This is a genomic window from Arthrobacter sp. NPDC093128, from assembly GCF_040683875.1.
Lineage (GTDB): Bacteria > Actinomycetota > Actinomycetes > Actinomycetales > Micrococcaceae > Arthrobacter.
This window is the reverse complement of sequence record NZ_JBFBEY010000009.1, coordinates 113,312-168,064: the sequence shown is the minus strand read 5'-3', so window position 1 is coordinate 168,064 and position 54,753 is coordinate 113,312. Positions and strand designations below refer to the sequence as shown.

Here is a 54,753-nt window from a genome sequence, read left to right as displayed (position 1 = left end):
CAGCCGGCGAGTCCCAAGGTGTGGAAGTCACTAGCTATGTCACCCGTAATGACGCCGGCGGCGGTACGTTCGTCCAGAGCTGCTGCTTGACTCACGGCTTTCCCTGCTTCCTTGCATCCCTTGCTGAGCATCCGCACACTTGGTCTGGCTGGATCGGTGCGACTGGAACAAGTCTCAGTTCCAAGCATCAAGAGTTCCGGCAGTTATCCGCAGTTCTCGTGCAAATTTCCGGCAGAATTAAGGCCAACGGTGCACCGGTCCGGGCCCGCGGCGGTCGGGGCGGCAGAGTGTCGAACCCCGCCACTGTCGGGGCCCTGCCGTAAACTCACCCGGTGGAAGATTCAAGCACCGACGGCAGTGCCAACACGGTGGTGATCCCGGTTTTGGAAGGTCAGACCTGCATTGGCGAGCTGCTTCCGGACTTCAATGACGTGTTGGGAATGACCCCGCCCGGGTGGGGCCCACCTGACGCCGACGGCTCCGCCGGCGGCCAGCTGCGCCTTTTCTGAGCATTCGGATCACGGCTGCACGAATCACGGTTCCGCCGTCAAGGCTGCAGCGGCAGGAACAGCACGGTGTAGATTCCCAACGCCGCGAGGATGACTACGCTGGCCGCGACGGCCGCCGTCGCCCTGATGTTCGGCGGCATGGCTTCCCGGGTGATTCCCCGGACGGCCCGGTGGAACCGGCGCTTCTGGGTGAGGTTGATGGCCAGGGCGGCAATTATGGCGCCCCCGACGAGTGTCCCGACGAACCAGCCGTGATGCGGCAGCCACCGCAGGAAGACTGCCGCAGCCACGACAAGTGCCATGGTGGTGCGGCTCCAGGCCAGATCCGTGCGTTCCGGCTGAAGGCCGGAATCGCCGTGCCGGTCCGCGTCGTGCCGGGCGGTCACGCTCACGCCGGCCGGGCGATGACGAACACCACCATGATGGCGGCCACGAGGGCACCGCCGATGGCCAGGACCGGGGCGATGAGGGGCAGCGGCAGCGGGGTTTTCGACCGCATGGCACGTTCCACGTTGAGCCACCGGAAGAAGGAGCCGCCGCCGATCACGAGCGCCAGGACCAGCAGCAGCACGGCAATCGTCTTGCGCAGTTCGGGTCCGAGGAGGTCGGCCATAAACGCCTCGACGGCGACGCCGCCGGCAAGCAAGGCCAGCGACGTGCGGATCCACGCAAGGAAGGTGCGTTCGTTCGCCAGGGTGAACCTCGGATCGGGTTCCGTGCCGCCGCGGAGGATCCGGGACGTGAAACGGTTCCTCGCCTCCGGCTCGCCGCCATTCGAATCTTCTGTCAACGTGGTCCTTCCGTGCACGGCTGGTTTGCCGGTGCTGCCCCCTATTGCCTACCACGTTTCCGCGTTCCGGTCAGGTGGGCCCGGACCGGCGTTTCCCCAGGAAGCCACGGCTGGAGGGGTCCCGGGTTTCTTCCGACGGTTAGGTAGCGTTGTACGGCGTGGGCACCGGACGGAAAGTTTTGGGCATTGTGGCGTTGTGGTCCGCCGTCGTCGTCAGCGTGTTGACGGTCGCGACGGCGGCAGCGGCGGAGCCCTGCCCCGCGGGCCAGGTTCCGCTCGGCGGAGGCGGGGTTTGCGTCCCGCTGAGCCCGCTGGTCCCCCGCCCGACGACGCCGGCACCGTCGCCCACAGTGACGCCGACGGCGGCGCCATCGCCCACGGAAACCTCGGCCCCCGCCCCGGGCCGGCCCGGCCCGGGCGCCACGGTGGTGGAGGTCATGCCCACGGCGGCCGGCAGCCAAACGCCGGAAAACAGCGAGAGCGATCCGGGCGCCGCGGGCACCGGGGGAGCCACGCCGTCGTCGTCCGCATCTCCTGCGGTGACGGCGTCGCAGGTCCCGGGCTCATCGGCTGGCGCCTCCCCGGGCAGTCCGGCAGTGGGCATGGCCGCACGGCAACAAGCGCCTCCCGGGACAACGATGACGGTGGCCGGATACCTGCTCGCGTTCGGCGGGATCATGCTCCTGACGTCATCGGGCGTCGGAATGCTGCGGCAGCGCCCCGGAGCTTGTTAGGCTGCGGGTTTCCTAGGCTGCGCCGGACCAGTGCGGCGCAGCCGCGGCCCGGCGTGCCGTCGCATGGATGCGGACGGCATCCACCGTTGCCCGCCGCGGTTCGCAGACCGGAGGAACCGGGACTGCCAGCAGGGCAGCCGGCACCGGGACGCCGGCCGGGCAAAGGTCGCTGATCAGTCCCATGCCCGCACATTCGCGGACCGCCTCGATGCCTGCCACTGCCGCCGCTTTGTCGCTGAACGCAGCCGACACAGCCAGTTCTTTTCCGTCCGGGGCGGTGAGCCGGAACCGGTACTGGGCCGCTGCGTCAACGAAAACTTCAAACTTGCCGGCCATAACTAATCCTTCCGGTCGGCGGAGCCCGTCCCCCGGCGGCTTCGCCGCGCACAGGCCGAACGCATCTCTGCGAACATCTTCCGCTGGTCTGGTCGAACGATCAGAATTGATCGGTTCATCAAGTGCTTCAAGTCTGTCGTGGTCCCTTGTACCCTCACAAGACCGATCAAGTTAAGCCCACGTAAAATGCATGCGACGGATGCCAAACCGGGATCCGTCCGCTTCGCAGAGGAGTTGTCATGACCAAACTGTCAGATCGACCCAACACCGCCTTGATGGTGATTGACGTGCAGAACGGCGTTGTGGCCGGGGTGCACCAGCGCGATGAGGTGGTGGCCAACATCGCTAGGCTCGTGGAAAAGCCCGCGCAGAAGGAGTGCCGATCGTCTGGGTCCAGCACTCGTCCGAGCAGCTGGCGAAGGGGAGCGAAGCCTGGGATTTCGTCCCGGAGCTGAAACGCCAGGAACCGGAACCGCTGGTGCACAAGCGGTTCGCGGACTCCTTCGAGGACACCGACCTGGAAGAGGTGCTGGCCGGGGCCGGGATCGGACGCCTGGTTGTGGCCGGTGCGCAGACGGACGAATGCATCCGGTCCACGATCCATGGGGCCTTTGTCCGCGGCTACGACGTGACGCTCGTTGGTGACGCGCACACCACCGAGGACCAGAGTGAGTGGGGCGCTCCGCCGCCGGACAGGGTCATCGCGCATACGAACCTCTACTGGAAGTACCACACGGCTCCGGGGCGGACTGCTGCGGTTGAGGACACAAAGGACGTGACTTTCGCGGGCTGAGGCGGACAACCGGGCCGCACGGACGCGGACCACCGGCCGGATTGGCAGAATAGGAACCGGCAACAGGCCTCAAGAGGAGGCGTCGGGACTGAGTTGGGTGGAGCTGTGGTGGAAGTTGACGTCGTTGTGGTCGGCGGAGGGGCGATGGGATCTGCTGCAGCGTGGCAGCTTTCCCGCCGCGGCCGGTCTGTTGTCCTTCTGGAGCAGTTCGAGCAGGGGCACCACATCGGTGCTTCCCATGGTGCGACCCGCAATTTCAACATGGCATACGCGGAGGCCGACTACCTCGACCTGGTTGCCGAGGCCAAGGATCTCTGGGACGGGCTCGCCGTCGAATCGGGCAGGCAGCTCCTGGACCTCGTGGGCCTGGTGAATCACGGCAACGTCAGCCGGCTGCAGGCCGTCCGCTCGGCGCACGCCGAGCGGGGCATCGAAAGCCACTTCATTCCGGCGTCGGAGGCGGCCAACCGCTGGCAGGGCATGAACTTCCGGGGCGACGTCCTGGTGGTTCCCGGCTCGGGGCGTGTCCGCGCCGCCGAGGCCCTGACGGCGCTGCGCCAGGCCGCGGAGGCACACGGCGCGCGCTTCGAGTATTCGACGCCGGTCCGTGACATCCGCGTCGCCGGCGACGACCGTGCCGTCGTCGTGACGGACTCAGCCGAGATCACCGCGCGCCGCGTTGTGGTCACCGCCGGTGCCTGGACCGGCAAGCTTGTGGGAAGCCTCGTCAGTCTTCCACAGCTCGTGGTGACCCAGGAGCAACCCGCGCATTTCACGCCGCTGGATGACTCGCTGGTCTGGCCCAGCTTCAACCACAACCCCGACCCGGACGATCCCCGGGACGCCTACTGGTACAGCCCGGTTTACGGAATGCTCACTCCGGGCGAGGGCATCAAGGCCGGCTGGCACGGCGTCGGGCCGGTGACCGACCCCGACGCCCGCAGCTTCACCCCCGAACCAGTCCAGCTGGAGGCGCTGGCGCGGTACGTCCGCGATTGGCTCCCGGGCGTTGATCCCGCATCGGCTGTGCCGATCAGCTGCACGTACACCAGCACCGCCAACGAGGACTTTGTGCTGGACCGCTTTGGCCCGGTTGTCGTCGGCGCCGGCTTCTCCGGGCACGGTTTCAAGTTCACTCCGGCAGTGGGCCGGGTGCTTGCAGACCTGGCCGACGGCGGTGCTGCACCGGCCCGCTTCACAGCCCGCCGTTAAGGCCTGGCCGGCGGTCAGCAGACCGGAATTCGCTGCAGAGGGTACCGTTGGATGACATGTGCAACGGTCGACTGGTTCTCTGCGTCCTCGCGGTGCTGTCCGTCGTCGCCGCCGGTATTCTGGCCTTGGCGGTGCCCGCAAGCGCCGCGCCGTGTCCTGACAAACAGGTTCCGGCCGCCGCTGGAGGGTTCTGCGTGAAAGGCGGCCCGCCTTCCCCGGCGCCCACATCTTCGGCGCCTTCCCCGGCTGAACCGGACAGCCCCGGACCCGGGCAGGGCGGAGCACGTCCCGCCGAAACCCGGCCCGGTGTCACCGGTTCCGACGTGGAAAGCGTGCCGTCCCAGGGAGCCGTGACCGGCCAGGGATCGTCGCCGACGCCCGCAACGTCCGCCGGAGCGCAGCCAGCCGCGGCCCTGGCTTCCCCGCCGGCAGTGACGCCTTCGCCGCTGTTCCGATCCGCCCGGACGTTGGCAGCGGCACCGCCGGGTTACAGCAGGGCTGAGCAGGGGACCGTCCCCGTGGCCGGATACCTGATTGCCATCGGCGGCGGGATGCTGCTGCTCTCCTCAGTTTTCGGTTTCATGAGGATCCGCCCCGGTGCCCAGGCCCGGTCATGATGTCAGCAAATGGGTCTCCTCGGGGCCCAGTACCGGCTGATTGAGGAGTATTCCAAATACCTCAACTACGCCGTCTATGCCGCGATTGCGGCCACCATTGCGTGGTTGTCGGTCAGGGCGTACCGGCGCCAGCGGGAGCGGGCCGGCCAGAACGGGCGCTAGGCTGTGGAGCCGCGGACGACCAGCGAACTCTCCAGCGTCACCTGCGGCTGCTCCAAGGGGCGGCCCTCCATGAGGAAGCGCAATTGTTCGCCCGCCTTCAGCCCCAGGGGAGTGGCAGGGAGGTGCACGCTGGTCAGGCTGGGATTGCTGGTCGCTGAATACGGCAGGTCGTCGAAGCCCGCCACCGCCAGTTCTTCGGGGATCCGGACTCCCGCGACGCGGGCTTCCTGAAGCACGCCATAGGCGTGCGTGTCGGTGCCGCACACGACGGCGGTGACACCGTGCCGCTGCCACTGCGGCCAAGCGACGGCGAATGCCCCGGCGGCCGCCCCGACGTCGATCGTGGTGCTGATGATGCATCCGGGCGGCACTGATATCCCGCGCTCCGTGGCTTCCTCGAGGAACGCGCTGCGCCTCACTTCGAAGGTGGCCGTGCCGGTCACGCTGTCCACGTAGGCAACACGCTTGTGTCCCGAAGCGGCCAGGTGCGCCGCCAGCTCCCGTGCGCCGTGTGCCACATCGAGGTTCACTGACGGGGCGTAGCCCTCCAGCCCCGGGGCGTCGAGCAGCACCAGGGGCCCGGCAGCGGACAGCTCTTCCAGGAACTCGGCGTTGGGGGCGTCCACCAGCAAGCCGGCGGGCCGGAGAGCCATCAGCCTCCGGACGTCATCGGCCTGGGGGAACTCGCCGGCGTCCGTGACGGACAGCAGCAGCTGGTAGTCGGAACCAAGGGATTCCCGCACGCCGGCGATCACTTTGGCAAAGAACGGGTTGGAAATATCCGGCGCCACCAGGATGACTATCGAGCTCACGCCCTTGGCCAGTGAGCTGCCAATGCCGTCCACCACATAGCCCAGCTCGGCGATGGCTTCGCGCACGCGCGAGATGTTGTCCGCGGACACGCGGCCGCGGGTCTTGCCGTTGGCCACCAGGGATACGGTGGCTGTCGACACCCCGGCGCGAGCGGCAACCATTGCCGCGGTAACCCTCGGCACCGCAGCCCTCGGTCCGCCCGGTGGCTGCTGAACGTGTTGCGCGGATTCCATACCTCGATCGTAGTCGGCGCAAGTCGCCGTCGTGTGTGTCCATGCCCCGCTTGGCATCAAGCGCTTAACGTAAATCACGTTAAGCGCTTGACGTGAGCGCCAGTGAAGTGCCATGATCACCCTGATTGCTTTAGCGCCCTGCTGAACGCCCGGCCCTTCGGGCAAGCCCCAATGACGTGGAGATAGACGTGGACCCCAACCCCGTGAACCCTGACCGCAAAAAGATCATCCTGGACTGCGATCCGGGCCATGACGACGCCGTGGCGCTGCTGCTTGCGCACGGCAACCCTGATATCGAGCTGCTTGCAGTTACCACTGTGGTGGGCAACCAGACCCTCGAAAAGGTCACCCGTAACGCCCTCTCGGTAGGCACGATCGCCGGCATCACTGGCGTCCCCTTTGCCGCCGGCTGCGACCGTCCGCTGGTGCGCACCATCGAAACCGCGCCGGACATCCACGGCGAAACCGGCATGGACGGCCCCGCCCAACCGGAGTCCGCCATCGAACTGGACCCGCGCCACGCCGTCGACCTCATTATCGACACGATCATGGCGCACGAACCCGGCACCGTGACCCTGGTCCCGACGGCCGGACTCACCAACATCGCCATGGCCGCCCGCAAGGAGCCGCGCATTGTTGAACGCGTCAAGGAGGTCGTCCTCATGGGCGGCGGCTACCACGTGGGCAACTGGAGCGCCGTGGCCGAGTTCAACATCATCATCGACCCCGAAGCCGCGCACATCGTGTTCAACGAGAAGTGGCCTGTGGTGATGGTGGGCCTGGACCTCACGCACCAGGCCCTGGCCACCCCGGAGGTTGTTGAGAAGATCGCCGCCGTGGGTACCAAACCGGCCAGGTTCGTGATGGAACTGATGGAGTTCTTCACCAAGACCTACAAGGACGCCCAGGGCTTCGACTACCCGCCCGTCCACGACCCCTGCGCCGTCGCCTACGTGATCGATCCGAGCATCGTCACCACGCGGAAGGTCCCCGTGGACATCGAACTGCAGGGCAAGCTGACCCTCGGGATGACCGTGGCGGACTTCCGGGCCCCCGCACCTGCTGACTGCAACACCTCCGTCGCCGTTGACCTGGACCACGGAAGGTTCTGGGACCTCGTCACCGACGCCCTCATCCGGATCGGCGAACCGGGAGAACCCCGGCAGTCCGAACGTGCCGGCGCAGCAGCCGGAGGGGTCAAGTAAATGGCCACCGTCACTGAAACCAAGACCACCCGCGGCAACGTGACCGCCCTGATGGTCGCCCTGCTCGCCGCCTGCGTGGCCTTCCAGCTCAACGCCTCCATGCTCAGCCCGGCCCTGGTGACCATGGGCAATGAACTGAACACCGACCAGGCCGTCATTGGCCTGTCCCAGACCTGGTTCTTCACCGCGGCCGCGCTGTTCTCCCTCTTCCTGCCGCGCCTGAGCGACATCATCGGCCGGAAGAAGATCCTGATCGGCATGATGATGCTGATGGCCGTCGGTTCGGTCATCGCCGCGTTGGCCCCGGACGTCACCTGGCTCTTTGTTGGCCGCATCATCCAGGGCGTCAGCGGGCCCACCGTGCCGCTGTGCCTGATCATGCTGCGCTCCGCCGTCAGCAACCCGCGCAAATACGGAACACTCATGGGCCTCATCACGGCCGTCAACGGCGGCGTGGCCGGCGTGGACTCCTTCGTGGGCGGCTACTTCGCCGAGCACTTCGGCTTCCGCAGCATCTTCTGGCTCATGGTGGTCCTGGCGCTCGTGGCCACGGCCCTGGTGGCGCTCCTGGCCGGCGAAAGCAAGCCTGCGGCCGGCACCACCATGGACTGGCTCGGCGTCTTCTTTATCGTGGTCGCCGTCGGCGCACTGCTCACCGCCCTGAACGAGGGCTCCAAACTTGTCGGCGGCTTCTCCGCGGGCACCCTGATGCTGGCCCTCGCGCTGGTGGCGGTGGCCGCCGTGGCCTTCTTCGCTTTCTGGACCGTTGAGAAGCGCTCCAAGCAGCCCATGGTGGAAACAGTCCACCTGCGCCAGCGCTCCACCTGGGCTCCCTTGCTGACCACCACGCTGACCATGACGGGAATCTTCGCCGTCATCAACGGCATTGTTCCCGCCTACGTGCAGGCGGCCGCTCCCGGGTTCGGCGTGGGACCCACCGAGATGTCGCTGATCATCCTGACCCCCTACGCTCTGCTCGGCTGGGTGGTGGGCCCCATCAGCGGCAGGCTCGCGCCGGTGCTGGGCTACACCAAGGTGCTGCGCATCGGACTGCTGGGCAGCATCGCCGCTCTTGCCCTGATCGCCTTCTTCGGCCTGGGCAGCCTGCCGATGATGATTGCCGGAACGGTCTTGCTGGGCATCATGTACGCCGGTACGGTCAACATCATGCTGAACGGACTCGGAGTTGTGCTCTCTCCCGCCGGAAACCCGGGATTCCTGCCCGGAATGAACGCGGGCGCTTTCAACCTGGGCGCCGGCCTGAGCTTCCTGGTGCTGCCCGCCGTGCTGGTGGCAACGTCGGCCCTCGGCGACGCCAAGGCCTCCTACCTGACCGTCGTGGTTGTCGGCCTGGTCATCACCGTTGCAGCCTTCGGCGCCTCGCTCCTGATCCCCAAGCCGGTTGAAGCCGAGGTGGCCGAGTGAGCGCCGGAACGCACGGCCGGATCGTCGTCGTCGGGTCCCTCAACGCCGACCTGACCATCTACTGCGAACGCCTCCCGCTGCCGGGGGAGACGGTCCACGGCACCGGGTTCGCCGTCAACCCCGGCGGCAAGAGCGCCAACCAGGCCGTCGCGGCCAGCCTGCTGGGCGGGGCTGTCAGCCTTATCGGCGCAGTGGGGGACGACGCCAACGGCGAGATGCTCCAGGCCTCCACCGCAGGAGCCGGAGTGGACATCTCGCACGTGCGCACCTCCCAATCAGCTGCCACGGGAGTGGCTGTCATCGCCGTGGACGCGCGCGGCGAGAACAACATCATCATTTCCGCCGGGGCCAACGGAACCCTCGCTCCGGCCGACGTCGCGGCGTCCGCGGACGCGTTCGACGGCGCCTCCGTGGTGTGCCTCTGCCTCGAGGTCAGCCTCGAAACAGTGGAAGCCGCCGCCCGGAGGGGGCACGACGCCGGCGCAACGGTCCTGCTGAACCTCTCGCCGTACGGCGAGATCCCGCAGAGCCTTGCGGACCTGACCGACGTCCTGCTGGTCAACGCCCACGAGGCGTCGCTGTTCCTCGGTTCAGGGGGCGCGGGTTCAGGGGACATGCCGGGCGCTGAAGCGGACGACGTCGCGTGGGACCACGTGCGGCAGCGGTTCGCCGAGCGCGGGCTGCAGCGGGTGTTGGTCACCTTGGGTGCCAGCGGTTCGGTTGTCCTGGATTCGCTGGCCGCCGGGGCGGGCCGCGTGGTCCGGATCGCGCCCGTCAGGGTCAATGCCGTGGACACCACGGGAGCGGGCGACGCGTTCACCGGGGCCGTGGCCGCACGGCTCGCCGCCGGTGAGCCGCTGGCCGAAGCTGCCGCTTTTGCCTCTGTAGCTGCGGCGCTGGCCGCCACCCGCAAGGGCACGCAGGCGGCGTACGCCGGAGTGTCCGATGTGGAGCGGATACGCGCGTAGTTTGGTTCTAGCCCGGGTGGGCCAAGGTTCCGCCCGGGCTTTCCGCACTTAAGGCGCCTGCCCCGGTGCGGCCTCCCGGCAATCCCCGCCCTACTCCCCGTGGACTTCGGCCTGCTTCTCTTCTGAGCGGTCCAGATAGGCCAGCAGCAGCTCGGCGGCGCGGTCCAGCTCGCCGGCTTCCAGGGCAACGCAGATCTCCTCGTTGTCCTTCAGATAGCCACTGTAGAAGTGCGCGTCCATCGTGGCCTTGTGGAAGAACAGCCGCATCTCGGCCAGGACCTGGGACATGATGGTGTTCAGCCGGCGGCTTCCCGCCAGGGCAACGATGGCCTTGTGGAAGTGCTGGTTTGCCGTGCCCAGCCCTTCGTCGTCGTTCGCGGCGGCCGCAACCTTGCCTTCCTCCACCGCCGCCCGGACGGCGGCAACAGCTTCGGTGCTGCCCCCGCCGCGGATGGCGCTGACTTCGATCACCCGGCGGACGGTGTAGACATCGTGGATATCGCCCGCTTCCAGGCTCGCCACAAAAACCCCGCGGTTCGGGTGCCGGACCACCAGCCGTTCACTGGCGAGCTCGGCAAAGGCCTCGCGGACCGTGTTGCGCGAGACGCCAAGGTCCTCCGCAATCGTGGATTCGGTCAGCCTTGTTCCTGGCAGCAGGACACCTTCAGCCAACTGCAGCCGGAGCTCATCAGCCACCCGGTCGGCCACTGACGGCACGGCTACGCGCAGCCTTGCTGCTGCCGGGGAGGTGCCTCGGATTGCTGATTCTGAAGTGGCCATACTCCAGAATTTACACGATCGTCACATCGTTGAATCGAAGGATTGTTGAACAATCGCTAAATTTGGTGCATCCTAGTAGGAGTAAATCAATGAGACGAGGATCACAATGGTTAGCATGGACCTGAATAGCGACGTAGGAGAATCCTTCGGCCGCTGGAGTCTGGGCGACGACACGGCGATGTTCAAGTCCGTGTCCAGCGCCAACGTTGCCTGCGGTTTCCACGCTGGCGACCCCACCGTCATCCGCCGCACCTGCCGCGAAGCTGTAGAAGCCGGTGTGACGATCGGCGCCCACGTGGGTTACCGCGACCTCGCCGGCTTCGGCCGCCGCTTCATGGACGTGGACCCGAACGAACTGGCGGACGAGGTGGTCTACCAGATCGGCGCGCTGCAGGCGCTGGCGGCCACGGAAGGCGGCCGCGTCCGGTACGTGAAGCCGCACGGCGGCCTGTACAACGCGATCGTCTCCCACACCGCCCAGGCGCGCGCCGTCGTCGACGCCGTCAAATCGGTCGATCCCGAACTGCCCATCCTTGGCCTGCCCGGCTCTGAGGTGCTGCGCCTCGCCGAGGCCGCGGGACTACGCGGCGTGTCAGAAGCCTTCGCGGACCGCGCCTACAACCCCGACGGCACGCTCGTCTCCCGCTCGCTCCCCGGAGCCGTCCTCCATGACCCGGCCGAAGTGGCCGAACACGTCTTGCGCATGGCCACCGACTCCGCCATCCGCGCCGTCGACGGCTCCATCCTGAAAATCAATGCAGACAGCATCTGCGTCCATGGCGATTCCCCCGGGGCCGTTGCCATGGCTGTGGCAGTCAAGGCTGCGCTTTCCGACGCCGGCATCACCATCAAGTCGTTCGTCTAAACCGCGTTCGTCCAACCCCGTTAGCGCTCCGCGGAGTAGACAGCTCCGCCGGATAGCCGCTCCAGCAACGGCACCCCCACCCAGCACGCAGGCAGCACCACCGCACACCTGAAGGAAGACCATGACTACACACCACACGGCCGCCCGCACCGGCCGGAAAATCCCGCCCGGAGCCCTGAAGGCGTACGTCGCCAGCCTCACCGGCACCTCGCTGGAGTACTACGACTTCGCCATCTACTCCGTGGCTTCGGCCCTGGTCTTCCCCAAGATCTTCTTCCCGGGCAACGACGAATTCGTCGGCCTCCTGCTCTCCTTCTCCGCCTTCGCGGTGGGTTACCTGGCACGTCCCATCGGCGGCGTGATTTTCGGCCGTCTCGGCGACAGGATCGGCCGCAAGCACGTCCTGGTGGTCACGCTCCTGCTGATCGGCATCGCCACTGTGCTCATCGGCCTGCTGCCCGACTACTCCGTGATCGGCGTCGCGGCCCCCACCATCCTGGTGCTCCTGCGCCTGGCCCAGGGCATCGGCGTCGGCGGCGAATGGGGCGGTGCCGTCCTGCTTTCCAGCGAATTCGGTGACGCCAACAAGCGCGGCTTCTGGTCCTCCGCCGCCCAGATCGGCCCGCCCGCCGGCAACCTGATGGCCAACGGCGTCCTGGCCCTGCTTGCCGCAACGCTCAGCACTGAGGCCTTCCTCTCCTGGGGCTGGCGCGTGGCCTTCCTCGCCTCCGCGCTGCTGGTTGTCTTCGGCCTGATCATCCGCCTCAAGCTTGAGGAAACCCCGGTGTTCAAGGCGATCCAAGCCCACGGCGAACAGCCCAAGGCCCCCATCACCGAGGTGTTCCGCAAGGAACCCCGCGCCCTTGTGGCCGCCGCCCTCTCCCGCGTCTGCCCCGACATCCTCTACGCGCTGTTCACCGTCTTCGTGGCCGTCTACGCCACCAAGGAACTCGGTATGACCACGGGCAACGTCCTCACGGCCATCCTCATCGGCTCGTCGTTCCAGCTGTTCCTGATCCCGCTGGCCGGCGCCCTCACGGACCGCTTCAACCGCCGCCTCGTCTACGGCATCGCGGCTGTGGGCACCGCCCTCTACATCCCGCTGTTCTTCCTCATGATCGAGGGCAAGTCGGTGCTGATGCTGACCATCGGCGTTGTGATCGGCCTGGCCTTCCACGCCTTCATGTACGGCCCCCAGGCCGCCTACATCACCGAGCAGTTCCCGGCCCGGCTGCGCTACGCCGGCAGCTCGCTGGCCTACACCCTGGCCGGCGTGATCGGCGGCGCCGTGGCTCCGCTCATCTTCACCGCGCTCTACGCAGCCTCCGGTGACTGGTACCTGATCGCGGCGTACCTCCTGGTGGCCTCCGCCGTGACGGTTGTGGGCCTGGCCCTCGGCCGGAACCCGCAGACCGCCGAAGAAGAGCGCCTCCTGGCGGACTCCCACGCCTAAGCGGCGCGGAAGCTGTTCGGCGCAAACCCAGTTCAAGCACTGTCAACAATGGAAGCGGTAGCAATGGAAACCCTGACCGTGCACAAGGTCCTCTCGGTGCGGCCCGTGGGAACGCGGGCGGTGCTCGCGGAGCTTTCCGGAACCCAGGACGTCCTCGCCCTGCAGACCCTGCTCCTCGAATCGCCGCTGCCGGGCCAGCAGGACGTGCTCGCGGCTGCGCAGACCGTTATGGTCCGTGCGGAGTCGCCGGCGGCGGCCCGCCGCATGGGCGCACTCCTGATGGAGCTGGACCTCACGGCTCCGGTCCGGCAGGACGGCGGCCTGGTGTACATCGATACCGTGTACGACGGCGAGGATCTCGCCGAAGTGGGACGGCTCACCGGCTTGGGAACTGAGGGTGTCATTGAAGCCCATACCGGCCAGGTCTGGACGGTGGCTTTCGCCGGGTTCGCGCCGGGGTTCGGCTACATGGTGGGGGAGAACCAGGTGCTGGAAGTGCCGCGCCGGAGCTCACCGCGGACCGCTGTGCCCGCCGGATCGGTGGCGCTGGCGGGCAACTATTCGGCGGTGTACCCGCGCAAGTCCCCGGGCGGCTGGCAGTTGATCGGCCGGACCGGGGCCCGCATGTGGGACCTCGACCGGGCCGAGCCGGCGCTGGCAAGTCCGGGCCACCGGGTCCAGTTCCGTGCCGTCCGCGATGTTGTGACCATGGCGCCGGAGTCCGCGGCGTCCGGGGCGGCGCCTGCCTCCACGGGGCCGGCCCAGGAACCTGCCTCCGGGCTGCGGATCGTTTCACCCGGGCTGCAGAGCCTCATCGAGGACCTCGGCCGGCACGGCCACTCCGCGCTGGGTGTCTCCGCGGCCGGTGCGTTGGACCGGGCCTCGCTGCGGCGGGCCAATCGGCTGGTGGGCAACGCCGCCTCGGCCGCAGCCATCGAAAGCGTCGCCGGTGGACTTAGGGTCCAAGCCGTCGGGGACCAGGTCGTGGCCGTTGCAGGGGCGCCGTCGGCGCTGACCGTCGACTCGCCGTCGGACGCTGGATCAGACTCAGACCCGGACGAGCCCGCACGCCAGCGCACCGTTCCCATGGCAACCCCGTTCGCCCTGCTTGACGGCGAAATCCTGACCCTTGGCGCGCCGGAGGCCGGCTTCCGCAGCTACCTTGCGGTCCGCGGCGGTGTGGACGCCGCCCCGGTACTGGGCAGCCGTTCCACGGACACCATGTCCGGCATCGGGCCGGCGCCGCTTGCCGCCGGCCAGATCCTGGCATCCGGCGACGTCACCGAATCCGGCGTTGTGGGTAACCCCGAACTCCAGCCGGACCTTCCCGGGGACGGCGTCACGGTGCTGGACATCGTGCTGGGTCCGCGCGCCGACTGGTTCGACGAGGCCGCCCTTGAGTCCCTCTGCGGGCAGGACTGGGTAGTGAAGCCCCAGTCCAACCGTGTTGGCATGCGGCTGGACGGCACGCCGCTGGAACGCAGCCGGCAAGGCGAACTGCCCAGCGAAGGCACCGTGGCCGGAGCCATCCAGGTCCCGCCCGAAGGCCTGCCTGTGCTCTTCCTGGCCGACCATCCGATCACGGGCGGCTACCCGGTGATCGGCGTAGTGGTGGACCACCAGCTCGATCTGGCCGCCCAGGTGCCGATCGGCGGCAGCATCCGCTTCCGCCGCGCTCCTGAACAGACTTCCCCTGAACAGACTGCCCCCGAACAGACTTCCCAAGAAAAGTGAGTAACTGATGCGCAAGGTCCTGATCGCCAACCGTGGTGAAATCGCCGTCCGGATTGCCCGAGCCTGCGAGGACGCCCAGCTGGAATCCGTCGCCGTCTATGCGGACATCGACGCCGATGCCATGCACGTCGGTGCCGCCAGCGAAGCCTTCAGCCTGGACGGGAACTCCCCGGCTGACACCTACCTGAACATCCCCAAACTGCTGGAGGTCGCGGCAAGGGCCGGAGCGGATGCCGTCCACCCCGGCTACGGCTTCCTGTCCGAGAACGCCGATTTCGCCCAGGCTGTACTCGACGCCGGACTCGCCTGGATCGGCCCCACTCCGGAAGCCATCCGGCAGCTCGGGAACAAGATCACTGCCCGCGAGATCGCGGTCCGTGCCGGAGCCCCGCTCGTGGCCGGCAGCGACGGGCCCGTAGACACCGCCGCGGAGGCCCGCGCCTTCGCCGAACAGCACGGCCTCCCGATTGCCATCAAGGCGGCCTTCGGCGGCGGCGGCCGCGGGCTGAAGGTGGTCCGGAACATGGACGAGATCGAGGAAGCCTTCGACTCCGCCGTCCGCGAGGCAGTGGCGGCCTTCGGACGCGGCGAATGCTTCGTGGAGCGCTACCTGGACCGTCCGCGCCACGTCGAGGCCCAGGTCCTGGCGGACACCCACGGCAACGTCGTCGTCGTCGGAACCCGCGACTGCTCCCTCCAGCGCCGGCACCAGAAGCTCGTCGAGGAAGCGCCCGCACCGTTCCTCAGCGACGACCAGCGGCAGCAGATCTACGACGCCGCCAAGGCAGTCTGCCGGGAAGCCGGCTATTCCGGCGCCGGCACCGTGGAATTCCTGGTCGCCGCCGACGGTACCGTGGCGTTCCTCGAGGTGAACACCCGGCTGCAGGTGGAGCACCCCATCACCGAGGAAACCACCGGGATCGACCTGGTCCAGGAGCAGTTCCGGATCGCCGCCGGGGAAAGCCTGCGCATCACCGCGGACCCCGAGCCCCGCGGCCACTCCTTCGAGTTCCGGCTCAACGCCGAGGATGTGGGGCGCGGCTTCCTGCCCTCACCCGGCACCATCGCAGAATTCCGCGGCCCCACCGGCCCGGGCATCCGCCTGGACACCGGCGTCCGCTCCGGCTCCTTCGTGGCGCCGCAGTTCGACTCCCTCCTCGCCAAGCTGATCGTCACCGGCGCGGACCGCCAGCAGGCCCTGCGGCGGGCACGCCGCGCCTTGGCGGAAATCGAGATCACCGGGGTGGCCACTGTGCTGCCGTTCCACCGCGCCGTGCTCGAATCCACGGACTTCACCTCCGAGACCGGGCTGGGCATCCACACCCGCTGGATTGAAACCGACTTCGCGGACCGGATCCCGGCGGATGCCGGCTACAGCACCGACGTGCCCGACGGCGAACGCCGCACCATCACCGTTGACGTGGACGGCCGCCGCCTGGCCGTCGGTCTTCCAGCGGACCTGCTGGACGGCTGGGCCCTGTCTACTCGGACTCTGTCCGGAGGGGCCCTTCCCGCCGGCGTCTCGGTGGATTCCGACGGCGACGCGGCCGCCGCTGATCCGGGGGAGCTGCGCGCCGACATGGCCGGAACCGTGGTGAAGTGGCTCGTGGAGCCGGGCGCCGAAGTGTCGGCGGGGGACGCCGTCGTCGTGCTTGAAGCGATGAAGATGGAAACCCAGGTCGCGGCGCACCGCGACGGCACGGTGAGCGGCATCCGCACCAAAGCCGGCGGTGTGGTGGCTGCCGGTGCGGTGCTGGCGCTGATCGGATAGGCGCACCAGGGGACCAAATACCGTGGCGCCGGCCGAAGTTCGGGAGGAAAATGCGAAACGTTAGCCAAACGTCGAGCGCTCCAGGAATCAGGTCCGAACCGTGGATGAACCAAGTGCAAACGAGAAGGTAGTCAACCGGCTGATCGCCTGCATCAATGACCGGCACGTTGAAATCATGGACGAGCTCTTTCACGACGATGCGGTGATGCACTGGCCGCAATCCGGAGAGCTTGTGCGCGGCGCCGAAAACCGGCGGGGAATCTACAACGCCTTCCCGCAGCTGCCCACCATCACGCCGCGCCGGCTGACCAGCGGCGGGAATCTGGTGGTTGCCGAGGCCCTGCTGGATTACGGCGGACCGCAGTATGAAACGGTGTTCATCTTCGAATTCCGGGACGGCAGGATCGCCAGGGAAACGGCCTACTGGAGTGAGCCGTTCGAGGCCCCGGAATGGCGCGCCCAGTGGGTTGAGCAGGCTTAGGCGATCGCCTTCACGGGCGGTGAACGTCGACGCCGGCAGCCGCCAGCGCAGCGAGGAACCGTTCCTGACGTTCTGCGGTGCCCAGGCTCAGGAGATATCCGCGCCCCGAATCGAGCTGGACGGCAGGCCCGATGTCCTGGATGATTCCCAGCCCGAAGCCGCCGAACCGCAGCCCGAATCCGTAGCGGAGGCCAATGTTCGCCGAAGCGGCCGAGTGGACTGCAGTAATAGGGATCCTGCAGCGATAGAAGGGGAACCACGCCAATCGCACTTCGTTTTCGAAAACATGGATCCTGGAGAACCCGAATGCCAGGAAAATGATCACAACGATGGCGACGCCGAGCGAGACTCCTGCAACCGGTTCCGACTGCAGCGCGCCGGTGAGGATCATGACGAGGAAGATTCCGATCAGCAGAATGCCTGCGCCCATCACGATGGCGCGCGGCAGCCGACCGTAAAACATCCTGCCGGAATCGAACAGGATGCGGGCGCGGTCTGATTCTGTCGCCATCAAATCATCCTCATCAGGCCGATTCGCGGATCACCAGTTCGGTGGGGATGGTGATGGCTGCCGGCCGCTCACCGTCGATGACGGCAAGGAGCAGCCGCACCATCTCCGCGCTGATCCGCTCGAACGGCTGCCGGACCGTGGTCAGCGTCGGCACCGTGGAAGCGGAAACCTTGATGTCGTCGAACCCGGCAACGGCCACGTCTTCCGGGATACGGCGGCCGGCTTCCTTGAGGACCTCCATGGCCCCGAGCGCCATGAGGTCGTTCGCCGCGAAGACGGCGTCGACGTCGGGGATCCGGTTGAGGATGTCCCGCATGCCTTTCGCGCCGCTTTCCCTGCTGTAGTCGCCGAAGGCAATGAGGTTCCCGTCGGCATCGGCGCCCTGGTGGTTCCGGTACGCCTCCAGGCGGCGGATGCCGCCGGAAGTGTCCTGCGGGCCGGCGATGGTGGCGATCCGCTTGCGGCCTCCGTCGCCCAGATGGCGGAGAACGTCCAGGGCACCTTCGTAATCGTCGGCGGCAACGTAACCCATCTTCTTTTCGAAGCCGAGCGGCACACCACACGCAATCGCAGGGATGTTGGCCGCGACGATTTCGGAGATGATGCCCTTCCGGGTGGCGTGGGCGGACACCAGCAGGACGCCGTCCACGTGCCCGGCGGTGAGGAACTCGGTGGCCCGGCGCTGTTCGTCGTCGGTCCCTGCCATGATCAGCACCAGCGGGATGTCGTGAACGGCCAGGGCATCGGCAGCTCCGCGCATCAGGACCGCGAAGTTGGGGTCCTCGAACAGCCGGTCGTGCGACTCGGTGAGCAGGAACGCCACCGAGTTTGCCCGGTTGGTGGCGAGGCTCCGGGCATGCGGGTTGACCCGGTACCCGGTTTTTTTGATGGCGGCAGTCACGGCTGCCAAAGCCGGTGGACTGACCCAGTGCCCGCCGTTGAGAACCCGGGAAACCGTGCCACGTGAGACGCCCGCTTCCCTGGCGACGTCGTCGATCTTGGGGCGGTTCTTGGAGGGAGGCTGAGACATGGCTAAAGCCTATCCGGGGCTAAGCCTTCACCGCACCGGCGGCCAGGTCGACCCGCCAGTAGCGCTGAAGGAGAAGGAACATAATGACGAGGGGGACGATGGACAGCAGGGCGCCCGCGAGGACCAGCGTGTACAGGGCGGGGGCGGAGGCGCCTTGGTTGAGCAGGCCGTTCAGGCCCACCATGATGGGGAACAGGTGGTCGTCGCCGAGCATGATGTACGGCAGCATGAAGTTGTTCCAGATTGCCACGAACTGGAACAGGAAGATGGTCACCAGGCCCGGCAGCATCACGGGCATCGCGATGCGGTTGAAGATGTACATTTCCCTGGCGCCCTCGGTGCGGGCCGCCTCGATGACATCGCCCGGCACCGAGGCGGCCGCGTAGATCCGGGCCAGGTAGATGCCGTACGGGCTGATGATCTGCGGGAGCAGCACGGACCAGTAGGTGTTGGTCAGTCCGGCCTGGGCGAGCATCAGGTACTGCGGGATGGCCAGGATGACGCCCGGCACCAGCACGCCCATGAGCAGGACCTTGAAGATTCCGGCCTTGCCGGGGAAGTCGAACTTGGCCAGCACGTAGCCGGACAGTGCCGAGATCCAGGTCGAGACGACGGCGCCGACACCGGCGTAGAGGGCAGTGTTGAGCATCCAGCGCCAGAACAGGCCGTCGCGGTACGCGGTGAGTTCCACGATGTTGTCCCACAGGTGCGTGCTGGGCGCGAGGGTGAATGTGGAGAACAGTTCCGTGCCGCTCTTGCTGGCCGCGGCCAGGACCCACAGGACAGGGAACAGGCAGTACAGGGCGCCGAGGATAAGGATGCCGGTGGAGAGGTAACTGGGCTTTTCGCGGAGCCCGTTGGCGCTGACGGCCGTGGTCCGGGTGGGTTTGGTGCGAATGGCGGTGGTGGTCACGGTCAGTTCTCCTGTCCGAAGGCCCGCTTCTGCACCACGCGCAGGAACAGGAAGGAAATGATGAAGGTGGCGGCGGCGATCACGATGCTGGTGGCGGCTGCCGAGAAGACGTCATTGCGGGTGAACGCGTCACGGTACACCAGCATGAGCGGTGACCAGCTCGTGGAGAGGCTGTTCGCCAGCGGGCGCAGCGTGGTGGGTTCGGCGAAGACCTGGAGGGTGGCGATCATCGAGAACAGGGCGGTCATCACGAGGGCCGGGGCGATGATCGGGATCTTGATCCGCAGGGCAGTCTGCACCTCGGAGCAGCCGTCCAGCTTGGCCGCCTCATAGATCTCAGTGGGAACCGCCTTGAGCGACGTGTACATCACGATCATGTTGAAGCCGACACCGCCCCAGAGTGCGATGTTGCAGATGGCGAGCGTCACCAGGTTGGGGTCCAGCAGGGACGGGAGCTCCGCGCCCAGCTGGCGTGCCACGAAGTGGAACGGGCTGACGCCGGGCAGGTAAAGGAAGCCCCAGAGCAGTGAGCTGATCACAGCGGGCACTGCGTAGGGCAGGAAGATGGCGGTCCGGGAGAAGTTTCCGGCCCGAGTGCGCCGGGAGTCCAGCAGCAAAGCGAACAGCAGGGCGAAACCGAGCATGAGGGGGATGAGGATGACGCCGTACAGCAGCACGCGCAGGACGCTGTCGGTGAATTCGGGGTCGGTGAGCGCGCTGATGTAGTTGTCCAGGCCGGCGAACACCTGGCTCTGCGAGTTCTTGCCCAGGCCCAGCCCGCTGACCTTCTTCTTCTGGAAGCTCAGGAACAGCGTGTAGACGATCGGTGCCGCCATAAAGACGAGGAAAAGGATGATGCCCGGGGCAAGCATCGCGTAGGGGACGAGCACCCGGGACTTGAAGTTTTTCGCCCGCCGGGGGGATCCGGGCGCTGCGGTCTTCGCCGCCGGTCCGGTCCTGGTCACGGTCATTGCCACGGGTGCACTTCCTTGCATTGATGTCGGTGGGGTTGGGTGTGCCTGGCCTGCCGGGAGGACGCGGACGACGACGGCGCATCGTGCGTGCCGCGCCCTCCCGGACGGCGGGTGCTACTTGACGGTAAAACCGGTCTTCTTCAGGTCATCGACCGTCACCTGCTGCATGCTCTTCACGGCATCCAGGAAGGCGCTCTTCTGCTTCGACTGCGCTGCCTTGGCGAATTGGTCGTTGTAGGCGTTGAACGTGACGTTTACGTTGGGGCCGTAGGTGAAGGAGCCGACGTTCTGTGCTGCCTCGCCGACCACCTTGTAGAAGTCAGGCTGGTTGCTGAAGAACTCCGGGGCCGTGGTCAGGGCGGATTCCGCGCCAGCGGAGTCTGCCGGGTAGATCCCGGTCTCGGTCACGAGGGCCTTGACTGCCTGCGGGTCCGTGTTCAGCCAGGTGGCGAACTTCGCTGCGGCGTCCACGTTCTTGGACTGCGACGTCACGGCGGTGGAGGAACCGCCCCAGTTGCCGGTGGCGGGGTTGGCGGCATCCCACTGCGGCATGGGTGCGGCCTTCCACTGGCCCGCCGTCGCGCCGGCGTTGCCGGCCAGGACGCCCGGACCCCAGGCGGCGCTGAGCCAGCCCACCTGCTTGCCGGTGTTCAGTGCCGTGTTCCACTCGGGCGTGTACATCGGCTTGTTGTCGATGACGCCGTCCTGGACCAGGCCGCCCCAGTACCCGGCGACCTTCTGGGTGGGATCTTCGTCCACCTTGACGCTCCAAGCGTCACCGTCGATGCCCCACCAGGAAGCTCCGGCCTGCTGGGCCATGCCGGTGAACCAGCCGGCGTCGTTGGAGGAGAACGTCCCCAGGTACGCTCCGGGGTCGGCGGCGTGGACAGCCTTGGCTGCTTCTGCGTATTCGTCCCAGGTCTTTGGAACGGAGAGGCCGAGCTTTTCGAACACGTCAGCGCGGTAGTAGAACACCATGGGGCCGGTGTCCTGCGGTACGGAGTACAGCGCCTCGCCGCCCAGGGTTACGGAGTTCCACACGCCCTCGGGGAAGTGGCTCTTTGTGCCGTTCGCAGAGGTCTTGGACAGGTCCGCCAGGGCATCCGCCGCCACCAGGGTGGGGATCTTCTGGTATTCGGCCTGGATCAGGTCAGGGGCGCCGCTGCCGGCCTTCACTGCGGTGAGCAGCTTGGTGACCGCGGGGTCGCCGCCGTCCTGCTTGTTGACGGTGACATGGATGTTCGGGTTCTTCTGGTTCCAAAGGTCCACCACCTTGTCCAGGTTCGGCGCCCAGGCCCAGTAAATGAGTTCCACTTTCTGGTTGGAATCGCTTGCTGGCTCTGCCGCGGAACCTGTTCCCGCTCCGCCCGAACATCCTGCGGTGAGCATGGTGGCCGCGGCGAGCATGGCTACGGCGCCTGCACGAAATGACTTGCGCATTCCGTCCTCCTTGTCGAAAAGCTTGATGGGTCTGTCTGAATTATCACCGCTCATCCGAACCGAGGCCGTATGACTGTGAGCGGTTCCAGTAATCCACACAACTGTGACGTGTGTCAATGCGGAATCCGCTCTAGCTTCGAAACTTTCCGCTGTGATACAACTGGGACCGCACACAGTTCTAAGGAGACCAGGAAATGACAGACGTCCTTCAGCGCACCGCTCCCCGGAGCGCACAGGCCCCGTGGCTGCAGCGCCCGGCCGGGCTCTGCTACGGCGGGGACTACAACCCCGAACAGTGGCCGCGGGAGGTCTGGGCCGAAGACATCGCGCTGATGAAGGAGGCCGGGATCAACCTGGTCAGCGTCGGCATCTTCTCGTGGGTCCTGCTGGAGCCCCGCGAGGGTGAGTATGACTTCGAATGGCTCGATCACCTGATGGACCTGCTCGCCGACGCCGGAATCAGCGTGGATCTGGGCACGCCTACAGCGGCACCGCCGGCCTGGTTCTGGAAGAAATACCCGCAGGCACGCCCCGTCACCCGCGAGGGTGTCCCGCTGGGCAGCGGATCCCGCGGCATGGCTAGCCCCAGCGCGCCCGAATACCTGCGCGCGGCCACCAACATCACCGGGCAGCTCGCCCGGCGGTACGGATCCCACCCGGCACTGGTGCTGTGGCACGTGCACAACGAATACGGCGCCCCGGTCAGCGACTCCTATGACGACTACTCCGTGGCGGCCTTTCGTGAATGGCTGCAGGCACGCTACGGCAGCCTGGACGCCCTCAACCAGGCCTGGGGAACCCTGTTCTGGGGCCAGAAATACGGCGAATGGGACGAAATCGACGCTCCCCGGCTCGCCGCCAGTGTCAGCAACCAGGCCCAGCGGCTGGATTTCCGTCGGTTCACCTCGGACGCGCTGCTGAAGTGCTTCGTCGCCGAGCGGGACGTGATCCGCAAATACACGCCGGAGCTGCCGGTGACCACCAACTTCATGGCCACCAACTGCCTCGCCGCGGACTACTGGAAGTGGAGCCGCGAGGTGGACATCGTCTCCAACGACCACTACCTCGTGGCGGAACGCACCGACAACCACATCCTGCTGTCCATGGACGCCGACCTCACGCGCTCGCTGGCCGGCAACCGGCCCTGGATGCTCATGGAACACTCCACCGGAGCCGTGAACTGGCAGGGCCGCAACATCGCCAAACGCCCCGGCGAACTTGCCCGCAACAGCATCTCCCATCTGGCCCGCGGCGCGGACGCCGTGATGTTCTTCCAGTTCCGGGCCTCCCGGTTCGGGGCCGAGAAGTTCCACTCCGCCATGCTTCCCCATGCCGGAACAGGCACCCGGATCTGGCGCGAAGTCTTGGACCTCGGGGATGACCTTAAGAAGCTTTCGGCCGTGAAAGGCTCCACCGTCCAGGCCCGCGTGGCGATCCTCTGGGACGTAGAGTCGTTCTGGGCGCAGGACCTGGAGTGGCGCCCCAGCAGAGACCTGAACCACCGCGAACGCATTGAGGCCTACTACTCGGTGCTGTGGGAGCACGGAATCACCACCGATTTCGCCCACCCCGAAGCCGACCTCTCGGGCTACGACCTGGTCCTCGCCCCGGCCCTCTATCTGGTCGGAGACACAGCGGCGGCGAACCTGCGGGGATACGTCGACGGTGGCGGGCACCTGCTCGTCTCCTACTTCTCCGGCATCGTCGACTCCAACGACACCGTTCCCGCCGGCGCCTCACCCGGCGGGCTCCGGGATGTCCTTGGCCTCGAAATCCACGAATTCCTGCCGCTCCGAGCCGGAGAAACGACGAACCTCAGCAACGGGAACGCCGGCGCCGTCTGGACGGAAGACATCCACCCCGCCACGGCAACCGTGGTGGCCAGCTACCTTGACGGCCCCGCCGCCTCGGGCCCGGCCATCACCCGCAACGCCTTTGGCAGCGGCACCGCCTGGTACGTCTCCACAAAGCTCGACGGCGGCGACCTCACCGCCGTCGTCCTCGACGCTGTCCGGACCGCCGGACTGGATGCTGCCCCCAAGCTGCCGGAGGGACTGGAAGTGATCACCCGCAGCAACAACACGGACAAATTCACTTTCCTCATCAACCACTCCGAGGCAGACGCCGAATATCCGGCAAGGGGACACGACCTGCTCACCGGAGAACCGTCAGCGCCCGTCTCCGTCATTCCCGGCGGCACCGTGCGCGTCCTCCACTCGCAGGAAGGAGTGCCCGCCACATGAACACCGCCACCGCTGAAATGCTTGAAGTGAAAGTCGACACGGCCCGGCAGCTCGAGGAACGGCTGAACGCCGCCGTCCGGAGCCTGCAGGACGTGGCCATCCGCACCCGCGCCCAGGGGATCCTGGTGACCCGGCTTAACCCCGGCCACTACACGGTTTCGCTTAGCGACTCCGTGCCGTTCGGGGTGACCCGCGAACAGAGCCGCTAGCCGGGCAGGGACACAACAACCGTGGAGGGCGGGCAGCTGCCCGCCCTCCGGTCATTTGTCCGCTTTAGCGGACGCTGAGCCTCGCCGTTTCGGTCGTGACCTTCCCGTGGGCGTTCTGGAAGACAGCCCGGACCAGCAGCCCGTCCTGGCCCGATGACACCGCGCCGAATTCCAGCGTGGATTTGTAGGTGCCCTCGTCCGTCCGTTTGGTCACGGGCTGGCCGGCGATGCGCTGCCAGGTGGCGCCGCCGTCTGCTGAGGATTCCCAGACAGCAACGGGTCCGGGGGTGCCGGTGGCCGTGGCACTGAAGCTGGCTTTCCGGCCGGAACCGGCTGCCGTGTCCTTGGGCTGTTTGGTTGCTTTGGGCAGCTCCACGTTTTGGTTGAACGCCGGCCAGCCGCCCGTCCAGTCGATCTTCTGCACACCCAAGGTGGGGAAGTAGGGAGCGGCCTCGTTGGAGCCGTCGTAGTAGTGGAATGCCAGGTAGTCGCCAAAGACCGACTGGCCGCCCGGTCCGGTGACCGCACCATGGGCATCGAGCACCACGGATCCGCCGCCGCCCAACATGTCGCGGCCGTCCTTATCCAGGTACGGGCCCTTGACGGACTTGGACCGGCCCACGGCCACCCTGTACGTTGAATCCCCGCCGCGGCAGCAGGAGTCAAAGGACACGAAGAGGTAGTAATAGTCGTCGTGTTTGGTGATGTACGGCGCCTCAACGGGGTTGCCGGGCATGAACCGGTCCGCGATGTTCACGGTTTTGGACTGCCAGTCCGCCACCGGCTTGCCGCTGGGCCATTCGATGGGGACCAGGAAGATTCCGTACCAGAATGATCCGATAGCCATATATGGGGTGCCTTCGGCGTCTTCGATGATGCCGGCGTCGATCGCGTTGAAGGTCTTGCCGGGATTGTTCGGGTCCAGGCCGCTGGCCGGCGAGGACACCACGAGCCCCTGGTCCACCCATTCGTAATCCGGGTCGTTCGGGTCAAGGGTGGTGTTGGTTGCCAGCGCGGTCAGCGAATTGTTTCCACCGAAGCGCGACGCCGAGTAGTAGAGGTAGTAGGTGCCGTCATTTTCGTGGATCTCAGGTGCCCAGAGGTTGCCGGGCAGCTCGCCGTCCGAAAAGTGTTCATCGATCCAGGCGGGAATCCTGTCCCAGACCGTGCCGCTGTAGTTCCACGTGGTGCCGGCATCGTGCGACGACCAGATCTGGATTGTTCCGCCGTTTTCGCGGTTTACCAGGCCGGTGGAGTAGACGTACCAGGTGCCGTCGTCGTCAATGATGAGTGCCGGATCATGGATCGGAGAGGTTTCGCCCACCACGGTTTTGCCGCCGGGCAGGTCTTCCGGCAGTTTCTCGGTGGCGGCCACTGCGGCTGCAGGGCGGACGGAGTCCTTGCCCGGGTGGTCCGTGGCGGTCGGTGGCAGCGCGGCGGCTGTCAGGGCGAGGCCGGCGGCGGCAACCAGTCCCGCTGCTCGTGCTATCCATGGACGTGACTTCATCATCACGTGTTCCTTCCGAAGTGCGATTGAAGGGAAATATTTGGCGTGGTGCTTCGCAGCAGCGGGGGATGCGCCCGGCGCGGCAGTGATTGCAACGTTGTAAACATGAATATCGCATGGCCCGGGAGTGGCGTCAAGGGATCACTGTCGGAGCTGCCCCTCCGGCGCGGATGGCTGACGAAGGTCCGGAAGAAAGTATTTTCACTCCGGCCTTGACGCTTCCGATCGGGCTGTGTGATATTTCTTACAACGTTGCAAATTAAACCAGCCTGGATGCCGATCCGCTACAGCGGGTTCCCGTGGCCCCACCCTGTTACACCAACCCGGAAGGACTACGTGATGATGAAGTCACGTCCCATTGCCGCGACCTTGGCGCTTGTCGCCGCGGCCGGCCTCCTGCTCAGCGGATGCTCCGCCCCTGCCGGCTCAGAGGCCGGCGGCGAGAAGAAACTCACCTTTATGTTCCGCGGCGGTGAAGATGAAAAGAAGGCCTACGAGAAGGCGGTGGAACAGTTCGAAAGGGACAACAGCGTCGACGTCGACATCATCGTCACCACCGCGGACCAGTACGCCACCAAGCTGAAGGCCGCCATAGCCGGCAAGCAGGTCCCCGATGTGTTCTACATCAGCCCCGGCGACGTGCAGGCGTATGTCCAGAACGGGATCGTCAAGGACATCACGGAATACGTGGAGAACTCGGACACCATCGACCTGGACAACATCTGGGAGTACGGCGTCGACAGCTACCGCTATGACGGCAAGCGTGTCGGCGAAGGCGCCATCTACGCCCTGCCCAAGGACGTGGGGCCGTTCTCGTTCGGCTACAACAAGACCATGCTGGAGAAGGCGGGCATCCCGCTGCCGGACAAGGACAAGCCCTACACCTTTGACGAGTTCGTGGCAGCAGCCAAGAAGCTCACCGCGGACACCAACGGCGACGGCGCCCTGGACCAGTGGGGGACCGGCCTCAATGTCCAGTGGAACCTGCAGCCGTTCGTCTGGTCCAACGGTGGCGACTGGCTCAATGAGGACCGCACCAAAGTCACCGTGGACACCCCCGAGTTTGCCGAATCCCTGCAATGGTTCGCCGACCTCCAGAATGTCCACGGGGTGACACCCTCGGTGGCGGAGGCCCAGACCCTGGACACCTACCAGCGCTGGATGAAGGGCGAAATCGGCTTCTTCCCCATTGCTCCCTGGGACCTCTCCACCTACCAGAAGCTCGGCTTCGACTGGGACGTCATTCCCTACCCGGCCGGTGAGACCGGCAAGTCGGCAACATGGACCGGCACCCTGGGCATCGCGGTAGCGGAAAGCTCCAAGTTCCCGGAGGACGCCGCCAAGCTCGTGGAGTACCTGACGGCGAACAAGGAAGCGCAGCAGAGCCTGGTGGACGCCGGAATCCAGATCCCCAACCTGAAGGACATGGCAGAGACCTGGGCCGCGGACACCAGCACCAAGCCGGCCAACAAGGCGGAGTTCCTGGAGATCGTCAAGGACTACGGCCGGGAACTGCCGGCCGGCAACACGTTCAATGCCGAGTGGTATGACGAACTGTTCACCAACATCCAGCCTGTCCTGGACGGAAAGCAGTCCGCCAGGGACTACCTGAAGGAAGCTCAGCCCAGGATGCAGGAATTCCTGGACTCCGCCAACCAGCAGGCCGGCAACTAACCGCGCCCTGCCGTCCCCGGGCCACGCCCCCGGGGGCCGGTCCCATCCGGTACGTCCCCAAGGCGTGTCCCCAAGAGTGGTGCCGCGGCTGCACCGGAGTGCCGCCGCGGCACCTCTCCACCCATTACGAATCACAGAGGATCCCCCGATGACCACAACCATGCGCCGTTCGCGGCTCCACCGGAAGGAACACCAGGCCGCGCTTATCTTCGTTGCCATACCGGTGATCGGGTTCCTCCTCTTCACGCTCTTCCCGCTGGTCTTTTCCGTCTACGCGTCCTTCACCAACTGGAACGGCATCTCCGCCCCGGTCTTCAAGGGCCTGGACAACTACACCAAAATGTTCGGGGACCGCTACTTCCTGAAGTCGCTGTGGAACACCCTCTACATGATGATCGGAATCCCGGTGGGCCTGGTCATCTCCCTGGCGCTCGCCCTGGCCATGAACCGCAAGATGCGCGGCACCACGTTCTTCCGCACGGTGTACTACCTGCCGGTTATTTCCTCCATCGCTGCGGTGGCCATCCTCTGGCAGTGGGCCTTCAACGGTGATTTCGGCCTGATCAACCAGGGCCTGTCGCTTATCGGCATCGACGGCCCCAACTGGCTCCAGGACACGGCGACGGTGAAGCCCGCGCTGATCATCATGGCGGTCTGGAAAGGCCTGGGCTATTCCATGCTGCTCTACCTGGCCGCCCTGCAGTCCGTGCCGCGCTACCTCTACGAAGCCGCCGCGCTGGACGGTGCCACCGCCTGGCAGCAGTTCCGGCACATCACCATTCCCATCGTCCGGCCCGTCACGTTCTTCCTCATCGTCACCAGCATCATCGGCGGCTCGCAGATCTTTGTGGAAATCAACATCATGACCCCCACCGGCGGTCCCGAGTTCGAGTCGGCATCCATCGTTTGGTACATCTGGCAAAAGGCCTTCGACAACCTCCAGATGGGCTACGCCTCCGCTATGTCCGTGGTCCTGGGACTGCTGGTATTCACCATCACCTTCATCCAGTTCCGGCTCAACCGCCGCAACCAGTTTTCGATCGATTGAGGCAGGCAGCCATGTCCGCACAGCACGTCATCACCACTCCGCCGCTGGAACCCTCAGCCGCCATTCCCGCGGGTCCCGGAAACAGCTCGACGGCGGCCGCCCCCGGCGGGAAGCAACGCTCTGTCAAGGGGCGCCTCCAGCCGGGCAACGTCCTGGTCACCCTGATCCTCACAGCCGGGGCAATCCTGATGATCGCCCCGCTCGCCTGGACCTTCTCCACATCGCTGAAAACCCGCGACGGCGTTTTCGAACTGCCGCCACAGTGGATCCCGGACCCCTTCGTGTGGGAAAACTATGCCCGGATCTGGACGGCCGGCCCGCTGCTGAGCGGCATCCAGAACAGCCTGGTCGTCGCGTGCTCCGTCACCGTCATCGGCTCCCTGACCTCCGCGCTGGCGGCGTTTGCCTTCGCCAAGCTCCGGATGCCCTTCAAGAACGTGCTGTTCCTGGGGCTGCTTTCCGGCCTGATGATTCCGTTCCCCACCCTGATGATTCCGCAGTTCACCATCTTCGCCAGCATCGGCTGGGTGGACACCCTGCTGCCGCTGATCGTGCCAGGGCTGTTCGGCAACATCATCATGATTTTCTTCCTGCGCCAGTTCCTGAACAGCGTGCCGGACTCGATCGTGGAAGCGGCCAGGATTGATGGCGCCTCGTACCTGCAGATTTTCTGGACGCTAATCCTGCCGGCCATCCGGCCCGCCCTGGCGGCACAGTTCATCCTCTGGTTCATGGCCATGTGGAACGACTACCTCGCGCCGATCATCTACCTGAACTCGCCGGGGAAGCAGACGCTCCAGCTGGTGATTGCCAACTTCAACGCCCAGTACGCCATCCAGACGGACTACCCCCTCATCATGGCGGCGTCGTTCGTGGCGCTCCTGCCGGTACTGATCGTCTTCATCGTCTTCCAGCGCCAGATCATCGAATCCATTGCGCTCTCAGGGTCGAAGGGTTAGCCCGTGCCAGTCCACGACACCTGCCTGGCGGACGCACTGACGGACGCACTGACGGACGCACAGCCGTACGTCACGCCGTCGCCTGCCGAGCCGGCGCCGGCCCCCACCGGCGAGCCGTCCACTTGGGGCGCACGGCACGCCCACGACCCCACCGTGGTGCGTGCCGACGACGGCATCTACTACATGTTTTCCACCGACGCAGTGGCCAACTCGGAAGATATTCCAACCGGCGTACATATCCGCACCTCGCGGGACCTGGTCACCTGGCATTTTGCCGGCACCGCGTTCGACGGCGTTCCCTGCCCCGCCCGTGACTGGTCGGGAGCGACTGGCCTGTGGGCCCCGGAAGTGGTCCGCTGGGCAACCGGCGCATGGCATATGTACTACTCGGCATCCACCTTCGGTTCCAACACCTCGGCCATCGGCCTGGCCACAGCCCCGCATCCGTCCGGCCCCTGGAAGGACCACGGGCTCGTGGTGGCAACGCGCGCCGGCGTGGACACGCAGAACGCGATCGACGCCGCCGTCACCTTCGACGCCGACGGCGCGCCCTGGCTGACCTACGGCTCCTTTTTCTCCGGCATCTACACCCTGCCGCTGGACCCGGCCTCGGGTCGTCCGCTGCTGCAAGGCGACCCCGGATCGCTAATCGCCCGCCGGCACCCGTTCGTGGAGGGCGCCGTCGAAGGGGCGTTCATCATGTACCGGCCCCAGGAGGGCCGGTACGTGCTCTTCGCCTCCTACGATTCCCTGTTCAGCAGCTACAACGTGCGCGTTGCTGCAGCGGAGCACATCACCGGGCCCTACCGGGATATCCGCGGACTCTCCATGACGGACCTCGAGGCGCCGCCAGCCTCGATCGGCACGAAAATCCTGGGAAGCCACCGGTTCGACGGCGCTGCTGGCTGGCTGGCGCCGGGGCACAGTTCAGTCCTTAGCCAGGACGGTAGGGACGGCGGCGACGAGCACTTCCTGGTCCACCACGCCCGCTTCGCTGCGGATCCCTCGCAGCACATCGTCCAACTCAGGCGGCTGTTCTTCAACACTGCGGGCTGGCCGGTGGTATCGCCCCAGCCGTACGCCGGGCCGGAGCGGGAGGTCCTGGGCTCACCGCAGCCGCTATCCGGCCGGTGGCAGGTCGTCCGGTTCGCCCCCGACTCCACGGACCTCGTGGAGTCAGTGCCGCTGGACCTGGAAAGTGACAGTGATGAACCGTTCGACGGCGGCCCGGCCGCCGTCCGCCTCCTGGCGGACGATCTGGACCTGGATGCAGTAGTTTTCGTTTCGTGGGACTGGTCCCGCGGTGCGGCAGCCCTGTCATTTAGCGGGTTCGACCGGCACGGCGTCGCCTGGTGCGGCACCAAGGGGGCGTGACCATGGACGACAACCCCATCGGCTGGGCCGGCCGGCTTATGGAGTGGCTGCAGTTCGGCACGCGCCTGGTGCTGGTCAACATCCTCTTTGTGGCCGGAGCGCTTGCCGGGCTCGTCCTGTTCGGGCTATTTCCGGCCGCAGTGGCCGCCACCACGGTGCTGGCCCGGCTCCGGGCGGGAGCGGGCGGTGACCATCTGGTGCGGGACTTCATCACTGCCTACCGCGCCCAGTTCTTACACGTCAACCGCGTGGGCAGCGTCTTCTGGCTCGCCGGCGTAGTCCTCTTCCTCAATGCGCATTCCGTTCTTGGCCGGCCCGCCGGCGGTTCCGTGCCCGCGTTGGAGGCTGTGCTGCTTGTCCTGTCCGCCGCCGCGGGTGCGGGGAACCTGGCCGCCGCCGCGACTGCCGTGGCCATCTGCAGCCGGTACCGGGACACGGTTTACCGGACCTGGCGGCTGGCCTTTGTGCTGCCGCTCGTCGCACCCCTCATGAGCATCTCCCTGCTGGCCAGCCTTGTTGCGCTCACGGTGGTCTTCTCCGGACTGAACGTGCTGGTGCCGCTCATTGGCGCCTCTGTCCCGCTGCTTCTCTCAGGCTGGCTCGTGGGAAGGCGGTTGGGAACCCTCGAAACCGCTGCTTAGGCCACACACCTCCACTCCCTCAAAACGTCAGACAGAACAGGAAAGAATCCCTTGACTACCCCCACCGCAACCTCTCCCAATGACGAGATGGCCGTCGAGGCGCCCACCGTCATCACCATCGACCGCTCGGCCGTCGTCGCACCGGTCAGCCGCCGCATTTTCGGCTCCTTCGTGGAACACCTTGGCCGCTGCGTGTACGACGGCATCTACGAGCCGGGCCACCCCACTGCCAACGAGGACGGATTCAGGCTCGACGTCGTGGACCTGGTCAAGGAGTTGGGCTCCAGCACCATCCGCTACCCCGGCGGGAACTTCGTCTCCGGCTACCGCTGGGAAGACGGCGTGGGCCCCCGCGACCAGCGGCCGGTCCGCCGCGACCTCGCCTGGCACTCCCTGGAAACCAACCAGGTGGGCATCGATGAATTCGCGCGCTGGTGCACGCTCACGGACTCCGAACTGATGATGGCCGTGAACCTCGGCACCCGGGGAATCGACGCCGCCCTGGACCTGCTTGAATACGCCAACCATCCGTCCGGCACCACCCTCAGCGACCTGCGGATCGCCAACGGTGCCAAGGATCCCTACAACATCCGCATGTGGTGCCTCGGTAACGAAATGGACGGGCCCTGGCAGATCGGCCACATGTCCGCGGACAGCTACGGCAAGCTCGCCGCCCGCACGGCGTCGGCCATGAAGACGGCGGACAAGAACCTGGAACTGGTGGTGTGCGGCTCGTCCAGCTCCGCCATGCCGACTTTTGGCGAATGGGAACGTGTGGTCCTGGAGCACAGCTACGAGCACGTGGACTACATCTCTTGCCACGCCTACTACCAGGAGCGCAACGGGGACCTCGGCTCCTTCCTCGCCTCCTCGCTGGACATGCAGTACTTCATCGAAACCGTGGTGGCCACTGCCGACCACGTCAAGCACAAGCTCAAGAGCAAGAAGACCATCCAGCTCTCCTTCGATGAATGGAACATCTGGTACCTGGACGAACACCAGGCCTCCGATGAGGTCAATGAGGAGTGGGTGCACGCGCCGCGCCAGCTGGAGGACGTCTACTCCGTGGCCGACGCCGTGGTCTTTGGCAACCTGCTCATCACGCTGCTGAAGAACCACGACCGCGTGGCGTCAGCGTCGCTGGCCCAGCTGGTCAACGTGATCGCGCCGATCATGACCGAACCCGGTGGCGACGCCTGGCGCCAGACCACGTTCTTCCCGTTCTCCGTCACGTCGCGGCTGGCCCGCGGCGAGGTGCTGCGCCCCCGCATCGAGGCCGGAACCTACACGACGGCGGTGTACGGCGAGGCGCCGCTGGTGGATGCTGTCGCCACAGCGGACGCCGCGACCGGCCAGTCGGCGGTGTTCCTGGTAAACCGCAGCCAGACCGACCCGATCGACGTCTCCATCAACGTGGCCGACCTCCACGCCACGGCGATCAGCGAGGCTGTGACCCTGCACGATGAGGACGCCTATGCGAAGAACACGCTCCACGACCAGAACCGGGTCGGCCTCAAGGCGTTGACCGGCGCCGTCCTGGAGGAGGGTGTCCTCACGGTGACTCTTCCGCCCGTGTCCTGGTCCGCCGTCGCCCTCGGATAAAGGCTGGCCGCCCTGGCGGGAATCATCCGCGGCCGGCCGCCCCCAGGGGGTGGCCGGTTGCGGCGCTTTCCGCGACGCCTTAATCGGGGACTAGTCCCTAACGCGAGCCGGTGCCTGGCCGCCCACCGTGGACTCGCGCGGCACAATGCGGAACGCCGATTCGACTTCCCGGGGCGGCCCGGCGTCGGGGTTTTTGATCCGTTCCATCAGCAGCTTGATGGCCGTCTCGGCAATTTCAGCCCGCCCCGGATCCACGGTGCTGAGCGTCGGCAGGGAGTACCGGGTCTCGTCGAGGTCGTCGAACCCGATCACCGCGACGTCGTCGGGAACGCGGTAGCCGGCTTCCTGGAGAACGCGCACCGCGCCCTGCGCCAGCGTGTCATTGAGGCCGAATACGGCGTCGAACGGGGCCCCGCGGTCCAGGAGGTCGTGCATGGCGGCCGCACCGTTGGAACGGTGCCAGTCGCGGACATAGGCCACAATGCCGTCGTCGTACGGGATGTTCCGGGCCGCCAGCGCCTCACGGTAGCCGCGCAGGCGCAGGCCGGCGGAACCGATCACCTCTCCCTGGTGCGCGCCCACCACCGCGATGCGCGTCCGGCCCAGGCTGAGCAGGTGCTCTGTGGCTGCCCGGGCGGCGGCAACGTTCTGCATGGTGACGTGGTCCGATTTGCTGTTGAAGATCCGCTCGCCGAGCAGGACGATGGGAACCTCGGCCTTGATGAGGTCGACATCCTCCTGGCCCAGCTCCAGCGGGCTGAAGATGAGGCCGTCGGACATTTTGAGGCGCGGGCTGGCCATCACTTCAAGCTCGCGGCCGCGGTCCGCCCCGGTCTGTTCGATGAGCACCACCAGGCCGTGCTTGGCCGCGGCCTCGATGACCGAATCAGCCAGCTCCGCAAAGTACGGCAGGCTCAGCTGGGGGAGTGCCAGGGTGATCGCACCGGTGTGTCCGGAGCGCAGGCTGCGCGCCGTGAGGTTGGGGCGGTAACCCAGCGCGGCGATGGCTTCCTCCACGCGGGCACGGGTGGTGTCCCGGACGTGCGGATGGTTGTTGATGACGTTTGAGACGGTCTTGAACGACACTCCCGCAACGCGCGCGACGTCGTGAAGCGTGGCTGCCATGCCGCATCCCCCGTTTACTGAATTCCTGAGGCGACGGTTGTGCCTGCTCCAATTTTACAACGTTGCATCCCCGTCCGCCTGCCACAATCCGGGAAGTAGCCTGCTCGCATCATAGCGCGGCGGGATCCGGCCGGTTTAGCGGACTGCGGCTTCGCTGGCCGGCTCATCCAGCGGCATCAGAGTCAGGCGTGTCGATTTCAGAACAGTGCCCAGCAGCGAGCGGGCCGCCAGCAGCAGGCCGCTCACCTCGGGGCAGGACAGTTCGTAGAACAGCCTGCCGTCCTGGCGCGAGGGGATGACCAGGCGCTGGCGGCGGAGGACACCAAGGTGCTGGGACAGATTTGACGGTTCCAGACCGGTGCCGTCGCGCAGGCGGCTGACAGCCACGGGACCGTCGGCGAGCATCTCCAGGAGCTGGATCCGGGCAGGGTGACCCATGGATTTAAAAAGTTCGGCCTTCACATCATTCAGGACCAGACCTACGGGCAGATCGTCCTTCATCGGGCCTCGCTCCTTACTTCCAATGCACGGCACAAGGCCGGCGTTCCAACGAATAAAAGACTAGGACAGACAGAAAGGTCTGTCTTGCATTCACGCCATTTAGCTCGATGTCCATGTACATCGTAGCCCCCGGACGTGTCCGGACGGCGGGGTGTTTTCAATCGGTGGCCACCCCTTGCGCGGACGGGTGGAGTAGTTCAGACTTTCATGAATTCATCAAATCGCACCGGCCGTTCACAGGTTGCCGGCAACACTTGGATGGATTCAGGCTGCTTCCGCTGACAACGGCGTCACCGGGGGTGGCATGATCCCAAGTTTCAGGAGGGCTCAATGGCAGGCATGTTCGAACTATTCGCCGACTCGGATTCTTCCTTTAGGTTTCAACTGACAGCTCCGGACGGAACAGTCATGGCGCTCTCCAGGCCCTTCCCGGACAAGCGCGCCGCCGTTGCAGGCATTGCTGAGGTTCGCGAGTACGCGGGGATGGGCTTTGTCACCGAAATCCAGGCACCGGACACGGAAGACACGTCGGAAGGCATCACGGACGCAACGTCCGCCGAACTAGCAGCTGACCCGCCAGTGGGAGGCGATTCCGCGGAAAAGCGAAAAGCCATTCCGGCCGGATCGTTCAATCCCGCCACGTTCCCGCGTGCCCGCGTCTCCTCTGCGGCGCGCGCCCTCGGCGGGCGGGCAGCCAGCCGGAAACAGCAGATTCTGGTTCGGTGGCGGCAAACATTACGGCCGGGTGCCGCCGTCGCCGATCTCCGTGCGTGTTGACTTCCGTGGACGTGCCGAGAGCCCCGCAGGGGTACCCCAGTGCCCTCGCTGCGGCTGATTGCATCGTCGGGACGATCCGTTTCGACGTGGCCAGCGGAAAGTTGGACTGGTCCGAGGAGCTCTACCTCATTCACGGCTACGGCCGCGGGGAGATTGTTCCCACCCTCGATCTGTTCCTTTCACACAAGCATCCGGACGACCGGACACGCAGCCGTGAGGCTTTCGCCGAAGTGAGCAGCGCCGGGGGCAGTTTCTTCACGTACGACAGGCTCATTGACGCCCGCCTGCGGGAACACAGGATCCTGACCACAGGGGAGGGCGTGCTGGACGATAGCGGAAGGCCTAGCCACATTGATGCCTTCGTCATTGACCTCACGAGGACCCTGCAGCGCGAGTCGGAACTGTTTGCCAGGGCGGCCGTCGCGGCAGCCAACGCCAGCCGCAGCACCATAGAGCAGGCCAAAGGCATCCTGATGGGCGCCCTGCATATCGGTTCGGAGGAGGCCTTCAAACTGCTCGTCAGCAACAGCCAGCACTGCAATGTCAAGCTGGCGCGGACGGCTGCTGACCTGGTGGACCTGGCCAACAACTCCAAGGACCCCGCCGTGCTGGACGGTTTCATCCAGGCCCTCCACCGCGGCCCTGTCCGCCACCGGTCCAGGGTTATCGGCACGAACCGCCATCACGGGCGGCGCCCGCAGCGCTCCATGTAGGCCTGCGGATAGCCGCCACGGCGAACAGGGGATTCGTTTAGGGAGCAGTAACATCATGCGTCCCTCCCGCCGCATGTAAAATTCCTTCTACGATGACTGCCGAAGATGCCAACCGCGCGACGCTGTTGCCCGCCCAGGCAATGACGGGCCGCGACGACCCAGTGGACCGCATTCTTTCCACCGCTTATGAGCTGTTCTCCCGCCGCGGGATCCGCGATGTTGGGACCAATGAACTCATCAGCCGTTCCGGCGTGGCCAAAGCAACGTTTTACCGCCACTTCCCGTCGAAGGATGCCCTTGTCCTGGCCTTTCTGGCGCTCCGCGACCAGGTATGGACCGTGGACCTCATCGTTTCGGAAGCCCGCCGGCGCGGCAACACCCCCGAAGAACGGCTGTTGGCTGTCTTCGATGTGTTTGGCGACTGGTTCCACCGTGACGACTTCGAGGCCTGCACGTTCATCAACGTCCTGCTCGAAATGGGTCCCGACCATCCGCTGGGAAAAGCGAGCATCGGCTACCTGAGCAGGATCCGCGGGCACATCGAGGCGCTTGCGGAGGAGGCCGGGCTGAACCGCACCGAGGAATTCGCGCGCTCCTGGCACATCCTGATGAAAGGTTCCATCATCTCGGCCACCGAGGGGGATTTCCTCGCGTCAAAGCGGGCGCAGCAGATGGCCGGCTGGCTCATCGAGCACCACCGCAGCTGACGAACACCGCTATTGAGGAACGCCAACGGGCGCCGGGAGGTCCCGGCGCCCGTCAGCGGTGGTGTTGTCCTGTGCGGCTAGGAGTCCTGGACTGCGGCGCCGCGAACTTCACTTTCGCGCAGCGGGCGCCGGGCCAGCCAGGCGGCAACGATCGCGCCTGAGATGTTGTGCCACAGCGAGAACACCGCCGAGGGCAGCGCGGCCAGCGGGCTGAAGTGTGCGGTTGCCAGCGTGGCGGCAAGTCCGGAGTTTTGCATGCCCACTTCGAAGGCCAGCGCCCGGCGTGCCTTGTCGTCCAGGCGCCCCAGCTTCCCGGCCAGGTAGCCGAGGCCGAGGCCAAAACCGTTGTGCAGCACAACAGCGAGGAAGACGATGCCGCCGGCGGCCACAATCTTGCTTGCGCTGCCGGCCACCACGATCGCAACAATCAGGGAGATGACGACGGCGGACGCCCAGGGGAGCGCCGGCAGCACGTTCGCGACCAGCTTCTTGAGGAAGAGGCGGGCAAGAAGGCCGGCAACCACCGGCAGGAGCACGGTCTTGACGATATCCAGGACCATGGCGCCGGCGTCGATCTGAAGGAAGGACCCTGCCAGGAACAGGACCAGCAGGGGCGTGACGATGGGAGCGATCAGCGTGGAGACGGACGCCACCGCCACGGAGAGCGCTACGTCCCCCTTGGCCAGGAACGCCATCACGTTGGAGGCCGTTCCGGACGGTGCGCAGCCCACGAGGATGAGTCCGACGGCCAGTTCCGGCGGGAGGCTGAGCGCCACGGCGATCAGCCAACCCGCGCCCGGCATGATCACGTAGTGGGCCACAATGCCCAGCACCACTGCCCAGGGCCGCCTGACCACGGACGCGAAATCCGGAGGGGTGAGCGTCAGGCCCATGCAGAACATGATGATGCCCAGGAGGTAGGGGACGCTGGGGCCCATGGGTTGGAAGGCGCCGGGCATCAGGAAGCCGGCGATGCCTGCCACCACCACCAGGATCGGGAAGACGGTTACCGCAATGCGGGCGATCTTCGCCTCCGCGGCCAGCGCAGGATTGAGCGGCGCGGCATCAGCCTCGGTGCCGGCCGCCGTGTTTTCGTGGGTTTTTGTTGCCTCGAGCATCCAATAATGCTCACACCCGGGCGGCTAGTCGGGCCAATTCATGAACAGACGTCTGACATTTATGTCGGACCCTGCTGTCGGATCCCAGTGTCAATTCCCGCGGCTATTCCCGCTGTTCTATTCCTGCGGAGCTGTGCTGTGATCGGCTATATGTGCCGTGGCCGCGTGCTCGCGAATCTCGGTGACTCCGGACGCGGCTGCTGCGCTGTCACGATAGACGCCCGATTCGGCCAGGATGTTGCCTGCTCCGTTGATTAGGCGGATGCGTACGCCGCCTTTTTCAGCGGCGACAAGTTCGAATTTTCCTGCCATGCTGTTTCACTCCCCCCGGGGTGGTGCGCCTGCAATATGGCCGCAGAACTGCTCCCGCAAACCATTCTAGATGACAAAACCTGTCACATGAGTTACAAGACGCATTGTGTCGGTTGGGGCAGGGCCTGGAGCATGCCGCCAAATGCCGCAGCTAGTGGCCGGCGTTGAGCTTCCCTGCCAGTCTTTCGCGCATCTGGACACTGGCGGAGTTCAGGCCGATCAGCTCCACTTCCCGGCCATGCCTGCGGTATTTCTCGGTGACGGCGTCCAGGACGGCGATGGTGGAGGCGTCCCACAGGTGCGAGGCATGGAGATCGATGATGACGCGGTCCACCGTGGGCGCGGAATCGCGGGCGTATTCGAACTGGGTGTAAAGGTCGTTGGAGGAGGCGAAGAACAGCTCCCCGTCCACCGTGTAGGTCGCGACGGACTCGCCGTTGAGCTCAATCTCCGTACGCTCCACAGTGGCGAAATGGGCAACCCGCCGGGCGAACATGGCCATGGCCGCCAGTACGCCGACTCCCACCCCGATCGCCAGGTTGTGGGTGGCCACCACGGTGCCCACGGTGATGACCATGACGGCGGTCTCCGACTTGGGCATCCGCTTGAGCGTCTTCGGGGCGACGGAGTGCCAGTCGAAGGTGATGGCGGAGACGAAAATCATCACGGCAACCAGCGCTGCCATAGGGATCAGGCCCACAATGTCACCCAGCGTCACCACCAGGACCAGCAGGAAGACGCCGGCGAGGAACGTGGAGACCCGGCTGCGGGCGCCGGATCCCTTGACGTTGATCATGGTCTGGCCGATCACTGCGCAGCCGCCCATGCCGCCCAGGAAGCCGGTGACGATGTTCGCCACGCCCTGGCCCCAGGACTCGCGGGTCTTGTTGGAGCGGGTGTCCGTGATGTCGTCAACGAGCTTGGCCGTCATCAGCGATTCAAGCAGGCCCACCAGTGCCATGGACAGTGCGAACGGGGCGATGGCCTGCAGCGTTTCCAACGTCAGGGGCACATTGGGAATGAAGAAGGTGGGCAGGCTTTCGGGGAGTTCGCCCTTGTCCTGGACGGCCGGAACGTCGATGTTGGCAAGCACCGCGAACAGCGTGAGAGCGACGATCGCGACGAGCGGCGACGGCACGGCCGACGTCAGCCGCGGGAGCGCAACGACGATCACCAGGCCAACCGCCACGAGCGGATACACCAGCCACGGAACGTTGATCAGCTCCGGCAGCTGCGCCATGAACACCAGGATGGCCAGCGCGTTCACGAACCCCACCATCACCGAGCGCGGAATGAAGCGCATCAGCCTGGTGACGCCCAGGAGCGCCAGCAGGATCTGGAAGACCCCCGCCAGGATCACCGCGGCGATCAGGTAGTCCAGGCCGTGGCTCCGCATCAGCGGGGCGATCACCAGGGCAACCGCGCCTGTGGCGGCGGAGATCATGGCTGGCCGGCCGCCCACGAAGGAGATGGTGACGGCCATGGTGAAGGACGCGAACAGCCCAATCCGGGGATCCACGCCGGCAATGACGGAGAACGCAATTGCCTCGGGGATCAGGGCCAGCGCCACCACCAGCCCGGCCAGGGCTTCAGTCTTCAGGCGGCGCGGGGAACGGAGCGTAGCCCGGACGGATTGGAGTTGTTCGGGCTTCATCTGTTCCTAGGGCTTGGTCTGGCGGTAGCGCTCGAGCTGCTTCAGCCGCCGCAGGAGGCTGTCGCGCCGGGGGTGCGGAACGACGTCGGGCGCCTCCGCGGTGAGGTCAATGTGTTTGGTGCCGTACTGCCACAGCAGCAGGTCGTCCAGCAGCCGGTCCGGGCCGGGGGAGTACCTGTGGTCCAGCGCCTTGCGGACTTCGGTGATCCGGTTGGCACTGAGCAGCCCTGCAAGCTGCACGGTCTGGTTGAGGCCGTGGGCCGCCATCAGCTCGGCCGCCCAGCCCCAGTCATCATCCACTTTACGGTCCACGTGCGGCAGGAGCGTGCGCCAGACGTCGCGGATCCGGTTCGGCGTCAGCTGCGCGGCGCCCTCTCCGTCCATGTCCCAGTAGCCGCGGACTTCCTCGTAGCGCTCGTGCAGGTCCGCGAACGCGCCCTCCACGGTTTCCAGCATGGCGGCGGTGGCGGTGAACTGCCGGTCGAAATGGGGAGTCCAGGCGCGGGGGTCCTCGGCCTTGAAACGGATATCGTGCTCGATCTCGCTCCAGGCGTGGGCAAAAACGGTACGGATCTGGCATTCGAAAAAGTAGCTGCCGTTGGGCTGGATGTCCGGGTTGAACACCTGCTGGTACTCCTTGACCGCCTCGTTCTGGATGGTCCGCAGGATCAGGTGGCGGCTGGAGTAGCCGTAGGTGCCGGACTCGATGGACCCGATGTCCTTTTCGCGGTCGCCACGGCAGTCAAACAGCTGGCGCTGGCGCTTGATCAGGTTGGCTACCACCGCGTTCTCCGCCGGAAGCTTGGTGATGACGCGGACGCCCACCATGTCATTGAGGGTCCGGAACGGGTCCGGGAACTTCAGGACGGGCGGTCCGCCCGGTTCCAGCGGCTCTTCCGTCCGGGAGATCTTTTCCTTGAACGACTCCACGGATTTGGTGCGGCCGGTGACGAACAGGGGTGTCACCTCGGTGTCCTTGAGCATGCTCCGCAGCGTGAGCAGGACTTCGCGCGTGACCAGCTTGAGGGCAGGCCGGACACGCTCGTAGAGCTCCACGTTTTGCTTTACGGACTCGCGCAGGCCTGCATCCAGGCGGTCCCAGTTGGTAGCCATGTTTCCAGCTTACGGGTGGCGTGTGACAGCCATGCGAGGTGACACTCCTGGGGACCGCCGTTGAACGGCGAGCCGCGGAACGCTTCAAGGCGCCGCCGCGACGGTGGCGGACGCAAGCTGGCAGCCGCCCAAGGTAGGCTCGGCACATGGCTGATCTGCGGCGTCGGACCCTGCTTTTTACGGGGGCTGGCCGCCGCAGCAGCGGTGACGCCGGGGGCACTGCCCGCTTCCTGTTCGTCGGGCCAGAAGGAGGACGCAGTGAGGCGGCACAAGTACCAGTACGGCGGTGACCCCAGCCAGTGGGGTGAGCTGTTCCTGCCGGAAGCCCTGGGAACCCGGGGCGTGGTGGTGGTGATCCACGGCGGGTACTGGCGTTCGCAGTACGGTGCCGAACTGGGCGAGCCGCTGGCCCGGGACCTTGCCATGCATGGAATGCCGGCTTGGAACCTGGAGTACCGGCGCGCCGGCAACGGCGGCGGCTGGCCGCACACCTTTGAGGACGTGCTGGCGGGGATCGACAAGCTCAGGGACGTCGCCGGGATCCACGGGCTCGGCCTGGATAAAGTGGTGGCCCTGGGCCACTCGGCCGGCGGGCACCTCGCCGTCTGGGCGGCCGGACGGACCAGGCTGGGTCAGCTCGGCGCGCCCGACGCGGACCGCCAGCTGCAGCGGAAGAACGACGACGACGGCGCCGTGCAGCTCACCGGCGTGGTCAGCCAGGCCGGCCTGCTGAACCTGGCCGCCGCCGAAAAGCTCAACCTCAGCAACGGCGCCGTCTGCAACCTGTTGGGCGGGTCGTCGGGAAAGTACCCGAAGCGCCACAAATTCTCCGACCCCATGAGCGCCATCCCGCTGCGGGTCCCCGTCTACGCCGTCCACGGCAGCGACGATGAAGATGTGCCCCCGAGCCAGTCCGAATCCTACGCCCGGGCGGCCAGGGCCGCTGGCGGACCCGTCCAGCTGCTGAAGGTGCCGGGCGACCACTTCTCCCTGATTGACCCCAAGGCGCCGGCCTACCGGAAGTGCCGGGACTTGGTCCAGGAACTCTTGGGCTGAACCGCTTTCCCTTAGACTGGACGAAGGTGCGCCGGGAAGTCTGGTCGGCATGACTTTGTCGACTCAACGTTTAGGACGCTCATGAGCCACACGCCACCGCCCAGCCCCGACGCAAAACCGCGCTTCACTGTCCTTGGCTATGGCAGCTACGCGGAATCGCTGCGCATCGGCGAAATCCTGCGCAAGGAAACGGTGGGCGGCGCGCTGCTGGTTGCCGCTGCCGTCATCGCCCTGATCTGGGCGAATTCACCCCTCTCCGCCAGCTACTTCGCCTTGCGGGACTTCCGGGTCGGCTACGAACCCTGGCACGTCGAACTCAGCCTGGGCGCCTGGGCCGCCGACGGCCTGCTGGCCATCTTCTTCTTCCTGGTGGGCCTGGAACTCAAGCGTGAGTTCGTGGCGGGCGACCTGCGGCAGCTCAGCAAATCGGTGGTGCCCGTGGCGGCCGCCGCCGGCGGCGTGCTGGTCCCGGCCCTGATATATGCCGCAGTGAACATATACAGCCCGGAAACTCTGCGCGGCTGGGCCATCCCCACGGCCACGGACATCGCGTTTGCCGTGGCTGTGCTGGCAATTATCGGCTCGCACCTGCCCAGCGCCCTGCGCATCTTCCTGCTCACCCTGGCCGTGGTGGACGATCTGATTGCCATCAGCATCATCGCGTTCTTCTACTCCAGCGACATCCAGCCCGCCCCGTTGCTGCTCGCCCTCATCCCGCTGTCGCTCTACACCTTCCTGGCGCAGAAGTACCGCCGCTTTTTCGGCACCCACTTCATGGCTGCCTGGGCCATCCTCCTGCCGCTCGGCATTGCCACCTGGGTACTGGTGCACGCGTCCGGCATCCATGCCACCGTGGCCGGCGTGCTGCTGGGATTCGCCGTGCCGGTGCTTCGGTCCAAGGCCAGCGGCGGCCCCGAGGCCGGGCCGGGCCTCGCCGAAATCTTCGAGCACCGCTTCCGGCCCATCTCCGCCGGAGTCGCCGTTCCCATCTTTGCCTTCTTCTCCGCCGGCGTGGCCGTCGGCGGCTGGGAAGGGCTGGGCTCCGCCTTGGCCGACCCCGTGGCCATCGGCATCATCATGGCCCTGGTTTTGGGCAAGCCCGTCGGCATTATGGGCACCACGTGGATCCTCACCAAAGCCACCAGGGCCCGGCTGGACGGATCCTTCAAGTGGATCGATGTCTTTGGAGTCTCGCTCCTGGCCGGAATCGGCTTCACCGTGTCCCTGCTGGTCGCCGAACTCAGCTTCGGCCACGGCAGCCTGCATGACGACCACGCGAAGGTGGGCATCCTGGCGGCATCGCTTCTCGCAGCAATCCTGGCCACTGTGGTGCTGCGGACCAGGAACCGCCAGTACCGCCTGGCCGAGGAGCGGGAGAAAATCGACTCGGACCAGGACGGCATCCCGGACGTCTACGAACACGGAAGCCGCTGACGCTCCACACCTCCCTTGAAACAGCATACCCCTAGGGGTATGCTGTTCGGTGTGGCAGGGAAGCGGCCGCGCCCCGCCGAGGAGGATGCCATGGACGTCATTGTCATCGATACCCCGCACCTGGGGGACCGGAGCTACCTGGTGCACGACGGCACGGTGGGCCTTGTCATCGATCCGCAGCGGGACACGGACCGGGTGGAGGTTGCCGCCCGGGAAGCGGGCGTGACCATCACCCATGTCGCTGAAACCCACCTGCACAACGACTACATCACCGGCGGCCCGGAGCTCGCCAAGGCCCACGGTGCGAAGTACCTGGTGAACGCCGCCGACGCGGTGCAGTTCGAGCGCGAGGCCATCACCGACGGCCAGGCTGTCCGGGTGGGATCCCTGACCGTAAAGGCCGTCGCCACGCCGGGGCACACCCACACGCACCTCTCGTTCATCGTGGACGACGGCGAACAGCAGGCGGTCTTCTCGGGCGGCAGCCTGCTCTACGGCTCGGTGGGCCGGACGGACCTCGTAGCCGCGGCGGACACGGTGGGCCTGACCCATGACCAGTACGCTTCCGTGCGCAGGCTCGTGGCCGAGGCCCGGCAGGACGCGGCGCTCTTCCCGACGCACGGCTTCGGCTCCTTCTGTTCATCAGGCCCGGCCACCGGAGCCGGTTCCTCCACGGTGGGCGAGCAAGTTACCGCCAACCATGCCCTGACCGACCCGGACGAGGACCACTTCGTCCAGGAACTCATCGCCAACCTCTCCGCGTATCCGTCCTACTACGCGCACATGGGCGCCCGCAACGCCAAGGGACCCGGGCCCGCCGACCTGACCGTCCCGGAGTCCGTGGACCCCGCCGAGCTCACCCGGCGCCTTCACGACGGCGAATGGGTGGTTGACCTCCGCCGCCGCGTGGCCTTCGCCAGCAACCACCTCAAAGGCAGCGTCAGCTTCGAATACGGGCGCGGCTCCAACTTCACCACGTACGTGGGCTGGGTCCTGCCCTGGGAAGAGAAGCTCACCCTGGTGGGATCGCATGACGACGTCGAAAAAGCCATCCGCGACCTTTCCCGCATCGGCATCGATTCGCCGGATGCCGCCGTCGGAACCGAACCGCAGGCGCTGGCGCCGGATGCCGCCGTCGCCTCCTACCCGCGCGTCGGCTGGGACGGCCTGCTGGCGGGCCGCGGCGAAAGCGACACGGTCCTGGATGTTCGCCGCGCGGACGAGTTTACGGCGTCGCACGTGGCCGGAGCAGTCAATGTCCCCGTGCACCAGCTCCTGGCCCGCATGGACGAAGTGCCCGCCGGAAAGCTGTGGGTCCATTGCGGTTCCGGTTACCGGGCCGGAGTCGCCGCCAGCCTGCTGCAGCGTGCGGGCAGGGACGTGGTGCACCTGGACGCGAGGTTCGGCGACGCAGAGGCTGCCGGAGTCCAGCTGGCCGGGGTTGAGCCGGCGAAGGTCCAGCGGGCGAAGGCCAAGCGGGCGAAGGCCGAAACGGGAGCGCGCGCGGCCCCGTTCTCTGGCAGAGTATGAGAATGCTCACAGTTATTGGCGAAGGCCTGGTCGACGTTGTCCAACGCTCCTCGGGAATCGAAGCCCACGTGGGCGGCAGCCCGCTCAACGTGGCGGTGGGACTGGCGCGGCTGGACCATCCCGTGCAGTTCATTGGCAGGTTCGGGCGCGACGCCTACGGCGAGTCCGTGGCCGCCCACCTGAAATCCAGTTCGGTCATGGTGCCGCAGGGCCCGGATGCCCTGCCAACCAGCGTGGCCACCGCCCTGATCGACGACGACGGCGCCGCCACCTATACGTTCGACCTCGCCTGGGAGCTCCCCGGGCTAAGCGGCCGGCTGCCGTTCATGCTTCAGGGCACAACCCTGGTGCACACCGGTTCCATAGCCACCATGCTGGCGCCGGGCGCCGCCGAGGTGCTTGCGGCCGTCGAGCACGCCCACCCGTCCGCCACCATCAGCTTCGACCCCAATTGCCGCCCCAGCATCATCACCGACGTGGACTATGCCCGCCGGCAGGCGGAAAAGTTCGTGTCGCTCTCGGATGTGGTGAAGGCCTCCGACGAGGACCTCGAATGGCTGTACCCCGGCGTGGAGGTCCTTGATTCGGCCCGGCGGTGGCTCTCCCTGGGCGGTTCCGAAGGGCCCGCGCTGGTGGTGGTCACCCGCGGCGCGGCCGGCCCCTGGGGCATCACCGCAGCCGGTGAAGCCGAGTTCCCTGCCCCCAAGGTTGATGTGGCGGACACCGTCGGTGCAGGGGATTCCTTCATGGCCGCGTTGATTTCCGGGCTGGTGGACCGGGGCCTGGACGGTGCCCAGAACCGGAAGGAGCTGCGTGAATTCCCGGCCGAATCGCTCCGCGAACTCCTGGCCCATGCCGCCTGGGCGGCCGCCGTAACGGTGTCCCGGCCCGGGGCCAACCCGCCCACCAGGGCCGAGCTCAACCACTTCGAGCTCGAGAGCCTCGAACGCGACGGCTTGGAACGCGATGCCGCGGAGCTCGCCGGAGACGACCTGAGGAATGCCGACTCCACCAGCAACTGAAAGGCAGCAGATGTCTCCCCACGATTCCCCGTCCCTGCGCGTCAGCAGCGAGTCCTTCCACGACGGCCAAACGTTGCCGCCCGCCCAGCGCAGCGGCAAGATGCGCGCCGGCGGCAAGGACGAATCACCGCAACTGAGCTGGAGCGGCGCTCCGGAGGGCACCAAGGGCTATGCGGTCACCATGTTCGACCCCGATGCCCCGGGCCGCGGCGGATTCTGGCACTGGGCCGTGCTGGACGTCCCCGCCGGCGTAACCTCGCTTCCCGCCGGAGCCGGGGCGGAGGGCGGTCGGCTGCTTCCCGCCGGTGCACTGCAGTTGAAGAACGACGGCGGTTTCCACGGCTACCTTGGGGCCGCGGCGCCGCCGGGCCACGGGCCGCACCGTTACGTCGTCACGGTCTACGCCCTGGACGTGGAGCACCTCGGGCTGGACGCCGGTTTCAGCCCGGCCAGGCTCGAGCCGAAGCTGGCGCCGCACGTGCTGGGCAGCGGGACGATCACGGGCATCTTCGAACGCTGAGCCCGCCGAAGTCGCCGGAAGCCTGCGAGATCGCCGTAAATTTTTCCGGCGATCAGGCACGGTTCCGGCGAATTCGCGCGTGAGGCCGGACTTGGATCCAGGGCGGACCCGCATCCGGCCCCACGTAGACTGGCACTATGCGGCTGGTAGCAAGTGACATTGACGGAACGATCCTCGGGCATGACGGCAAGATTAGCGACCGTACCATCCGCGCCTTCCACGCCTGCCGTGATGCCGGCGTCGAACTGGTATTCGTGACCGGACGGCCGCCCCGCTGGCTGCACCCCCTGGAGGACCAGCTGGGGCACACCGGAACGGTGATCTGCTCCAACGGCGCCGTGGTGTGGGACCTTGAGGAAGGCCGCCTGGTCTCGGCCCGCACCCTTGCCTTGGACGCGGTCTTCGAAACGCGCCGCATCATCAAGCAGCTGCGGCCCTCCGCGCTGTTCGCCGCGGAAACGCTCACCGGCTTCCACCTCGAACCGGGTTTCATCGAAAATGACTCCAGCGAACTGCTGTCCGAGTTCACCCCGGCTCCGCTGGCCAGCACGCTTACAGCGGACGACGCCGTGGTCAAGTTCCTTGCAATTGTCCGTGAAGGCACCGCCGACGAATTCCTCGCCGAGGTCTCACCTGCTGTCGCCCACCTCGCGTCGGCCACCCACTCGGCGCCCACCGTGGCAATGCTGGAGCTGGCAGTGCCGGGCGTCAACAAGGCCGTGACCCTGGCCGAATACGCCGCCACCCTGGGGATTGCCGCCGCTGACGTGGTGGCATTCGGGGACATGCCCAACGATATCGAGATGCTGCGCTGGGCAGGCGACGGCTACGCGATGGCCAGCGGCCACCCGGAGGCCATCCGCGCCGCGGGGCAGCAGGCACCCCATTTCGACGACGACGGAGTGGCCCAGATCCTCGAAGCCAAACTCGCCGAACTTGGTGTCAAGCCCCTCTAGGCGGGCGTCAGGCAGTGGCTGAGTCCCAACCCTTCTTCGCGGCCGGAAGCCCCTCGGCACGGATCGCCATGGCACACCGCGGGTACTCGCCGGACGGACTGGAAAACTCGATGGCAGCGTTCCGCTCCGCCGTCGAACTTGGCTACCGGTACCTGGAAACGGATGTCCACACCACCGCCGACGGCGTGCTGCTGGTGTTCCATGACCTCTCGCTGGACCGTGTCACGGACGGGACGGGACGCATCTCCCGGCTCCCGGCCGGGACGGTAGCCCAGGCAAGAATCGGGGGAGTGGAGCCCATCCCGCTCTTCAGGGAGCTGGTGTCAGCCTTCCCCGGCGTCCGGCTGAACCTCGACGTCAAGGACTGGAGCTCCGTTGCCAGCCTTGCCGCGGCCATTGAGCAGTACGGCGTCCACGACCAGGTGCTGATTGCCAGCTTCTCCGATCGACGGCGGCGGGCCGTTATCAGGCTCCTGAGCCGGCCGGTCGCCGGGTCGGCGGGGATCGTATCCAACGCGCTCTTCACGGTGCTGGGGCCGGTGCTCCCGGCCCGGATCATACGGCGGGCACTGCGGGGCGTGCACGCGCTTCAGGTGCCGGTCAGATACGGTGCAGTCCGGGTGGTGACTCCGGGCTTCGTCCGCCGGGCCCACCGGCACGGACTGCAGGTCCACGTGTGGACCATCAACGATCCGGCGGAAATGCGCCGGCTCCTTGACCTTGGCGTGGACGGAATAGTCACCGACCGCGCGGATCTCCTCAAGCAGGTGCTCGAGGAGCGGGGGCAGTGGGACTAGCGGGACTGGCCGCCGTGGTGTGATGCCCGCTGCGCATCCAGCACCCGTGCGAACTCGTCCGCAGGGACCGGCCGCCCGAAGTAATACCCCTGGGCGCTGACGCAGCCGATGCCGGCCAGGTGCTGTGCCTGTTCCGCGGTCTCCACCCCTTCCCAGACTGCCTCCAGGCCGCAGGCCCGGATCAGCTGGAGGATCGCGGCAATCAGCGCCGGCTGGGCCGGGTCAGTGCCGAGGTCCTTCAGCAGGGAACGGTCCACCTTGACCTTGTCCACGGGCAGCCTGCGCAGGTAGCTGATGGAGGAATAGCCCGTGCCGAAGTCGTCGATTTCCAGCCCCACGCCGAGCTTCCGCAGGCTGTTCAGGGAATACCGGTCCAGTTCGTTGCCGCTGACAATGGCGCCCTCCGTCAGCTCGAGCACAAGCAGTTCCGGGCTGAGTTCCGCCGCGCTGAGCGCATCACGGACCTCTTCGATGAACTCGAGGCGCTGAAGGTCCGTGGGCGAGATGTTGATGCGCATGGAGAAGTCGTCACCCGCGTAGGACGCTGCGCGCCAGTCCCGGAGCTGTCCGACGGCGGCGCGGAGCACCCAGCCGCCCAGCTCGGAAATGAGTCCGGCGTCTTCCGCGAGCGGAATGAATTCATCCGGCATCACCATTCCACGGGACGGGTGGTTCCAGCGGACCAGAGCCTCCGCGCCTTCGATCCTGCCCGTGGCGAGCTCAACCACGGGCTGGTAGTAAAGCACCAGCTGGGATTCCGTAATTGCCGTTCGCAGGTCCTCAATCAGCTGGCTTCGCAACTGGCGCGCGTGCAGCATGGCCGGCGCGAAGACCTTGAGCCTGTTCCGGCCGTCAGCTTTGGACGCGTACATCGCCACGTCGGCTTCCATCAGCAGCTGTTCCGCGCTCTGGCCGGCCCCGCCGATGCACAGCCCCATGCTGGCACCGCAATGGACGGCGTCGTTCTCGAGCTCCACCTGGTCCTCCAGGGCAGCGAGGATGCGGTTGCCCACGCTCGCGGCCCGCGCCAGTGTGGTGGCCGGCATCAGCACGGCAAATTCATCACCGCCCAGACGGGCCACGGTGTCCGTGTCCCGGACGGACTCTTTGATGCGCTCGCCGACTGCGGCCAGCACCTGGTCCCCGGCCGCGTGGCCGAAGGTGTCGTTGATGCCCTTGAAGGCGTCAAGGTCCAGCAGGAGGACGGCGGGCGGCAGGCCGCCCTGCTCAGTCTCCGTCAGCGCCTCGTTGAGGGCGCTGACAAGGGCCGCACGGTTCGATAGGCCCGTCAGGGAGTCGGTGAGAGCCATCTTCCGCATTTCCAGATGGGCTTCATTGAGGAGCCGGGTGCGCAGTTCCACCCGCTGTTCAAGCTCCTGGTACATGATCTGCAGATCCTCGGCGAGGAGGTTGGTGCCCATGATGACGGCATCCAGTTCGTCCCTGGCGGGGGATACTTCGATTCTGGAGTGGAGTTCGCCTGCGGCCAGGCGGACTATTCCGTCCAGGAGCTTGCCCAGGCGCGGATCGCCGTCAGTGAACATAGGCATGTTCCTTCAACCAATACATCGCCTCGGCTTCGGACGTGAAGTACCCGGCAGGCCGCGACGTGAAGCCGCCACCGAGGATGAAATGGGCCAGGATCCGGTCCACCGGCGTCTGGCCCAGCAACGCCCACGCCGCCACGGTGGTCAGGCTGCCGAAAACGGCCCTGGCCGCCCTGCTTACGGACGCCACATCCGTCACGTCCATCAGTACAGCCACCCTCGAATCGCCTGGCGGGACCTGAAGTTTCGCGGCCAGCAAGCGGGCTGAGGGCTCATCCAGGTGTTCGTCCCGGGGGAGCACGATCTTGATGATCTGATCGTGCATCAATCCAAGCGGCTGAGACATTCTTCCCCCGACTATGTGAGACGAGGCTTTTGGCCTCTCTAGCACCACCCCAGGACTTCGATGATGCCGTGTGACTAAAAATACACTGTCAACCCGCGTCCGGAGTCCCCTAGCCGACGCCGGCCGCAAATGCCCGAACCTGGGCGCTCCGTTCCGAGGCCGCCGCATCGTCAAAGAGCGCCGCCGCGTCCTCCAGCCGCAGCAGACCCTCGCCGTTTTCACCATTGGCAAGGAGGGCCTTTCCCAGGAGGAATGCGGCCTCGCCGGCCGTTTGGGTGGCCAAAATACCGGATTCGGTGCAGAGCGGCCTGAGCATGTTGATTGCCGTGGCCATGTCGCCGGTAAGGAAGTGCCAGTGCGCCCGGGCGAAGGACATTTCCAGTAGGTCGCGGTCGCTGCCGCCCACCACTTCGGTGGCCAGTTCTGCCCGCTCGATGCACCGGAGCGTGGCAGGTTCGGTGAGCTCCGCCTCCAGCCGCATCACCGCTGAGGCGCGGTTGAACCTCGCCCAGAGGTCCACGTCCTTCGACGGCGAGAGGCTCTCGGCAGCCATGTCGTGGTAGCGGCCGCCGTCCGCGAGCCTGCCGCTGAGGAACGCGACGTTGCCGATCACCCAGTAGGCTTTGCCGGCGGTGTCCTCGTCAACGAGGTCCGTCAGCAGGCCCTCAAGCAACAGGCACTGGTCCCACGCTTCTTCGAGCCTGCGGCTTTCGGCGAGGGCGGCGATGAGGGCCCTTTGTGCTTCCACGTGGAGGTAGACGTATTCGGCGTTGCCAGCCACGAGGTTCGCGGCGGTGGCCGACGCCGAGACAGCATCCGGGAGCCTCCCGAGTCCCTGCTGCGCGACCGCCAGCAGCGTATAGGCGCGGGCGGCCAACAAGGGATGGTCCGAGGAAAGGGGGGACCCGGCAAGGGACTTGGCGACTTCCATGCACTCGGCAATCGCTCCCTCGTCGCGGAGGCATTCGGCTTTGAGGTAGATCATATTCCACCAGCCGGAATGGTCTCCGGTTTCGAGGGCCAGCGCCGCGGCTGCGGCGGCCTGGGCTTTTGCGCCGGCGTAATCGCGATTTCTTGCGCTTTCGCGTGCCTGCAGCTCGGCCACTACGTAGGGAGTCAATTTCCGGGGAGTCGGCATTTTCCAATTATCCACCCGGGCGGCCTCTCGGGCAGCCCGGAGCCTACTATTCTCTTCGTATTACTTCGCTTTAATATTGATGATTTGACCGTATAATGACGCACGTAATGCAAGTTCAAGCCCAATTGATTGAAAGGACCAACGGATGAAGAAGATTGCCGCAACATTCTTGCTCACCGGCGTTCTGGCTGTTGCAGGATTCGCCGCACCCGCCAACGCCGCTCCGAAGTCGGACACAACTGTCAGCACCTCCAGCAAGACTGTGACTACCCAGTCCTCCATCGGTTGGTGGCCTAACTAGTTCGGCGAGCACGCTGCCCCTGGATTTCATATCCGGGGGCAGTTCCTTTTAAGGGCCGGAAATAGGCAGCTGAACGGTGATCGTGGTGCCCGTACCGAGTTCCGAACTGACCGCCAAATACCCCCGATGCGCCTTTACGATGTCGTAAGCAATGGCGAGTCCCAGTCCGCTGCCGGGCACGGCAGTGGACGTAGCGTTGGATGCTCGGAAAAAGCGCGTAAAGAGATGCGGGATTTCTTCGTTCGGGATTCCCACGCCCGTGTCGCGTACATGGATATTTACGCCGGGTTCTCCATCCGTCATTGGCTCAACGCGGCAGCTGACAACAATCCGACCGCCGCTCGGGGTGAATTTGATGGCATTTGAAACCAAGTTCGTGAAAACCTGCTCCAGTTGAACTTCATCGGCGATGATCGCGGGATCGCCGTCGTCGAGCTCCAGCGAGATGGAGACGTCCCCCAGCTCCGCCAGCGGACGCAGCGCCACCGTCACGATCTGGAGGGTGTGCCCCAGCTGGACAGGTGCCAGATGAAGGTTGGCACCCTCGTAATCCTGCCGGGAAACAGTGAGCATGTCCTCGATCAGCCGGCGGAGCCGCTCGGAGTTCCGGACAATGATGTCCAGCATCCGGTCCACTTCAGGGGGCACCGGCCCACCCACGCCGTCCTGGATCATGTCCAGGTAGGCGGAGATGGAGGTCAGCGGCGTCCGCAGTTCATGGTTGACGGTGGCCAGGAAATCGGTCTTCGCCTGGTCAAGCTGGCGCAACTGCTTGACCACCTGCTGCTGGGCACTCATTAAGTGGCTCTGGATGAGCCCGTAGGCAACATTGCCGGCGACGTGCTGTATCAGGGAGATCTCGGTGCGCGTCCAAACACGGGGTTCGTCGAGCTGCGCAATCCAGATGGCGCCGAGCGACGATTTTCCTTCACCCACGGGAACGAATGCGGAGGCCCACGGGCGCATGTGTTCCGTCCACGCCGCCAGGCCCTGGTCCTCGGGGGACCACTCATGGATGTGGTGGTCGTCCACAGCGAGCACCTCGGCCTCCGACCAGAGCCGGTCCGCAACGCGGTGGGCAGAGGATTCATGGATTCCCAGCCCGTCCACGATCGGTGCCAGGCCGGGACGGTGCCACTGTGCAGCTATGCGGGGCACACGGTCGTCGTCGAAGGTCGTGAACAGAACGCGGTCGGCGCCGAACGTCTCTCCGAATCCCTTTACCAGGAGGTCCGAAATCACGTGCGGATCGTGCGTTGCCCGCACGGCCGAGGACACTTTCCGGAGTTTCTCGCGCAGCCGTTCGGCACTCTCCCGCGCCTCGGAGCGCAGCGCGGCACGGCTGATCAGGACATCCGCCCGGTGGACGAGTTCGGCCGGTGCAGCCGGCTTCGCAATGTAGTCCGCCATCCCCAGCGTCCGGACGCTTTCAGCCTCGGTTTCGTCGTCCAGGTCGATCAAGAGAAGCAGCGGGGCAGCCACAGGCAGGCCCGCAAAGGAATGATCCGCGACGACGATGCTGGGGTTGTGCCGTTCCAGCAGCCCGGCAAGACTTTCCTGGCTGGAGGCCTTGGCGACCTCGAAGCCCGCGGCGGACAGGACGGCCGCGGTAGCGGACAAGCGCCCGCTGTCCGGGTCCGCCACGATTGCCGTGCGTGGTACGAGTGATTTCTCCGCCGCCAGTATTACCACACTGCCCCCTTCGGTCCCGGTTGAGTACATTGTAGGGTGACATCAGTCGCACGCATTCCATGCGGGCGAACCCTGGCGGGAGGAACGGTGAATATGTCCGGATATCGCGAGGAAGGCACAGAGGCGAGTTTGACGCTGGGAGCCGATGGAATGCTCCGGTTGGAGTGGCCGAGGGGCGCGGCGATAACGGCGGCGGATGCGGAGCACGCCATGCGTAGGGTGAACGAGCTATGCGGAGATAACAGGCATCCCATGCTGGTGGACATGGCCACAACAGCGGATGTATCCCGCGGCGCCCGCGCCGTGTTCGGCCGCCCGTGCCAGGCATCCCGGATCGCATTGCTGGGGTCCTCGCCGGTTGACCGGGTGCTGGCCAACTTTTTCCTGGGCATCAACGCGGTGCCGTGCCCCACCAAGTTCTTCACCTCCGAGCGGGACGCCCTCGCGTGGCTCGCTTTGACCTGATTCCCCAAGTGGATTACGTCGCCGGCGCCTGATTTTCCTGGCGCCAACGCCGCTGCACCTATATTGGTGCCATGCTGTCCGCCCTAAAAAAATATCTGATGATTCCCAAGCTCGTGCGGTTGTCCGCGGGGGCGCCCCGGGATCATCACGCCGCATGGGATCTGTTTTGGTCCAACGTCAAGGCCACCGGTGCCGCGGGCGATGTACTTTGGGACGCCGGCACCGACCACGAAATGCTGGGCTACGTGGACATGTTGCGCCTCCACCTGGACACAAACCTGCCTGTGGTGGACATCGGCTGCGGCAACGGCAGCTTCACCCGCCGGCTGGCCGGGCACTTCCCGCACGCCGTGGGCGTCGACGTCTCCGCCCATGCCGTCCGGCGTGCCCGTGCCGAGTCCGCCGGACTGCCGAACGTCTCCTACGCCGTCCGTGACATGACGGCGACCGGCTCCGGAACCGGACTGGTTGAGGAGCTGCACGTTCTTGGCGCGGACAGCGGGGCTAATGTCTTCATCCGCGGCGTCCTCCACGTCCTGCGCGAACGTGACCGGTTCGCGTTGGCCGAAAACGTTCGTGCCATCACGGGAACCCGGGGCCGGGTGTTCCTCGCCGAAACAGACTTCCAGGGAAACGCCGTCGACTACGTGTCGCATCTTGGCGCCACGCTCCGTTCCATCCCCGCGCCGCTCGAAGGCGCCATCCGCGGGCTGCCGATGCCCGGGCACTTTGGCCCGAAGGAGCGGAGCCTGGCCTTCCCGGCCGACCGCTGGGAACTGATCGAGGACGGTCCCACCATGATCGAGACGGTGCCCTTGTCCAGCCCCACACGGGCAGACCTTATCCCCGGCTACTTTGCGGTCCTGAAGGCCCGGGGCTAGGGAGCACGGGGTCCAGGCCCCGCCGGTGAGTGCTAGCCGCGG

The 54,753-nt window shown here is 66.2% G+C and carries 58 protein-coding genes (2 of these 58 only partly in view); 34 read left to right on the top strand and 24 right to left on the bottom strand.

The window, feature by feature from the left end; genetic code table 11:
* A protein-coding gene (locus AB0N24_RS12770) for an ATP-binding protein (RefSeq protein ID WP_364124510.1) crosses the window boundary here: on the bottom strand, positions 1-95 show its 5' portion. 373 nt of this gene lie to the left of the window's left edge; the window shows 95 of its 468 coding nt (coding positions 1-95); the start codon lies at positions 93-95; its stop codon lies beyond the left edge, outside the window.
* Between the two features lie 237 nt (positions 96-332).
* On the opposite strand from AB0N24_RS12770, the gene AB0N24_RS12765 reads away from it, so the two are divergent.
* Positions 333-509 (top strand): hypothetical protein, encoded by a 177-nt coding sequence (locus tag AB0N24_RS12765; RefSeq protein WP_364124507.1) that lies wholly within the window; start codon positions 333-335, stop codon positions 507-509.
* A 38-nt stretch (positions 510-547) separates the two neighbouring features.
* Here the strand turns inward: AB0N24_RS12765 and AB0N24_RS12760 are convergent, their stop codons facing one another.
* The 4 genes from AB0N24_RS12760 to AB0N24_RS12745 all read right to left on the bottom strand — a co-directional run bounded on the left by AB0N24_RS12760 (position 548) and on the right by AB0N24_RS12745 (position 2,369).
* Positions 548-901 carry a DUF202 domain-containing protein gene (locus tag AB0N24_RS12760; RefSeq protein ID WP_364124504.1) on the bottom strand — a complete coding sequence of 118 codons (354 nt, stop codon included), beginning with the start codon at positions 899-901 and terminating at the stop codon, positions 548-550.
* Positions 898-1,299 carry a DUF202 domain-containing protein gene (locus AB0N24_RS12755; protein ID WP_364124501.1) on the bottom strand — a complete coding sequence of 134 codons (402 nt, stop codon included), beginning with the start codon at positions 1,297-1,299 and terminating at the stop codon, positions 898-900. Before AB0N24_RS12755 ends, AB0N24_RS12760 begins: the two co-directional genes overlap by 4 nt.
* 139 nt (positions 1,300-1,438) lie before the next feature.
* Positions 1,439-1,903: a hypothetical protein gene (locus AB0N24_RS12750; protein ID WP_364124498.1), complete on the bottom strand. Its 465-nt coding sequence runs from the start codon at positions 1,901-1,903 to the stop codon at positions 1,439-1,441.
* A gap of 142 nt (positions 1,904-2,045) precedes the next feature.
* Positions 2,046-2,369 (bottom strand): DUF1508 domain-containing protein, encoded by a 324-nt coding sequence (locus tag AB0N24_RS12745; protein WP_364124495.1) that lies wholly within the window; start codon positions 2,367-2,369, stop codon positions 2,046-2,048.
* 376 nt (positions 2,370-2,745) lie between these two features.
* Between AB0N24_RS12745 and AB0N24_RS12740 the strand changes: the two genes are divergently transcribed.
* From AB0N24_RS12740 to AB0N24_RS12725, 4 genes are all read left to right on the top strand, one after another.
* Positions 2,746-3,162, top strand: a complete 417-nt coding sequence (locus AB0N24_RS12740) for an isochorismatase family protein (protein WP_364124492.1) — start codon at positions 2,746-2,748, stop codon at positions 3,160-3,162.
* A 108-nt stretch (positions 3,163-3,270) separates the two neighbouring features.
* Positions 3,271-4,374: an FAD-dependent oxidoreductase gene (locus AB0N24_RS12735; RefSeq protein WP_364124489.1), complete on the top strand. Its 1,104-nt coding sequence runs from the start codon at positions 3,271-3,273 to the stop codon at positions 4,372-4,374.
* Positions 4,375-4,430: 56 nt separating this feature from the next.
* A complete protein-coding gene (locus tag AB0N24_RS12730) occupies positions 4,431-4,991 on the top strand; it encodes a hypothetical protein (RefSeq protein ID WP_364124487.1) in 561 nt (186 codons plus the stop codon).
* 9 nt (positions 4,992-5,000) lie between these two features.
* A complete protein-coding gene (locus tag AB0N24_RS12725) occupies positions 5,001-5,153 on the top strand; it encodes a hypothetical protein (protein ID WP_364124484.1) in 153 nt (50 codons plus the stop codon).
* Here AB0N24_RS12725 and AB0N24_RS12720 read toward each other — a convergent pair.
* Positions 5,150-6,127, bottom strand: a complete 978-nt coding sequence (locus AB0N24_RS12720; protein ID WP_364124671.1) for a LacI family DNA-binding transcriptional regulator — start codon at positions 6,125-6,127, stop codon at positions 5,150-5,152. The two genes, AB0N24_RS12725 and AB0N24_RS12720, sit on opposite strands and share 4 nt — an antisense overlap.
* Positions 6,128-6,387: 260 nt before the next feature.
* Here AB0N24_RS12720 and AB0N24_RS12715 point away from each other — a divergent pair, with 260 nt between their 5' ends.
* From AB0N24_RS12715 to AB0N24_RS12705, 3 genes are read left to right on the top strand one after another with little or no spacing between them, the layout of a single operon-like run.
* A complete protein-coding gene (locus AB0N24_RS12715; RefSeq protein WP_364124481.1) occupies positions 6,388-7,404 on the top strand; it encodes a nucleoside hydrolase in 1,017 nt (338 codons plus the stop codon).
* Positions 7,405-8,829, top strand: coding sequence for an MFS transporter (locus AB0N24_RS12710; RefSeq protein WP_364124478.1), 1,425 nt, complete (start codon positions 7,405-7,407; stop codon positions 8,827-8,829). It abuts the gene before it with no gap.
* The gene (locus AB0N24_RS12705) at positions 8,826-9,797 is read left to right on the top strand and encodes a ribokinase (RefSeq protein ID WP_364124475.1); all 972 of its coding nucleotides are present in this window, start codon (positions 8,826-8,828) and stop codon (positions 9,795-9,797) included. Before AB0N24_RS12710 ends, AB0N24_RS12705 begins: the two co-directional genes overlap by 4 nt.
* Positions 9,798-9,887: 90 nt before the next feature.
* Here the strand turns inward: AB0N24_RS12705 and AB0N24_RS12700 are convergent, their stop codons facing one another.
* Entirely contained in the window at positions 9,888-10,577 is a 690-nt protein-coding gene (locus tag AB0N24_RS12700) for a GntR family transcriptional regulator (RefSeq protein WP_364124472.1), read from the bottom strand.
* A gap of 106 nt (positions 10,578-10,683) precedes the next feature.
* Here AB0N24_RS12700 and AB0N24_RS12695 point away from each other — a divergent pair, with 106 nt between their 5' ends.
* The 5 genes from AB0N24_RS12695 (at position 10,684) to AB0N24_RS12675 (ending at position 16,881) form a co-directional block, all read left to right on the top strand.
* Positions 10,684-11,442, top strand: coding sequence for a 5-oxoprolinase subunit PxpA (locus AB0N24_RS12695; RefSeq protein ID WP_364124469.1), 759 nt, complete (start codon positions 10,684-10,686; stop codon positions 11,440-11,442).
* A 121-nt stretch (positions 11,443-11,563) separates the two neighbouring features.
* Positions 11,564-12,895, top strand: a complete 1,332-nt coding sequence (locus AB0N24_RS12690) for an MFS transporter (protein WP_364124466.1) — start codon at positions 11,564-11,566, stop codon at positions 12,893-12,895.
* Between the two features lie 48 nt (positions 12,896-12,943).
* On the top strand, positions 12,944-14,629 hold the full coding sequence (locus AB0N24_RS12685; protein WP_364124463.1) for a 5-oxoprolinase/urea amidolyase family protein: 1,686 nt from the start codon (positions 12,944-12,946) through the stop codon (positions 14,627-14,629).
* Between the two features lie 7 nt (positions 14,630-14,636).
* Positions 14,637-16,400, top strand: coding sequence for a biotin carboxylase N-terminal domain-containing protein (locus AB0N24_RS12680; protein WP_364124460.1), 1,764 nt, complete (start codon positions 14,637-14,639; stop codon positions 16,398-16,400).
* Positions 16,401-16,500: 100 nt separating this feature from the next.
* Positions 16,501-16,881 (top strand): nuclear transport factor 2 family protein, encoded by a 381-nt coding sequence (locus AB0N24_RS12675; protein ID WP_364124457.1) that lies wholly within the window; start codon positions 16,501-16,503, stop codon positions 16,879-16,881.
* 10 nt (positions 16,882-16,891) lie between these two features.
* On the opposite strand, the gene AB0N24_RS12670 is transcribed toward AB0N24_RS12675, so the two are convergent.
* The 5 genes from AB0N24_RS12670 to AB0N24_RS12650 all read right to left on the bottom strand — a co-directional run bounded on the left by AB0N24_RS12670 (position 16,892) and on the right by AB0N24_RS12650 (position 21,749).
* Entirely contained in the window at positions 16,892-17,392 is a 501-nt protein-coding gene (locus AB0N24_RS12670; RefSeq protein WP_364124454.1) for a hypothetical protein, read from the bottom strand.
* 13 nt (positions 17,393-17,405) lie between these two features.
* Entirely contained in the window at positions 17,406-18,422 is a 1,017-nt protein-coding gene (locus AB0N24_RS12665) for a LacI family DNA-binding transcriptional regulator (protein WP_364124452.1), read from the bottom strand.
* Positions 18,423-18,441: 19 nt separating this feature from the next.
* Complete coding sequence (locus tag AB0N24_RS12660; RefSeq protein ID WP_364124669.1) at positions 18,442-19,320, bottom strand: carbohydrate ABC transporter permease; 879 nt, start codon at positions 19,318-19,320, stop codon at positions 18,442-18,444.
* A 17-nt stretch (positions 19,321-19,337) separates the two neighbouring features.
* Positions 19,338-20,306 carry a sugar ABC transporter permease gene (locus tag AB0N24_RS12655; RefSeq protein ID WP_364124666.1) on the bottom strand — a complete coding sequence of 323 codons (969 nt, stop codon included), beginning with the start codon at positions 20,304-20,306 and terminating at the stop codon, positions 19,338-19,340.
* Between the two features lie 117 nt (positions 20,307-20,423).
* Complete coding sequence (locus AB0N24_RS12650) at positions 20,424-21,749, bottom strand: extracellular solute-binding protein (protein WP_364124450.1); 1,326 nt, start codon at positions 21,747-21,749, stop codon at positions 20,424-20,426.
* Between the two features lie 194 nt (positions 21,750-21,943).
* Here AB0N24_RS12650 and AB0N24_RS12645 point away from each other — a divergent pair, with 194 nt between their 5' ends.
* Both AB0N24_RS12645 and AB0N24_RS12640 read left to right on the top strand, forming a co-directional pair.
* The gene (locus AB0N24_RS12645; protein ID WP_364124447.1) at positions 21,944-23,992 is read left to right on the top strand and encodes a beta-galactosidase; all 2,049 of its coding nucleotides are present in this window, start codon (positions 21,944-21,946) and stop codon (positions 23,990-23,992) included.
* Positions 23,989-24,201: a hypothetical protein gene (locus AB0N24_RS12640; RefSeq protein ID WP_364124444.1), complete on the top strand. Its 213-nt coding sequence runs from the start codon at positions 23,989-23,991 to the stop codon at positions 24,199-24,201. Before AB0N24_RS12645 ends, AB0N24_RS12640 begins: the two co-directional genes overlap by 4 nt.
* Positions 24,202-24,265: 64 nt before the next feature.
* On the opposite strand, the gene AB0N24_RS12635 is transcribed toward AB0N24_RS12640, so the two are convergent.
* Positions 24,266-25,711 (bottom strand): glycoside hydrolase family 43 protein, encoded by a 1,446-nt coding sequence (locus tag AB0N24_RS12635; RefSeq protein WP_364124441.1) that lies wholly within the window; start codon positions 25,709-25,711, stop codon positions 24,266-24,268.
* Positions 25,712-26,047: 336 nt separating this feature from the next.
* Here AB0N24_RS12635 and AB0N24_RS12630 point away from each other — a divergent pair, with 336 nt between their 5' ends.
* From AB0N24_RS12630 to AB0N24_RS12605, 6 genes are all read left to right on the top strand, one after another.
* Positions 26,048-27,382, top strand: coding sequence for a sugar ABC transporter substrate-binding protein (locus AB0N24_RS12630; protein ID WP_364124437.1), 1,335 nt, complete (start codon positions 26,048-26,050; stop codon positions 27,380-27,382).
* Between the two features lie 148 nt (positions 27,383-27,530).
* Positions 27,531-28,430 (top strand): sugar ABC transporter permease, encoded by a 900-nt coding sequence (locus tag AB0N24_RS12625; protein WP_364124434.1) that lies wholly within the window; start codon positions 27,531-27,533, stop codon positions 28,428-28,430.
* A gap of 11 nt (positions 28,431-28,441) precedes the next feature.
* Positions 28,442-29,389, top strand: coding sequence for a carbohydrate ABC transporter permease (locus AB0N24_RS12620; RefSeq protein WP_364124431.1), 948 nt, complete (start codon positions 28,442-28,444; stop codon positions 29,387-29,389).
* Positions 29,390-29,392: 3 nt separating this feature from the next.
* Complete coding sequence (locus AB0N24_RS12615; protein ID WP_364124428.1) at positions 29,393-30,763, top strand: family 43 glycosylhydrolase; 1,371 nt, start codon at positions 29,393-29,395, stop codon at positions 30,761-30,763.
* Between the two features lie 2 nt (positions 30,764-30,765).
* Complete coding sequence (locus AB0N24_RS12610) at positions 30,766-31,404, top strand: DUF624 domain-containing protein (protein ID WP_364124425.1); 639 nt, start codon at positions 30,766-30,768, stop codon at positions 31,402-31,404.
* A gap of 87 nt (positions 31,405-31,491) precedes the next feature.
* Positions 31,492-33,006 (top strand): alpha-N-arabinofuranosidase, encoded by a 1,515-nt coding sequence (locus AB0N24_RS12605; RefSeq protein ID WP_364124663.1) that lies wholly within the window; start codon positions 31,492-31,494, stop codon positions 33,004-33,006.
* Between the two features lie 90 nt (positions 33,007-33,096).
* Here AB0N24_RS12605 and AB0N24_RS12600 read toward each other — a convergent pair whose 3' ends face one another.
* Both AB0N24_RS12600 and AB0N24_RS12595 read right to left on the bottom strand, forming a co-directional pair.
* Positions 33,097-34,131 carry a LacI family DNA-binding transcriptional regulator gene (locus AB0N24_RS12600; protein ID WP_364124422.1) on the bottom strand — a complete coding sequence of 345 codons (1,035 nt, stop codon included), beginning with the start codon at positions 34,129-34,131 and terminating at the stop codon, positions 33,097-33,099.
* 135 nt (positions 34,132-34,266) lie between these two features.
* A complete protein-coding gene (locus AB0N24_RS12595) occupies positions 34,267-34,632 on the bottom strand; it encodes a metalloregulator ArsR/SmtB family transcription factor (protein ID WP_364124419.1) in 366 nt (121 codons plus the stop codon).
* Between the two features lie 330 nt (positions 34,633-34,962).
* Here AB0N24_RS12595 and AB0N24_RS12590 point away from each other — a divergent pair, with 330 nt between their 5' ends.
* The 3 genes from AB0N24_RS12590 to AB0N24_RS12580 all read left to right on the top strand — a co-directional run bounded on the left by AB0N24_RS12590 (position 34,963) and on the right by AB0N24_RS12580 (position 36,829).
* Positions 34,963-35,409 (top strand): DUF1508 domain-containing protein, encoded by a 447-nt coding sequence (locus tag AB0N24_RS12590; RefSeq protein WP_364124416.1) that lies wholly within the window; start codon positions 34,963-34,965, stop codon positions 35,407-35,409.
* The gene (locus tag AB0N24_RS12585) at positions 35,403-36,122 is read left to right on the top strand and encodes a PAS and ANTAR domain-containing protein (RefSeq protein WP_364124413.1); all 720 of its coding nucleotides are present in this window, start codon (positions 35,403-35,405) and stop codon (positions 36,120-36,122) included. The genes AB0N24_RS12590 and AB0N24_RS12585 overlap by 7 nt, the downstream gene beginning before the upstream one ends.
* Before the next feature lie 140 nt (positions 36,123-36,262).
* Positions 36,263-36,829, top strand: a complete 567-nt coding sequence (locus AB0N24_RS12580) for a helix-turn-helix domain-containing protein (RefSeq protein ID WP_364124660.1) — start codon at positions 36,263-36,265, stop codon at positions 36,827-36,829.
* A gap of 77 nt (positions 36,830-36,906) precedes the next feature.
* Here the strand turns inward: AB0N24_RS12580 and AB0N24_RS12575 are convergent, their stop codons facing one another.
* The 4 genes from AB0N24_RS12575 to AB0N24_RS12560 all read right to left on the bottom strand — a co-directional run bounded on the left by AB0N24_RS12575 (position 36,907) and on the right by AB0N24_RS12560 (position 41,026).
* Positions 36,907-37,947 carry a bile acid:sodium symporter family protein gene (locus AB0N24_RS12575; RefSeq protein WP_364124411.1) on the bottom strand — a complete coding sequence of 347 codons (1,041 nt, stop codon included), beginning with the start codon at positions 37,945-37,947 and terminating at the stop codon, positions 36,907-36,909.
* Positions 37,948-38,064: 117 nt separating this feature from the next.
* On the bottom strand, positions 38,065-38,259 hold the full coding sequence (locus AB0N24_RS12570) for a YegP family protein (protein ID WP_364124408.1): 195 nt from the start codon (positions 38,257-38,259) through the stop codon (positions 38,065-38,067).
* Positions 38,260-38,410: 151 nt separating this feature from the next.
* Entirely contained in the window at positions 38,411-39,913 is a 1,503-nt protein-coding gene (locus AB0N24_RS12565) for a SulP family inorganic anion transporter (protein WP_364124405.1), read from the bottom strand.
* A 6-nt stretch (positions 39,914-39,919) separates the two neighbouring features.
* Positions 39,920-41,026, bottom strand: coding sequence for a RelA/SpoT domain-containing protein (locus tag AB0N24_RS12560; protein ID WP_364124402.1), 1,107 nt, complete (start codon positions 41,024-41,026; stop codon positions 39,920-39,922).
* Positions 41,027-41,284: 258 nt separating this feature from the next.
* Here AB0N24_RS12560 and AB0N24_RS12555 point away from each other — a divergent pair, with 258 nt between their 5' ends.
* The 7 genes from AB0N24_RS12555 to AB0N24_RS12525 all read left to right on the top strand — a co-directional run bounded on the left by AB0N24_RS12555 (position 41,285) and on the right by AB0N24_RS12525 (position 48,341).
* Entirely contained in the window at positions 41,285-42,082 is a 798-nt protein-coding gene (locus tag AB0N24_RS12555; RefSeq protein WP_364124400.1) for an alpha/beta hydrolase, read from the top strand.
* 81 nt (positions 42,083-42,163) lie between these two features.
* Positions 42,164-43,516, top strand: coding sequence for a Na+/H+ antiporter NhaA (nhaA, locus tag AB0N24_RS12550; RefSeq protein ID WP_364124397.1), 1,353 nt, complete (start codon positions 42,164-42,166; stop codon positions 43,514-43,516).
* Between the two features lie 90 nt (positions 43,517-43,606).
* On the top strand, positions 43,607-45,046 hold the full coding sequence (locus tag AB0N24_RS12545; RefSeq protein ID WP_364124394.1) for an MBL fold metallo-hydrolase: 1,440 nt from the start codon (positions 43,607-43,609) through the stop codon (positions 45,044-45,046).
* Between the two features lie 2 nt (positions 45,047-45,048).
* Positions 45,049-46,068 (top strand): carbohydrate kinase, encoded by a 1,020-nt coding sequence (locus AB0N24_RS12540; protein ID WP_364124391.1) that lies wholly within the window; start codon positions 45,049-45,051, stop codon positions 46,066-46,068.
* A gap of 10 nt (positions 46,069-46,078) precedes the next feature.
* Positions 46,079-46,588 (top strand): YbhB/YbcL family Raf kinase inhibitor-like protein, encoded by a 510-nt coding sequence (locus AB0N24_RS12535; protein WP_364124389.1) that lies wholly within the window; start codon positions 46,079-46,081, stop codon positions 46,586-46,588.
* Between the two features lie 137 nt (positions 46,589-46,725).
* Positions 46,726-47,544, top strand: coding sequence for an HAD family hydrolase (locus tag AB0N24_RS12530; RefSeq protein ID WP_364124387.1), 819 nt, complete (start codon positions 46,726-46,728; stop codon positions 47,542-47,544).
* A gap of 68 nt (positions 47,545-47,612) precedes the next feature.
* Positions 47,613-48,341, top strand: a complete 729-nt coding sequence (locus tag AB0N24_RS12525) for a glycerophosphodiester phosphodiesterase (protein ID WP_364124657.1) — start codon at positions 47,613-47,615, stop codon at positions 48,339-48,341.
* Here AB0N24_RS12525 and AB0N24_RS12520 read toward each other — a convergent pair.
* The 3 genes from AB0N24_RS12520 to AB0N24_RS12510 form a co-directional block, all read right to left on the bottom strand.
* Positions 48,338-49,885 carry an EAL domain-containing protein gene (locus AB0N24_RS12520; protein ID WP_364124385.1) on the bottom strand — a complete coding sequence of 516 codons (1,548 nt, stop codon included), beginning with the start codon at positions 49,883-49,885 and terminating at the stop codon, positions 48,338-48,340. The two genes, AB0N24_RS12525 and AB0N24_RS12520, sit on opposite strands and share 4 nt — an antisense overlap.
* Entirely contained in the window at positions 49,875-50,213 is a 339-nt protein-coding gene (locus tag AB0N24_RS12515; protein ID WP_364124382.1) for an STAS/SEC14 domain-containing protein, read from the bottom strand. The genes AB0N24_RS12520 and AB0N24_RS12515 overlap by 11 nt, the downstream gene beginning before the upstream one ends.
* A gap of 130 nt (positions 50,214-50,343) precedes the next feature.
* The gene (locus AB0N24_RS12510) at positions 50,344-51,372 is read right to left on the bottom strand and encodes a hypothetical protein (protein ID WP_364124379.1); all 1,029 of its coding nucleotides are present in this window, start codon (positions 51,370-51,372) and stop codon (positions 50,344-50,346) included.
* 145 nt (positions 51,373-51,517) lie between these two features.
* Here AB0N24_RS12510 and AB0N24_RS12505 point away from each other — a divergent pair, with 145 nt between their 5' ends.
* A complete protein-coding gene (locus AB0N24_RS12505) occupies positions 51,518-51,673 on the top strand; it encodes a hypothetical protein (RefSeq protein ID WP_181038961.1) in 156 nt (51 codons plus the stop codon).
* A 48-nt stretch (positions 51,674-51,721) separates the two neighbouring features.
* On the opposite strand, the gene AB0N24_RS12500 is transcribed toward AB0N24_RS12505, so the two are convergent.
* Positions 51,722-53,365, bottom strand: coding sequence for an ATP-binding protein (locus AB0N24_RS12500; RefSeq protein ID WP_364124376.1), 1,644 nt, complete (start codon positions 53,363-53,365; stop codon positions 51,722-51,724).
* 93 nt (positions 53,366-53,458) lie between these two features.
* Here AB0N24_RS12500 and AB0N24_RS12495 point away from each other — a divergent pair, with 93 nt between their 5' ends.
* Entirely contained in the window at positions 53,459-53,830 is a 372-nt protein-coding gene (locus AB0N24_RS12495; RefSeq protein ID WP_364124373.1) for an STAS/SEC14 domain-containing protein, read from the top strand.
* A 71-nt stretch (positions 53,831-53,901) separates the two neighbouring features.
* Positions 53,902-54,711: a class I SAM-dependent methyltransferase gene (locus AB0N24_RS12490; RefSeq protein WP_364124370.1), complete on the top strand. Its 810-nt coding sequence runs from the start codon at positions 53,902-53,904 to the stop codon at positions 54,709-54,711.
* A 32-nt stretch (positions 54,712-54,743) separates the two neighbouring features.
* On the opposite strand, the gene AB0N24_RS12485 is transcribed toward AB0N24_RS12490, so the two are convergent.
* Positions 54,744-54,753, bottom strand: the 3' portion of a protein-coding gene (locus AB0N24_RS12485) for a hypothetical protein (protein ID WP_364124367.1). The gene runs 419 nt beyond the window's last position; 10 of the gene's 429 nt are visible here — the last part of the coding sequence; its start codon lies off the right edge, out of view — the gene reads right to left on this strand; the stop codon is at positions 54,744-54,746.

What these genes read in the sequence shown, in the direction of transcription:
- AB0N24_RS12750 (WP_364124498.1), bottom strand. Translation starts at nt 1,903, where the DNA reads ATGCCCACTGCCGGACTGCCCGGGGAGGCGCCAGCCGATGAGCCCGGG.
- AB0N24_RS12745 (WP_364124495.1), bottom strand. Translation starts at nt 2,369, where the DNA reads ATGGCCGGCAAGTTTGAAGTTTTCGTTGACGCAGCGGCCCAGTACCGG.
- AB0N24_RS12730 (WP_364124487.1), top strand. Translation starts at nt 4,431, where the DNA reads ATGTGCAACGGTCGACTGGTTCTCTGCGTCCTCGCGGTGCTGTCCGTC.
- AB0N24_RS12725 (WP_364124484.1), top strand. Translation starts at nt 5,001, where the DNA reads ATGGGTCTCCTCGGGGCCCAGTACCGGCTGATTGAGGAGTATTCCAAA.
- AB0N24_RS12720 (WP_364124671.1), bottom strand. Translation starts at nt 6,127, where the DNA reads ATGGTTGCCGCTCGCGCCGGGGTGTCGACAGCCACCGTATCCCTGGTG.
- AB0N24_RS12710 (WP_364124478.1), top strand. Translation starts at nt 7,405, where the DNA reads ATGGCCACCGTCACTGAAACCAAGACCACCCGCGGCAACGTGACCGCC.
- AB0N24_RS12700 (WP_364124472.1), bottom strand. Translation starts at nt 10,577, where the DNA reads ATGGCCACTTCAGAATCAGCAATCCGAGGCACCTCCCCGGCAGCAGCA.
- AB0N24_RS12695 (WP_364124469.1), top strand. Translation starts at nt 10,684, where the DNA reads ATGGTTAGCATGGACCTGAATAGCGACGTAGGAGAATCCTTCGGCCGC.
- AB0N24_RS12690 (WP_364124466.1), top strand. Translation starts at nt 11,564, where the DNA reads ATGACTACACACCACACGGCCGCCCGCACCGGCCGGAAAATCCCGCCC.
- AB0N24_RS12685 (WP_364124463.1), top strand. Translation starts at nt 12,944, where the DNA reads ATGGAAGCGGTAGCAATGGAAACCCTGACCGTGCACAAGGTCCTCTCG.
- AB0N24_RS12680 (WP_364124460.1), top strand. Translation starts at nt 14,637, where the DNA reads ATGCGCAAGGTCCTGATCGCCAACCGTGGTGAAATCGCCGTCCGGATT.
- AB0N24_RS12670 (WP_364124454.1), bottom strand. Translation starts at nt 17,392, where the DNA reads ATGGCGACAGAATCAGACCGCGCCCGCATCCTGTTCGATTCCGGCAGG.
- AB0N24_RS12665 (WP_364124452.1), bottom strand. Translation starts at nt 18,422, where the DNA reads ATGTCTCAGCCTCCCTCCAAGAACCGCCCCAAGATCGACGACGTCGCC.
- AB0N24_RS12655 (WP_364124666.1), bottom strand. Translation starts at nt 20,306, where the DNA reads ATGACCGTGACCAGGACCGGACCGGCGGCGAAGACCGCAGCGCCCGGA.
- AB0N24_RS12650 (WP_364124450.1), bottom strand. Translation starts at nt 21,749, where the DNA reads ATGCGCAAGTCATTTCGTGCAGGCGCCGTAGCCATGCTCGCCGCGGCC.
- AB0N24_RS12645 (WP_364124447.1), top strand. Translation starts at nt 21,944, where the DNA reads ATGACAGACGTCCTTCAGCGCACCGCTCCCCGGAGCGCACAGGCCCCG.
- AB0N24_RS12640 (WP_364124444.1), top strand. Translation starts at nt 23,989, where the DNA reads ATGAACACCGCCACCGCTGAAATGCTTGAAGTGAAAGTCGACACGGCC.
- AB0N24_RS12635 (WP_364124441.1), bottom strand. Translation starts at nt 25,711, where the DNA reads ATGATGAAGTCACGTCCATGGATAGCACGAGCAGCGGGACTGGTTGCC.
- AB0N24_RS12630 (WP_364124437.1), top strand. Translation starts at nt 26,048, where the DNA reads ATGATGAAGTCACGTCCCATTGCCGCGACCTTGGCGCTTGTCGCCGCG.
- AB0N24_RS12625 (WP_364124434.1), top strand. Translation starts at nt 27,531, where the DNA reads ATGACCACAACCATGCGCCGTTCGCGGCTCCACCGGAAGGAACACCAG.
- AB0N24_RS12620 (WP_364124431.1), top strand. Translation starts at nt 28,442, where the DNA reads ATGTCCGCACAGCACGTCATCACCACTCCGCCGCTGGAACCCTCAGCC.
- AB0N24_RS12610 (WP_364124425.1), top strand. Translation starts at nt 30,766, where the DNA reads ATGGACGACAACCCCATCGGCTGGGCCGGCCGGCTTATGGAGTGGCTG.
- AB0N24_RS12605 (WP_364124663.1), top strand. Translation starts at nt 31,492, where the DNA reads ATGGCCGTCGAGGCGCCCACCGTCATCACCATCGACCGCTCGGCCGTC.
- AB0N24_RS12600 (WP_364124422.1), bottom strand. Translation starts at nt 34,131, where the DNA reads ATGGCAGCCACGCTTCACGACGTCGCGCGCGTTGCGGGAGTGTCGTTC.
- AB0N24_RS12595 (WP_364124419.1), bottom strand. Translation starts at nt 34,632, where the DNA reads ATGAAGGACGATCTGCCCGTAGGTCTGGTCCTGAATGATGTGAAGGCC.
- AB0N24_RS12590 (WP_364124416.1), top strand. Translation starts at nt 34,963, where the DNA reads ATGGCAGGCATGTTCGAACTATTCGCCGACTCGGATTCTTCCTTTAGG.
- AB0N24_RS12580 (WP_364124660.1), top strand. Translation starts at nt 36,263, where the DNA reads ATGACGGGCCGCGACGACCCAGTGGACCGCATTCTTTCCACCGCTTAT.
- AB0N24_RS12575 (WP_364124411.1), bottom strand. Translation starts at nt 37,947, where the DNA reads ATGCTCGAGGCAACAAAAACCCACGAAAACACGGCGGCCGGCACCGAG.
- AB0N24_RS12570 (WP_364124408.1), bottom strand. Translation starts at nt 38,259, where the DNA reads ATGGCAGGAAAATTCGAACTTGTCGCCGCTGAAAAAGGCGGCGTACGC.
- AB0N24_RS12565 (WP_364124405.1), bottom strand. Translation starts at nt 39,913, where the DNA reads ATGAAGCCCGAACAACTCCAATCCGTCCGGGCTACGCTCCGTTCCCCG.
- AB0N24_RS12560 (WP_364124402.1), bottom strand. Translation starts at nt 41,026, where the DNA reads ATGGCTACCAACTGGGACCGCCTGGATGCAGGCCTGCGCGAGTCCGTA.
- nhaA (WP_364124397.1), top strand. Translation starts at nt 42,164, where the DNA reads ATGAGCCACACGCCACCGCCCAGCCCCGACGCAAAACCGCGCTTCACT.
- AB0N24_RS12545 (WP_364124394.1), top strand. Translation starts at nt 43,607, where the DNA reads ATGGACGTCATTGTCATCGATACCCCGCACCTGGGGGACCGGAGCTAC.
- AB0N24_RS12540 (WP_364124391.1), top strand. Translation starts at nt 45,049, where the DNA reads ATGCTCACAGTTATTGGCGAAGGCCTGGTCGACGTTGTCCAACGCTCC.
- AB0N24_RS12535 (WP_364124389.1), top strand. Translation starts at nt 46,079, where the DNA reads ATGTCTCCCCACGATTCCCCGTCCCTGCGCGTCAGCAGCGAGTCCTTC.
- AB0N24_RS12530 (WP_364124387.1), top strand. Translation starts at nt 46,726, where the DNA reads ATGCGGCTGGTAGCAAGTGACATTGACGGAACGATCCTCGGGCATGAC.
- AB0N24_RS12525 (WP_364124657.1), top strand. Translation starts at nt 47,613, where the DNA reads ATGGCACACCGCGGGTACTCGCCGGACGGACTGGAAAACTCGATGGCA.
- AB0N24_RS12520 (WP_364124385.1), bottom strand. Translation starts at nt 49,885, where the DNA reads ATGTTCACTGACGGCGATCCGCGCCTGGGCAAGCTCCTGGACGGAATA.
- AB0N24_RS12515 (WP_364124382.1), bottom strand. Translation starts at nt 50,213, where the DNA reads ATGCACGATCAGATCATCAAGATCGTGCTCCCCCGGGACGAACACCTG.
- AB0N24_RS12510 (WP_364124379.1), bottom strand. Translation starts at nt 51,372, where the DNA reads ATGCCGACTCCCCGGAAATTGACTCCCTACGTAGTGGCCGAGCTGCAG.
- AB0N24_RS12505 (WP_181038961.1), top strand. Translation starts at nt 51,518, where the DNA reads ATGAAGAAGATTGCCGCAACATTCTTGCTCACCGGCGTTCTGGCTGTT.
- AB0N24_RS12495 (WP_364124373.1), top strand. Translation starts at nt 53,459, where the DNA reads ATGTCCGGATATCGCGAGGAAGGCACAGAGGCGAGTTTGACGCTGGGA.
- AB0N24_RS12490 (WP_364124370.1), top strand. Translation starts at nt 53,902, where the DNA reads ATGCTGTCCGCCCTAAAAAAATATCTGATGATTCCCAAGCTCGTGCGG.